We start from the raw sequence: 42,553 nt of genomic DNA, 5'->3' as shown, positions 1-42,553 counted from the left end.
GCGTCGGTGATCGCCTCCAGGCCAAGGATCGCGGAGATCGCGTCGAAGAGCTGGCTCTGCGTGCCGGCGGTGAGCCGGCCCAGCTCGGCGGCGGTGAGGAACGGCCGGTACAGCTCCAGCGGACGCGCCAACCCCAGCTCGGCGAGATCGGTGTGCCGCCCCCGGTCGCTGGCGACGGTGACCTCCGCGGCGCCCAGTTCCGCGCCGGGCACCCACGACCGGGACACCCGGATCGGCGTGGCGACCCCGTCGAGGCGCAGCTCGACCCCGATCCGGCACGGGTCGGGCGCGTGCAGGTTGCGCCACCCGGCCCGCCAGACACTGGTGCGGTCCGCCCAGCGGGCGCTGTCACCGGTCAGGGCCAGCTCCACCGCCTCGGCGAAGCTCGACTTGCCCGAACCGTTGCGGCCGACCACCAGGGTCAGCCCCGGGCCGGGCTCGATGGCGAGGGTGCGTTCCGGGCCGACGCCCCGGAACCCGGCGACGGTCACCGAGGAGAGCCAGATCTGCGCCGGCGGCTCCCCACTGCCCGGGTTGCCGAGGTCCAGGGTGGTCTTCCCGCCGTCGAGCGCGACGGCCAGGTCGTCGGTGCTGCTGAGCGCGGCGAGGACCAGCTCGGCGGTGTCATCGGGTACGTCGTCGGCGGTGAGCCGGTCGAAGATCAGCTCGGCCAGTGGCTCCGTGCGGCGAGTGGGAAGGTCCTGTGTCGTGGGGGAGGGCTGACGGGGGAGCGGCATGTCGTCTCCAGGCGCGTGGTCTCCGCGGGCCGGCACGGCTGTCGGCCCGCCCTGAATGAGCGGGGAAATGCTGTGGAGCTGATGTCGTGGGCGGATCAGGGGTTCTGCCCGTGGCTGTAGAGCTGCCCCGTTCGTGCGACCGGGTTGTCAGCGGGCGGGGCGCCACTCGCCGCAGCCCCGGGAGCTGAAGGCGTAGTCGGAGGAGCGGATGGTGACCTGCACCCGCAGAGCGCTGTTGGTGAAGTAGTTGTCAATGATGTCGCCGGAGCGGTTCTGCCGCTCCCAGTAGCAGCCGTCGACGTCGGTGGTGACGTACGTGCCGGGCTTGATCTCCTTGCCGATACGGAAGGTGCCGGGTCCGAAGAGCCGACCGTCGGCCTCCAGGTCGACGTCGACCTGGCCGCGCTTGACCGCCTCGCGCCACGTCTTCGCATACGGATGCTTCGGGCAGAGCATCAGCGCGGCGTTGATTTCGCGGATCTGATCCGCGCTGGCCGCGAACCCGGCCTCGGCATAGCCGTCGTCCGGGTCGACCGCCGCGCAGATCTCGTACAGCGTCGAGACGTCCTGGTCGTCGTAGCCGGAGGCCTTGTAGGCGGCCTTCTCGGTGGGGGAGACGATGGTGATGGCGCCCTCGATCTCGCACGAGGTCGGCTTCGCCGGCCAGACCTGGCTGAAGTCGGGTCTGCCGTCCCCGCCCGGGGTGACGGGGAGTTCCGAGTCCCACGCCTCCCCGGTGTTGCATGCAACGGTGATGGGCACCTGCTGTGGAGTGTTCTTCGCGTCGTCGGGGTAGGCGTCGACGCCGTCAGCCAGCCCGTCGCCGTCCCGGTCGACCGGAGGGGGGCTCGCCGTGGGGGACGGGCTCGTCGAGGACGTGAGGCTGGCCGATGCCCTCGGCGCGCTGTTGGTGGTCTGCGGGTCGTTCCCGCAGCCGGTCAGTACGCCGGTCGCCAGCACGGCGGTGAGCAGCAGGAGACCCGCTCGGCGACGGCGCAGTCCGGGACCGGCGCAGGAGCGGATCGAGGTGACCGTCGAGGGGATGGCGGTGCCCTGGTCAGTGAGAACCATGATCGTCTCCAGGCGTGGGAGGTCCGCGAATGTCGGTCAGCGGGGAACGGTTGCGTGCCAGTCGCGCAGGAACGCCTCGACCAGGGCGTGGGCCCGCGGGCGTACGTCGAAGGTCTCGCCGAGCCGGCGGCGCGCCATGTGGGACAGGGCGTCGGCCGCCTCGTTGAGGGCGTGGCCGCTGTGGCCCTTGACGTGCGCGAAGGCCAGGTCCGGCCGCCGGCTGACCAGTTCGGCGAGGCGCACCAGGGTCGGCTGCGCGGCCCACCGGCGCGGCCGCAGGCTGTAGCCGGCCGGCATGGCACCGGTCTCGCCGGCCTGCCAGCGGTGCAGGTACCGCAGGGCGGTCAGGCTGTCCAACAGCACGGTCATCCCGGCCGGCGCCTCGTCGTACGCCGAGAGCAGGAAGTCGACCGCCCGCAGCTCGTTGATCAGGACTCGCGAGACGCCCGTGGGATCCATCCGGCCGGTGCCCCGGCTGAGCAGGCCGTAGTGCCCGTCGCTGACGACGTACCCGAGGCCGCCGGCGCGTGCCTTCCAGCTGGCGTCGGTCGCGGCGACCAGGGCGGTGGACGCCCCTGCCCAGCGGCCGATCCGGCCGCGGCCCCGCTGGTGGTCGCTCGGCTGCGGCCGGCAAACCGAGCCGTGCCCGGCGGCCTGCCGCTCCGCCGAGTCGAGGAGTTGGCCGGCCGAGGCGAGCTCGTCGTAGTGGGCGGCGGTGAGTGCGAGCCGTACGCCGTCGCCGATTCGCTGGCAGTCCTCGCAGCGGGTCACCCGGGCGTAGGCGCGCAGCGCGGCGGCGCGGTCGTGCAGGGGATCGGGGAGCAGGTCCAGGGCGCGGAGGAACTCATCGGGACGCACAACGCCTCCTGACGTCTCATGAAGGGGGGAGGGGTCAGAGGACCTTGATCGAGTCGACTTGAAGCAGCGGCACGGTCGTCTCGCCGCCGATCTGGGTGTCGTAGCTGAACGAGCTGAGCACCGTGACGTTGGCGCGGAAGATGTCGTCCTGCACGAGGTTCTCGAGGTCGGACGACAGGCCGGTGAGGAGCGTGTTCGTCTCGTAGTCGTACTCGTCGGCCATCCGCCGGTGCGCCACATCGGCCCGGAAGTTGTCGACGCCCGTCGCGGCGTCGAACTGGGTGACTCGGCCGTAGACCACGTAGGTCTTGCCGATGTGCGCGTCCGGGTTCTTGGCGATGAGCTTCCACTGCCGCTCGCTCAGCGTCTTGTAGGACGGCGGCTTGGGCGGGGGAGCGGCCGTCGTCGGCGAGGGCGCCGCACTGGTCGGCGCGGCCGTGGTCGGAGCGGCGCTCGTGGGGGCGGCCGTCGTCGTGGCGGGGCTGCTCGGCGCGGCCGACGTCGAGCTGTTCGCGCTGGCAGCAGGGCCGGCGTCGTCGCCGGCCACCGTGCCGATGGCCACCGCGGCGCCGAGGGCGATGACGAGGGCGAGGCTGCCGACGGCCCAGGGGCGGACGGTGGAGCGCTTCGCCGGGCCAGGGGTCCCGACCGGGGCGCTGCCGGACGGAACGGTCACGTCCGGAGCCGGCACTTCGGCGTCGGCCGCCGGAGGCGTGGTCTGCGGCGTGTGCGGTTCCTGTGCGGGCTGCGGCTCGTCGGCCGGTTCGTCGGAGGGCTTTGGGTCGGTCGGATCGGTCACGGCGGGCACTCCTATGTGAACTGGCGAGGTGATCTGCGAAGGCTGGGGAAGAGAGGGGCGGGCGGGTTCGCCCGCCCCGACGAGACGGCGGAGGGTCAGCTCAGGGCGACGGTGATGCCGCCGGAGAAGGCCGAGTCGTGCAGCTCGAGCTTGGTGAGCTTGACGTTCTTCGGAATGTCGAAGACGAAGACGCCGGTCACCTGGTTGCCCGGGTTGATCTCCTCGAAGAAGGTGCTCTGGTCCTCGTTGGCGTAGATGCCGGCCTCGGTGTCGGACGAGTACTCGGTGCCGTCCGCGGCGTAGGCCTTCTGGCTGCTTCCGTCGAGGGTCTGCGGCTCCTTGCCGATGTTCTTGACGTTGATCGTGACCAGGCAGAACTGGCCTTGGGCCTTGTCGCCGAGCATCGAGGTGCCGACCTTGGCGAGGCCGCACTTCGACGACTTCACCGTGAACTCGAACTTCCCGTCCCGGGCCGGCTGGCCGATCTTCGCGGTCTTCGGCGCCTTGTCCTCGCCCTTGGCATCGCCGCTGCCCGAGCTGCTGGCGGTGTCGGTGGATCCGGAGCCGCAGCCCAGCGCGACGACGGCGGTGGCGATCAGGGCGAGGGTCGTGGTCTTGCGCATCGTTGTCCTCCTGTTGTGAACGTTGCGGCGTCAATAAGAGCATCGTCCGACAACTCTGTCAACAGACGCGACGAACCTTGACAGGGGTGCGACACTTTTGACGTGAAGACACCGACCGTCACCGCCGCAGAGATCGCTCGGCTCGCCGGGGTCGGTCGCGCCGCGGTCAGTAACTGGCGCAAACGGCACCCCGACTTCCCGGCGCCGGTGGGCGGCACCACGGCCAGCCCAGAGTTCGACCTCATTGAGGTCGAGCAGTGGTTACGCGGCCAGGGCAAGCTTCCGGAGCTGTCTCGCGCCGATCGGCTCTGGCAGCACCTCGCCGCGCCGAAGGAGACCCCGGCCGCCGCGCTCTCCGCCGTGGGCGCCTTGCTGCTCGCCCGACAACGCGGCGAACGTCCCGGTCCCGGCCGGGCCGACGCCCACCTCTCCGCCCTGCGGCCCGACATCGACGCCCTCGCCGACGAACTCGGCCCCCAGGCCGCCTTCGACGAGCTGTGGCGACGCTTCTCCGCCCCCGGCCCAGGCCGACCCTCCGCCACCCCCGACGAGCTGGCCGACCTGATGATCGGGCTCGCCGGCGTCGATGGCGGCTCCGTTCTCGACCCCGCCGCCGGCTCCGGCGCCACCCTTCGGGCCGCCGCCCGCGCCGGCTGCACCTCGGCCCACGGGCAGGAGCTCGATTCCGACCTCGCCAAGCTCGCCGGGCTCTGGCTCGCCCTGCGCGAGGTGCCCGGTGAGGTCATCCCGGGCGACTCGCTGCGCGCCGACGCCTTCGCCGGCCGCACCTTCGACGCGGTGGTCTGCCACCCACCGTTCGGCGCCACCAACTGGGGCGACGAGGCGCTCGGCCACGATCCGCGCTGGATCGTGGGCACGACACCCCGTACCGAACCGGAGCTGGCCTGGGCTCAGCACGCTCTGGCCCACCTACGGGTCGGCGGGCATGCCATCCTGCTGATGCCGCCCACGGTGGCGGGCCGGCGAGCGGGCAAGAGGATCCGCCAGGAGTTGCTGCGTCGGGGGCACCTCCGCGCCGTGATCGCACTGCCGCCCGGGGCGGCGGCGCCGCACGGCGTACCACTGCACCTGTGGGTGCTGCGCCGCGCCGCGACAGACGCCCAGGCCCCGACGCGGGCGCTCTTGGTGGACGCCGCTGGCGGCGACCTGGCTGAGGTATTCCCGCGCATTCTGGCCACCTGGCGGGCCTTCGCCGAGGCTCCGGCCATGGAGGTCGAGGAGGCCGGCTTCGCCCGCACGGTCCCGGTGATCGAGCTCCTCGACGAGGAGGTCGACCTGACCCCCGCGCGCCGACAACTCGCTGTCAAGATAGGGCCGAGCGGGGAGCAACTGGTACGCACGACGAAGCGGCTCGCCGCGATCGTCGGCGACTTGCCGGCATTGATGCCGCAGGTCCGACCGGCGCCGGGCGGGACGGCCACGCCACTCACGCTCTCGATCGCCGAGTTGATCCGCACCGGCGCCCTGGAGCTGATCGGCCCGATCCGCCCGCTGTCGGCCGGGGGGGAAGACGACACGGCTGGTGAGTCGAACGGCGCACCGGTTCTCACCGGGCGTGATGTGATTTCCGGTACCGAGGCGTCCGACCGTGACGACGGCAAACTGCCTGAGCGCGTTCCACTGATGGTCGGGGACGTGGTCGTGCCGGCCGCGGCACGCTACCTGATCGCGAGGGTGATCACCTCGGAAGGATTGCTGCTGGGTGGCCACCTCTTCCTGCTGCGTCCCAACCCGGCCGCGCTGGACCCGTGGTTCCTGGCCGGGCAGCTCCGCAGCTCAGCCAACGACAAGCAGACGACCAGCCTGTCTGGCACCCGCATCGACATCCGGCGAGCCCAGATTCGGCGGCTGCCGCTGGAAGAGCAACGGGCGCAGGGGGAGGCATTCCAGCGGCTCCTCACGTTCGAGTCGGCTGTCGCAGAGGTGGGGTCGCTCAGCGCCGAGCTGGTGCGACTCGCCGCGGACGGCCTGGCTGCCGGCACACTTCGCCCCGAGGGCGGTGCACAGTGACCGCGCACCCGAACGACCCGGCGGGGGAGCAGCCCTGCGACTACCGGAACGTGCTTCCCGACGACGCGTCGGACTACGACAGGGGCGTGGTGGAGGGCGGCCTCACCGCCGAGGAGCAGGACTGGCTCAGGCGGCAGCGCCGCGAGTGGGAGGCCCGGTGTGGGGGTGGGCCACTCAGCGCTGAGGAACTGGTCGACAGGCACACGATCGACGTTGTGCCGGCACGCTGGGCCAGGTTCGCCGAGTACCTGCCCTTCGAGACCGACGGTCAGGCGTGCCTGCCGCTGAGCCGACGTGCGGTGACGGACGTGGCGCGCGAGTGCCGCGGAAGCGGAGCCTGGCTGCCGCTGCTGGTCACCTCCTTCGCCTGGGGCTGGGGCAAGCGTGGTTTCGGCCCGGCCCGGCTCTCCTGGATCCTGAACGGCCGAGGGCCTCTTCCCGGGCTGTCCCCCGGCGAGATCGACAACCGGCTGGCTGCTGCCGTCCAGGTCCTCGACGACCAGGGCGGCCGTGACGCCTACCAGTTGTTGTTGGAACGCAGCCGTATCCCCGGATTCGGGCCCGCCTTCTTTACGAAGTTCCTCTACTTCGCCATCAGGACGGACGACGAGCGGTGCCTGGCACCGATTCTGGACAAGCGGCTTGCGCGGCAGATGTGGTGCTTCTGGGAGCGACGCGCTGGTGAAGCTTATGCGGTGAACGGCCCCGCAGCCCGGTGGCTCTGGCGAGGACCACGCTGGTCGTCCCGCCGCTATCAGGTGTACCGGGCCTTCATGTGTCGGGCCGCCGTGCAGCTGTCGGCGTCCGGAGAGCGATGGACGCCGGAGCTGGTGGAGCTGCTGCTCTTCCGGGGCGAGCCCGACGACGGACCCGACGGCCAACAGTGTCGCGTACCTGACTGATCAGTCGGATTGACGAGACGCCGGCGGGAGGATCCTCTTGCTGTCCGGCTGGCCTGTGAAGTGAACAAACAAGCCTTTCGGTGGACTGTGACCGTGTCAGTACGGGCGTACGGTGCGGGTCGGATTCGTGTGGGGCGAACCAACAATGGGGGAAAGATGCCGAGCGTAATGACGGCAAAGCCGGAGATCGGCAACCTGGTCGCGGTACGCGGCCAGCGCTGGGTGGTCAGCGACGTGCAGGAGGGCGAACACAGCAGCCTGGTCAGCCTGCAGAGCGTCGAGGACGGCCGCTACGGCCACCACCTGGACGTCATCTGGGAGGTCGAACCGGGGCGCCAGGTGCTGCCCAGCGGCTCGCTGCCCGACGTCACCGAGGGGAAGTTCGACTCGCCGCAGCGGCTGGCCGCCTTCCTCGACGCCGTGCGCTGGTCGGCGGTCACCTCCGCCGACGTGAAGACGTTGCAGTCCCCGTTCCGCTCCGGTGTCGCGATCGAGGACTACCAGCTGGAGCCCGTGGCCCGCGCGGTCGACGCGCCCCGGGTCAACCTGCTGCTCGCCGACGACGTCGGCCTCGGTAAGACCATCGAGGCCGGCCTGGTCGCCCAGGAGCTGCTGCTGCGCCAGCGGGCCCGGCGCATCATGATCGTTTGCCCGGCCGGTCTGACCCTCAAGTGGCGCGACGAGATGGCCGAGAAGTTCGGCCTCGACTTCACCATCATCGACGCCGAACGCTGCGCCACGGTCCGCCGTACCCACGGCTCGGCGGCGAACCCGTTCGAGGTCTACCCGCTGAGCATCATTAGCCTGCCCTGGCTGCGCGGGCAGAAGGCGCAGCGCCTGCTCGACGAGGTGCTTCCCGCCGACGGCCCCACCTACCCGCGCACCTTCGACCTCTTGATCCTCGACGAGGCGCACCACGTCGCCCCGGCAGCCCCCAAGCAGGTCTACGCGGTCGACTCGCAGCAGACCAAGCTGATCCGCCGGCTGGCACCGCATTTCACCCACCGGCTCTTCCTCTCCGCCACCCCGCACAACGGCTACCAGGCGTCGTTCACCGCGCTGCTGGAGATCCTCGACAACCAACGGTTCGCGCGGGGCGTCGAGCCGGACCAGTCCGCGGTGCGGGACACGGTCGTCCGGCGGCTCAAGCGCGACGTCACGGACGCCGACGGAAAGCCCCGCTTCGTGGAACGGGTCGCCACCGCGATCCCGGTCACCTACCCGGAGAGCGAGCGGCAGATCCACGCCCTGCTCACCGAGTTCGCCGAGCTGCGACGTAAGCGGCTGCACTCCCAGCGTGGACGCAAGGCGACCGACCTGGTGACGCTGCTGCTCAAGAAGAGGCTCTTCTCCAGCCCCGCCGCGTTCGCGCACACCGTCGGCGTCTACCTGGAGACCCTGCGCAGCCGCAAGGCGCCCGCCGTCCTGCCGGCCGACGACGACGTGCCGGAGTGGATGGAGGACTTCTTCGACGACGTCGCCACCTACGCCGACGACCAGCTCGCCGAGGCCGAGGACGACGCGCTCGGCCGGACCCGGGCCATGCAGCCCGACGCCACCGCCGACGAGATGGCCCTGCTGGAGAAGATGTACCAGTGGGCCGAGGCGAAGGAGGCGCTGCCGGACGCCAAGGCCAAGGAGCTGATCACCTACCTCAGCGCGGTCTGCAAGCCGGATGGCCGGCACTGGACCAACGAGCGCGTCGTGGTCTTCACGGAATACCGCGACACCCAGATCTGGCTGGCCGAGCTGCTCCGCCAGGAGGGTCTGGCCGGGCAGGGGCTCGTGCTGCTGCACGGCGGTACGCCCGCCGAGGAGCGGGAGCAGCTGCGGCTGGCTTTCCAGGCCGACCCGACGAAGCAGCCGGTGCGCATCCTGCTCGCCACCGACGCCGCCAGCGAGGGCATCGACCTGCAGAAGTACTGCCACCGGCTGGTCAACTACGACATCCCATTCAACCCCAACAAGCTGGAACAGCGGATCGGGCGGGTCGACCGGTACGGCCAGACGACCGCCCCCGAAATCAAGCACTTCGTGGGCAGCGGCTTCGGCAAGGCCGTCGACTCCTACGAGGCGGACCTGGAGTTCCTGTCCCGGGTCGCCACCAAGGTGGCCCGGATGGAGGCCGACCTCGGCTCGGTCAACGCCGTGCTCGCCGAGGCCGTGCAGCGCCGGATGCTCGGCGAGCAGGTCACCGTGGACATCGACAAGGCCGGCAAGGCCAAGAGCACCCGCAGCCTGCCCACCGAGGCCAACCTGCGTGAGCAGGTGGTCCGGCTCCGGGCGGAGCTGGACAAGACCGTCGAGGAGCTGGGCATCACGCCGCCGGCCGTCAAGCGGGTCGTCGACACCGCGCTGGAACTGGCCCGTCAGCAGCCGCTGAAGCGGCACATCGACGACCGGCACCTGGTCGACGGCCTCTACACCGTCCCGCCGCTGACCGGTTCCTGGCAGCGGGCTGCCGCCGGGTTGACCGCGAAACTGCAGCGCGACGACGAGCCACCTCGACAACTGCCGGTCACCTTTGAGCCGGCGGTGGCGAAGGGGCAGGACGAGATCGTGCTCGCCCACCTGAACCACCCGCTGGTCGCCATGTCGACCCGGCTGCTGCGCGCCGCCGTCTCCAACCCGGACATCGGGCTGCACCGGGTCACCGCCGTGGTCAGCGACGACCCGGCGCTGGAGGACGTGCTGGTCGGGGCGTACTCCCGGTTCGTGCTGGTCGGCACCGACGGCGTGCGGCTGCACGAGGAGGTCCTCTACGCCGGTGGCTGGGCGCCCGAGCACGGCCGGTTCCGCCGGCTGGAGAACCTCGGCACCCTCGGCGGCATCCTCGACCGGGCGCTCACCACCGGCAGCGCGGCCTCCGGCCTGGTTGAGGCCCGGCTCGCCGAGCGCTGGCCCCGCGTCGCCGACGGACTGCTCTCCGCCATCGACTGGCGTGCCGCCACCCGCCACGAGGCCCTGAAGCGCAAGCTCGACCAGCGGCGCGAGGCCGAGCAGCAGCGCATCATCGACAACCTCGACCAGTTCGCCGCCACCCTGCGCGGTGCGCTCGCCGACGACGACGCCGAGGACGCGCTGTTCAGCGTCGCCGTCGCCGCGAAGAGCAAGGAAGAACTCGCTCAGTACCGCAAGGATCGTCAATCCTGGGAGGAACGCTTGTCGGCCCTGCAAGTCGAGCGCGACCGCGAACTCGACGTCGTCGCCGCCCGCTACCGCGACCCGAAGCCGCACCGGTTCCCGGTGGCCGTGGTCTTCGTCGTGCCGAAGCGGGAGGCCATCCGATGAGCCGTACCTTCCGACGTCCCGCCGCACCGGACGGCGCCGAGCAGCACCGCAACTGGCTGAGCCTGGTCGAGGTCAGCGGCCCGTTCCTGAGCCTGCCGGTGCTCCGCGCCACCTGGCCGACTCTGGACGCGCTCGACAAGAAATCCCGGGAGCGGCTGCGCCAGGAGCACGCCACCTGGCAGGCCGACACCGCCGCGGGCCAGCAGCCCTGGATCGAGTACGTGCTGCGTGAGCTGCTCAGCTGGGGCGACACGCTGCACACCGACGGCCTCGACACGCTCGTGCACACCGTCGCCGAGCACGACACCGAGCTGCGCCCGTCGTTCGCGCTCGTAGAGCCGGGCGAGGAGGTCAAGCCCGACAGCGTACGAATGCTGGGCATGATCTGCCCGGCCGGCAGCCAGCCGACCGCCCGGATTCGTGATTCCGCGTGGGCGGCGACCCCGGTCGACCGGCTCGCCCACCTGTGCCGCCACCACAACATCGAGCTGGGTCTGGTCACCGATGGCCGCTGGTGGACCCTGGTCTGGGCGCCGCGCGGCGGCGTCACCACCACGGCGGTCTTCGACGTCGTGGCGTGGCCCGAGGCGGCCGAGCGCGACGTGGTTCGCGCGTTCGCCTCGCTGCTGTCCCGGCACCGGTTCTTCAGCGTCCCCGATGCCGAGCGGCTGGTGCCGCTGCTGCGAGCCAGCCTCGGCAGCCAGGAGGAGATCACCGAGGCGCTCGGCGTCCAGGTCCGCCAGGCCGTCGAACTGCTGGTGGCCGCGATGGGCCGCACCGACGTGCGGGACCGGGAACTCGGTGGGCGCGGCCTCCAGGACGTCGACGCGCACGAGGTCTACCGCGGCGCGGTCGCGGTGATGATGCGGATCGTCTTCCTGCTCTTCGCCGAGGAGCGCAAGCTGCTCCCCGCCGACAACGAGCTGTATGTGAAGGCGTACTCCGCGGGGCGGCTCTGCGCCGAGCTGGAGCAGCGGGTCATTGAGGGCAGCGAGGAGGACCTGGAGCACAGCTCCGCCGCCTGGCACCGGCTGCTCGCCCTGTTCAACGCCGTCTACCGGGGCGTCGATCACCCCCGGCTCACCATGCACGGCCACGACGGGTCGCTCTTCGACCCGGAGGCCACGCCGTGGCTGCCGCTGACCATCGACGACCGGACTGTGCTGCACATGCTCCGCGCCGTGCAGTACGTCGAAATCGGCACCGGCCGGTCGCGCGAGCGCCGCACGCTCAGCTTCCGCGCCCTCGACGTCGAGCAGATCGGGTACGTCTATGAGGGCCTGCTCGCCTTCGAGGGTTTCCGTGCCGAGGACGTCACCGTCGGGCTGATCGGCAAGGAAGGGCTAGAGGAGGAGGTCGCGCTCGCCGACCTGGAAGCTCTGGGTGAGCGGGCGTCCGAGGTGCCCGCGCTGGCCAAGGCGCTCGCCGAGAAATACAAGGACTCGAAGATTGGGTCGGTCGCGGCGCTGACCAAGCGGCTGGCACCGCTGGACGGGGTGGAGCGCGAGGAGGCCCGCAAGAAGTTGCTCGCCGTCACCGGCGGCGACTATCCGCTCTCCGAGCGGTTGCTGCCCTTCGTAGGGGTCATCCGTGAGGATCTGCGCGGCCTGCCCGTGGTGATCCTGCCGGGCGCGCTCTTCGTCACCGAGTCGGCACTTCGCCGCAACACCGGCACCCACTACACGCCGCGCTTCCTGGCCGAAGAGGTGGTCGAGGGGGCGCTGGAGCCGCTCGTCTACGAGCCCGGGCCGTTGCAGACCGCCGACAAGTCACAGTGGAAGCCGAAGTCCAGCAAGGAGATCCTCGCCCTCAAAGTCGCTGACATCGCCTTGGGGTCGGCGGCGTTCCTGGTGGCCGCCGCTCGCTATCTTGCCGGCCACCTGATCGAGGCGTGGTCGCGGGAAGGGGACGAGCGGGCGCTCGCCTACCAGCAGCGTGGATTCGACCGACCGGTGGACGTTGACGAGGACCCGCTGGTGGTGGAGGCGCGGCGGCAGGTCATCGAGCACTGCCTGTACGGGGTGGACATCAACCCGATGGCCGTGGAGATGGCGAAGCTGTCGCTCTGGCTGGTCTCCATGGATCCGCAGCGTCCCTTCACCTTCCTCGACGACCGCCTTGTCGCCGGCGACTCCCTGCTCGGCATCACCTCGCTCGATCAGCTTGAGTACATGCACACGGACCCGAAGAAGGGCCGAGAGCTTCACGAGAGCGGCATTTTCGACTGGACGTCCGGCGTGCGTTCGCTAGTCACCGAGGTCGCCGCCGAGCGCCGCAAAATTGGCGAGGTTGCTTTTGGCGGCGACCAGATGGCCGCATTGACCAAGAAACGCGAACTTCTCTGCGCCGCGGAGGCGATGTCATCCCAACTCCGCTTCTTCGCCGATCTAGCGGTCGGCGCTGCGCTCGCCTACGCATCCAAGGGTGAAAAGGGCCTGAACGCGGGGTCACTCCAGGCAGCCAAGCTTGCAAATGATGTCGCTTCGGGCCAAGAGGAGTCGGTGGCGAAGCGAGAGCGGGCAACGTGGCTAGCCACCGACCACGTTTACGGCTCGTTCGACCGAAACCCCCTGCACTGGCCGTTGGTTTTCCCTGAGGTTGTTGAGAAGGGCGGCTTCGATGCCATAATCGGCAATCCACCGTTCCTAGGTGGAACCAAAATCACTGGCCCGTTTGGCTTAAGCTACCGAGAATACCTGGTGTGGGCGGTCGCAGGCGGCCATCGTGCTGGAGGCCGATGTGACCTGGTTGCCTATTTCGTGCTTCGCGCACATCGGTTGCTCAATAGGCGGGGGCAAGCCGGCCTCATTGCAACTAACACCTTAACCCAAGGCGACACCCGTGAGGTCGGGTTGGATAGGCTTGCGATCGATGGGGTGACGATTAGGCGAGCTGTCAAAAGTCAGCCATGGCCCTCAAGGTCTGCTGCCCTTGAATATTGTGCGTTGTGGACAACTCAAGCGCCGCTTAACGATGAGGCGAAGTGCGTCCTCGACGGGGTCGCGGTACCGGGTATAACGACTTCCCTTGATGCTCGGTCGCGCGTGAGCGGCAGTCCACAGCGTCTCTTGGCGAACGGTGGATTCTCCTTCCTCGGCCTGTATGTGCTGGGTATGGGATTCACGATGGAGCCACAGGAGGCAGCCGCTCTCATTCGGCGGGATCCTCGTAATAAAGAAGTTCTTCTCCCCTTCCTTAACGGCAAGGACTTAAACTCTCGGCCAGATTGTAGTGCGAGTCGGTGGGTCGTCAACTTTCACGATTGGTCTGAGGAGCGAGCGAGCGAGTACGGAGAAGTCTTTGCTATTGTTCAAAGTAAGGTGAAGCCCGAGCGGCAGCGGCGGAAGGCGGATGGTTCCTACGTGCTAAGGAAGCCGTTGCCGCAACGGTATTGGCAATATGCGGAAAAGCGGCCGGCCCTGGTGAAAGCGACAGCAGGATTGGCCCGAGTAATCGTGATTGTGCAGATTAGCAAGTCGGTCATGCCTGCAATGGTGCCGACTGCGCAAGTTATTAGCAGCAATAACGTCATTTTCGCCTCGGATGACCATGCTGTTCTTGCCCTGCTGTCTAGCTCTGTTCACTACTGGTGGGCAATACATCATGGTTCGAAGCTAGAGACTAGGCCGATCTACACGCCATCTGACGTGTATGAAACTTTCCCATTGCCGAATTTGACCCAGGAAATGCGGGACCTTGGGGAGCGGCTTGACACGTTTCGACGAAACGTGATGTTGAGTCGGCAAGCTGGGCTTACCGCGACTTACAACCTGGTCTTCGATCCAGACTCTCGGGATGAGGACATCCTGGAGTTGCAGCGCATCCACCGGGCAATTGACGAGGCGGTGTGCCGCGCCTACGGGTGGGACGACCTAATGACAAATGGGCTCGATCACGGCTTTCACAAGGCGGGTGTTTATATCCGATACACGGTGGGCTCTACCGTCGAGCGCGAGATTCTCGACCGGCTGTTGGAACTGAACCACCAGCGCTACGCCGAGGAGGTCGCCAAGGGCCTGCACGACAAAAAGGCCGGCCGCAAGGCGAAGACCAGCGAACTGGGGCTGTGGTGATGGTCGACGTACAGGGCGGACTCTTCCCGCACCCCCGTGGCGAGCAACAGGCACTTTCGCTGTCCGGCAGTGACGACGCCGACCAGCAGGCGCTCATCCCGCCGCTCGACGTACCGCAGACGTTCCCCGATGTCAGCTCCTACCAGGTACGCGACGAGCTGGAGGAGCTAATCGGGCGGGACCTGCTCGGCCCGTGGGACGGGGAGCGGGAGGAGTTCCGCCCCGGGGCGATGGGACCGCGCGAGCGCTACCTCGTCGGCATGCTCGGGCCAAAGCAGCGCCCCAGGTCCGACCGTCGCGAAGCGGCCGAGGTGGCGGACGTGGACGCCGCCGTCCAGGGCGACGGCGCGGAGGCCGAGCTGCCCGAGGTCGTCACCCCGCAGAACCTGGGCAAGATGTGGGCCTCGTCTATGGGGTTGTCGTTCGCCGTCCCCGGCGATGTCGACGTCCTGACGGTGACCGCCGACTGGGGTCGCTACGACCTGCGCGAGTCCGAGGACGACAAGGGCAAGAAGCGCCGGGTCTGGTACCGCGAGCCGGTGTCGTACCGCAAGGAGGTCCGCCTCGACAGCGAGTCGTCCTACCGGATGCCGCTGACGGTGCCGGACGAGGACGATCCGGGCGTGCACCTGGCCGTCGAGGTCCGGCCGCGCGACGGCCGCCGGGTGGTGCAGCTCGCCCTGATCAATACCCAGCTGGAGGCGACCAGCAACGGTGACACGGCCTGGTTATTCCAGGCCGCCCTGACGGCGAGCGCGTTGGATGGCGCCGCCGCCGTCTTCCTGCCGATCGACGACCCGCTGGACGGGGTGCAGGGCGTCGGTGACGACCTGGAGGAGACGCACCTGCGGCTGCTCTACCGGTCGCAGCGCCGCTATGCCTCCGGCCGCAACGTCGCCGTCCACCCGTCGGTGCGCGAGGGCGAGCGGTGCGCGTACCAGCTCGCCACCACCTGGCTGCCCACCCACAACGTGCCGGCGACCGTCGCCCAGGTCGGCGCGGACAGCGGCCTGGCGGGCGTGGAACTGTCCATGGACGCCCTCGTCACCGCCGACATCGACCGGCTCCGCACCCGGCTCGCGCCACTGGCCGACGGGTACGAGGCCTGGCTGGACGAAGAAGAGGCGAAGATTCCTGGCCTGCCGGAGCCACTGCGCCCGGCCGCCGTGACCGCCGTCTTCAACGCGCGCCGGGCCGCCGAGCGGATCCGGGCCGGCATCGCACTGCTGACCGATCCGGAGATTGAGAAGCACGCCGACGCCATCGCCGCTTTCCGCTTCGCCAACGAGGCGATGGCGCTGCAACGTCGACACAGCGAGGTTGCCCGGCTCCGCGAGGAGCAGGGCCTGTCGTACGCCAAGGCCAGAGCTGCCATCGATGCGCGCGGCGTCGCAGCCGCCTCCTGGCGCCCGTTCCAGCTCGCCTTCGTACTGCTGAATCTGCCGTCGATCACCGACCCGGCGCATCCGGAGCGGGCCGCCGACCGGGACGCCACCGTCGACCTGCTCTTCTTCCCCACCGGTGGTGGCAAGACGGAGGCCTACCTCGGGCTGACCGCCTTCACCTTCGCGATCCGCCGTCTCCAAGGCGTGGTCGGTGCCGGTGCCGACGCCCGCAGCGGCGCGGGCGGTGTGGCCGTGCTGATGCGGTACACGCTGCGGCTGCTCACCGCGCAGCAGTTCCAGCGGGCCGCCGCCCTGGTCTGCGCCGCCGAGGTGCTGCGTCGGCAGGCGGAGAGCACCTGGGGTGCGGAGCCGTTCCGGATCGGGCTCTGGGTCGGTGGCGGGGTGTCCCCGAACTGGTTCCCCGAAGCCGCCGAGCAGATCGCGGAGGCGCGCGAGGTCGGCAACGGCAAGTTCACCAACGTCCTGCAGACGTTGAGCTGCCCGTGGTGCGGGTCGAAGCTGCGCGCCGAGCGTGACCTGACCGTCCGCGAGGACGAGCGGCGGGTGCTGCTCTACTGCCCGGAGGCCGAAGGCCCGGACGCCTGCCCGTTCTCCCGGACCCGCTCCGCCGAGGGCCTGCCGATCCTCACCATCGACGAGGAGATCTACCGGTACGCCCCCAGCCTGGTCATCGCCACCGTCGACAAACTCGCCCAGTTGCCCTGGCGGGGCTTCGCCGGGATGCTCTTCGGCCGGGTCCGGGAGCGTTGCCCCCGGCACGGCTACCGGCACGACGACCTCGACGCGAAGACCGGCTGCGGGGCCCGGCACAACAAGAAGGGCAAGCTGCCGGCCGTCACCAGTGAGCCGGTCGTTCGGCTGCGCCCGCCGGACCTGATCATCCAGGACGAGCTGCACCTCATCTCCGGTGCGCTCGGCACCATCGTCGGCTTGTTCGAGGCGGCCGTCGACCAGCTCTGTACCTGGTCGCTGCCGGGCGGCCGCGAGGCCGGGCCGAAGATCGTGGCATCCACGGCGACCACCAAGCGGGCCCGGGAGCAGGTGCTCGGCGTCTTCGGCCGACAGCTCGCCGTCTTCCCGCCGCCGGTCATCGACATCACCGACACGTTCTTCAGCCGGCAGGTACCCGTCACCGTGCAGAACCCCGGCCGCCGCTACCTGGGCGTCTGCGCACATGGGGTCCGGATGAAGTCGGCGGAGATCCGCCTCTCCGAGATCCTGCTCATCGCCGGGCAGACCCTCTTCGACACCTACGGGCAGCCGGCCGACCCGTACATGACCACCGTCGGCTACTTCAGCGCCACCCGTGAACTGGCCGGCATGCGCCGTCTCCTCGACGACCAGGTCACCACCCGCGTCCGCAGCCACGGCCGGCGCAAGGGCCTCTCCGACCGGATCGCCGGCACGCAGATGCTCAACGTGCAGGAACTCACCTCCCGGGTCTCCTCCGCCGACATCAGCGAGGTGCTCAAGCGGCTGGAGAACGGTTTCGACCCGGAGCTCGACACCTCTGCCCGACGGCGGGCCGTGCTGGAGGACATGCGGGACGCGTTCAAAGCCAAGACCACGTCGAACCCGAAACTGTCCCTACATGCGGTTACCCAGAGCTTCTACCGGCGGCAGGACGAGAACCGGGTGCCCGTCGACGCGGTGCTCGCCACCTCGATGCTTCAGGTCGGCGTCGACGTGTCCCGCTTCGGCCTGATGGTCGTCACCGGGCAGCCGAAGAACACCGCCGAGTACATCCAGGCCTCCTCCCGGGTCGGCCGCGACGCGAAGCGGCCCGGTTTGGTGGTCACCCTCTACAACTGGACCAGGCCGCGGGACCTGGCCCACTACGAGGACTTTGAGTACTACCACGCGACCTTCTACCGCCAGGTGGAGGCGCTGTCGGTCACCCCGTACACCCGGCGGGCGCTGGACCGGGGCACCACCGCGACCCTCGTCGCGGCCGTGCGCAACGGCGAGGACAGCTTCTCCCGCAACACCGACGCCCACGACGTGCCGCTCGACGGTCCGGAGGTGCAGCGGGTCATCGGCCGGCTGTTGGCCCGCGCCGAGGCGATCAGCGGGACGCGCGGGCGCGACTACCTCCAGGAGCGGATCAACACGCTCCGCGACGAGTGGAACAAGAAGAAGACCGGCTCGTCTCGTCTCGGCTACTCGGAGGGGACGTTCAAACAACAGAAGCTCGATGGTCTGCTGACCGTGGCCGGTGGCGGGCGGTGGACCGGCCTGACGGTCGGGCAGTCCATGCGGGAGACCGAGAACGAGATCAACCTGGTGCTGCCCGCCGGCGGGGAGATCTTCAACCCGCAGTACGGGACGCCGGAGTGGTCCTTCGGCCCGCAGACCGACGGTAAACGGGATGAGGACCTGCCCGACGGGGATGAGCTGGGCGAATCGACGCTGACCGGGAAGGGCAACTGATGGCCGCCAACTACTTCCGGCGGGTCGGTGCCGTCCGCCCCAGCCACCTGATGTTCACCACCGGGGTCGGCGCGATCGTCGACCTGCCCAACTTCTCCGTCCTGGTCCGAGGGCTCGACGACTGGAACTACTCGGTCGTGCCCGGCTGGGAGGAGATCGTGGAGCCTCGGCTGCTCGCCGCCGTGCGGGCGCTGGGATTGCGTTCGGTCAAGGAACTGCGTCCGGCGCCGTGGCTAAACGGTACCGACCGGGAACCGACCGGCCCGGCCGGCCGCGTCGGGGTGCCCATCACGCCGTTTCCCGGCTGGCTGCGCTGCACCGCCTGCGACGACCTGGCGCCGATCGACTCGAACGTCTTCGGCTTCGAGAACTCCAAGCCGCGTAAGCCCCACGAGGCCCGCTTCTTCCACACCGTGTGCAGCCGCAAGAAGTCGGGGCGCAGACCGATGGCGGTCGGCGCCCGGTTCGTGCTCGCCTGCACCGCCGGTCACCTCGACGACTTCCCGTACGCCCACTTCGCCCACCAGGGCGGCGCCTGCCCGAACGCCAGCCATCCCAAACTGAAGATGGACGACCGCGGCGGCAACCTGGGTGCCAACGTCGAGATCAAGTGCGCCCCCTGCGGTGCCCGCCGCAACATGAAGGAGGTCCTCGGTCCTCGAGGCGCGGAGAAGCTTCCCCGCTGCCGTGGCCGCCGGCCGCACCTGGGCGACTTCGACCCGAAGGGCTGCGGCGGTGCCGAGCTGAAGCTCCTGGTCGTCGGCGCGTCCAACCAGTGGTTCGCGCAGACCCTCTCCGCCCTGGCCGTGCCGCGCACCGGCGCGAGCGAACTCCAGGCCAAGGTGGAACAGCACTGGGCCGCCCTGGAGGGTGTTCCCAACGTGGACATGCTGCCGTACCTGCGCACGGTCGTGCCGGCGTTCCGCGAGCTGGAAAGGTGGAGCGACCAGGAGATCTGGACGGCGATCGAGCGACACCGCACCGGCGCCAAGGGCGACGAGGAGGAAAAGGGCTACCCCGACCTGCGTACGCCGGAATGGGAAATCTTCTCCGCCGGGCAGCTACCGCCGGCAACGGACGACTTCACCCTCCGCCGCGACCCTGACGGTGTGCCTGGCGAGCTGAAGAACGTCTACGCCGACGTGATCCAGGCCGAACGGCTGCGCGAAGTCCGCGCGCTGGTCGGCTTCACCCGACTCGACTCGCCCGACCCGGAAGACCCCGACCTCGTCACCCGCGCGTCGCTGACCAAGGCGGCGGCGACCTGGGTGCCGGCCAGCGAGGTACGCGGAGAGGGCATCTTCCTGCGCCTGCCGGAGGACCTGCTCGCCGCGTGGGAGCAGCGGATCGAGTACACCGAGGTCATGCAGGAACACCGGGACGCGTACGCCCGGTTCCGCAAGAACCGCTACTCCGGTCGCATCGCCGGACCGTTCGACCCGATGCACCTCTGGCCGGGGGAGCGCTACATCGCTCTGCACACCCTGTCGCACCTGCTGATCCGCACCATCTCCCTGGAGTGTGGATACAGCTCGGCGAGTCTCTCCGAACGGATCTACTCCGGTACCGAGGCCGACCCACAGCGCGCCGGCATCCTCATCTACACCGCCGTGCCGGACGCCGAAGGCACCCTTGGCGGCCTGGTGTCTCTGGCCGAGCACGACTCGCTGGTCCGGCTCACCCGGCGGGCCCTCGCCGACGCCATGCACTGCTCGTCGGACCCGCTCTGCGCCGAACGGCTGCCCCAGGACCCGGCGGACTTCCTGCACGGGGCCGCCTGCCACGTCTGCCTCTTCGTCTCCGAGACGACCTGCGAGCGCGGTAACCGGTTCCTGGACCGGCGGTTCGTCGTACCGATCGACAAGCCGGACCTGGCGCTCTTCCCTGAGCTGCCGTGACCTGGCGTCCGGCGTTCGAGGCGGCGGCCGAGGCCGCGGTGCACCGGCTCGGCCCGGGACACCTGCGGGTGCTGGCCGACCGCCTCGGCGACGGCTCGCCGGAACAGGCCGTCCGGCACGCCGTCCCGGTGCCCGGCTTCGCGGAGGCGGCCGGGGCGGTGCTGGGCGCGCAGCGCGCCTCCGGGTTGCCGGGCGTGGAGGCGGCGGCCTACCTGCGTGGGCTGGCCGCCGGGCACGCGCAGCGGTCAGCGGCGGTACGGATCGAGTCGGTGTGGAGCGGGCCGAGCACCCACCCGGTGCCGGTCCGCGCCACCGCCCAGGTGCTGGTCGACCTGATCGCGGAGGCCCACGTCGAGCTGCTGCTGATGACGTACTCCGCCAAGCCCCACTCGCCGCTGCTGGCCGCGCTGACGGCGGCGGTCGCCCGCGGGGTGGCCGTGACCATCGTGGTCGAGACACTGGCCGGAGCCGGCGGAGCGTTGAACGGCACCGAACCCGCCGCTGCCTTCGCGAACCTGCCCGGCGTCCAGTTGTGGCACTGGCCGGTCGAGCAGCGGACCGAGGACCACGCCAAGATGCACGCGAAGATCGCCGTCGCCGATCGCCGAGTGTTGTTGGTGTCCAGTGCCAACCTCACTCAGTCCGGGGTCAACCGCAACATCGAGGCGGGGCTGCTGGTGCGCGGCGGCACCGCACCCCAACGGGCGGCCGAGCACATCGCGGAGCTGCAGACCCGCGGGGTGCTGGCCCGGCTGCGGACCTCCGGACAGGGATGGTGATCATGCCGGGCTCGGAGGCTGTCGCCGCCGGTGACATTGCGCGGCTCGCCGGCGTCGGACGGGCGGCTGTCAGTAACTGGCGGCGGCGCTTCCCCGACTTCCCGCAGCCCGTCGGGGGCAGCTCCGCGAGCCCGCTGTTCGCCCTGGCCGAGGTTGAGGACTGGCTGAGTCGCCACGACAAGCCGTTCCGGCTAACCCCCGTCGACCGGGTCTGGCAGTCGCTGCGCGGTGCCGCCGACCTGCAACTGGGCGACCGGATCGGTTACCTCGGTGGCTTCCTGGTTTTCCTCGAGCGGGATCCGGCCGGTTGGAAGAGCCTCGCTGATCAGCCTGACGCCGTCGTTGTGGAACGGCTGGTCGAAACGGCGCGGACGGTCGTTCCGGAGTTCGCGCCGCTCATCACCGACGCGCCGGACCAGGATGCGGTGACCATCGTCCGCCTGGCTGCGGAGGCGGCCGACCAGGAAGGGTCTCTGGCGGTCTTCGACTTCCTGTGCGAGCGCTACTTGGAGGTCCACTCCCGCCGCCATACCGTCACGCCCGCGGCGTTCGCCTCGCTCATGGCCACACTGGTCGCGTCGGAGGCGGAGACGATTCTCGACCCCGCCTGCGGGATCGGCACCCTGCTGCTCGCCGCTGCCGACAGCCCGTCCCGGAAATTCCGAGGACAGGAGGTGAACCGGACGGCCGCCCGCATCGCCGCCGCCCGGCTCCTGCTGCACACCGGCGACGCCCGGGTCGCCGTGTCGGACTCGCTGCGATCCGATGCGTACGCCGGGGAGTTGTTCGACGCGGTGGTGTGCAACCCGCCTTTCGGGGACCGGTCCTGGGGCCACGACGAGTTGACCGGCGATGCGCGTTGGGAGTACGGCCTGCCGCCCCGGGGGGAACCGGAACTGGCCTGGGTGCAGCACTGTCTCCGGCACGTCAGGCCCGGCGGCCGGGTCGCGATTCTCATGCCGGGTGCTGCCGCCAGCCGGCGTTCAGGCCGGCGCATCAGGAGCAACCTGCTCCGAGCCGGGGCGTTGCGCGCGGTGATCTGCCTGCCGGCGACCGGGCCGGCCGGGACGGTGGCACCGGATGTGTGGCTTATGCAGCGCCCAGACGGGGCGCGGCGTCCCGACGAGGTGCTCATGGTCGATGCCTGCTCCGAACCAGCAGGTGCCGTCCAGGCGTGGGCAGCCTTCTCCGCCGGGTCCGAGCTGCCGGCCGGGAGCCGGGCGGTGCCGATCATCGACCTGTTGGATGACGATGTCGACCTCTCGCCGGCACGGCACCTCGCTGCCGCGGGCACGCCATCGTCCGCGTTTCCACCCGTGCTGGCGGCGCTGAGCGCCGCGGTCGACGCCCTCGTGCCGGCGCTGCCGGACCTGACCGATATTCCGTCGTCCGACGTTCCGGTGATGACCACCGTCGGCGAGTTGGTCAGAACAGGTGCGGTCACGATCCGGCAGGCTCCGATGAAGATGGGTACGGCCGAGGACGGACCCGTGCCGGTGCTCACCGCCCGGGACGTACGGCTCGGGCGTTCGGCATCCGGGACGGCCGTGCCCCTCCCCGGTGCGGTCACCCTCAAGGCGGGCGACGTGGTGACACCCCTCGCACCACGAGCGTCCGCTGTCCATGTCGCCACCGAAGGCGGCCCGCTGCTCGGCCCGCGGCTCTACCTGCTCCGGGTCGACCCGGAGCAGGTGGACCCGTACTTCCTGGCCGGCTTCCTGCGGGCCACTCGGCCTGGTTCGGGTTCCGGCGGTTCATCCCTCGCGGGCCGCCTCGACATCCGCCGGACCCGCCTGCCCCGGTTGCCCCTGTCGGAGCAGCGCCGGATCGGAGCCGCGTTCCGTCGGTTGATGGCGTTCGAGACGCGGTTGCGAGAGGCGACGGCTCTGGGGGAGGAGATCGTCGAGCGGGGGTTCGTCGGTCTCGGGGACGGGACCCTGCGCCCGACGACGGCGGACTAGCCTGCGCATGCTGCGGGATCGAGAACGGGGAGGGCTGTCGCGGTGGGGATGCTGATCAATGGCCGGTACGAGCTTGATGACCTGCCCATCGGCCGTGGCGGCATGGGCGAGGTGTGGCTGGGACACGACACCAAACTGGACCGGCACGTGGCCGTGAAGTTCATCCGCTTCCCCAACGGCGAGCAGGACAAGGACTACATCCGCCGCTTCGTCCGCGAGTCGCGGATCACGGCGCGGCTCGAGCACCCCGGTGTCCCGGCCGTGTACGACGTCGGTTCACACGAGGGTCGCCCCTACCTCGTCATGCAGCGCATCCAGGGGATCAGCGTCGCCGACCTGGTCGCCGAGCAGGGCGCGCTGCCCATCGGCTGGGCGGCCGGGATCGCCGCCCAGGTCTGTGCGGTCCTCACCGCCGCGCACCAGGCCTCGCTCGTGCACCGCGACCTCAAGCCGAGCAACCTCATGCTCCAACCCGACGGCGCGGTCAAGGTGCTCGACTTCGGACTCGCCGCGGCGCCCACCCTCTCCGACTTCTCGAAGATCACCGCCACCGGGCTGCCGCCCGGCACGCCGGCCTACATGGCGCCCGAGCAGATCGAGACGAACATCAGCGGCCCCGCCACCGACCTCTACGCGCTGGGCTGCACGCTGCACGAGATGCTGACCGGCGAGCGGCTCTTCACCGGTTCCACCTCGTACGACGTGTGGAGCAAGCAGGTCAGCCACCAGCCGCTGCCGGTGCGCGGCGTACGCGACGACGTACCCGCCGGCCTGGAGGAACTGCTGCTGCATCTGCTGCAGAAGAAGCCCGAGGCCCGGCCGGTGAGCGCCCAGGCCGTCTACGACCGGCTGCTGCCCTTCGCCACTGGGCTCGGGCCGATCCCGGGAATCCTCGACGCAGTGTCGACGGTGAGCCCCACCCGAATGTACGGCTCGATGCTGGGGCGGGTGTTCACGTCGGCCCCCGCGACGCTGTCCGTCGCGCCGATTCTGCCGCCAACGCCCACCAATGAGCCGGCGGACCCGCCGGCACCACCACAGCGGCTGCCGAGGGAAACGTCGGCAGCCGGGCGCTCAGATCTACGGCGTGCACGAGCCGAAGCCAGTCGGCTGGTCGGATCGTCCCGCTACGGCCAGGCGGCCGAAGTCCTTGCCGCCGCGGTCGCGCCAGCGATCACCGTCCTCGGCGGGGCCGACGAAGACGTGGCGCGTGCCCGTCGCGACCTCGCCGACGCGCTCTTCGAAGAAGGCGACTACCGGCGGGCTGGGCCGGCCTACGAGGAACTCGCCCAGGATGCGGCCCGGGAGCAGGGTCCGCGTGTTGATCTCGCGCTGCACTGTCGGCTGAGGGGCGCCACCTGCCGAGCGCTCCTCGGCGAGACCAGCGAGGCGTTGCGGCAGCTCGAAGCGCTCGTGCGGGACGAGACCGAGGCGTTCGGCGCGGACGACCCGCGAACGTTGGAACTGCGCCGCCAGATCGGCCTGCTCCAACTCGGAGCGGGCCAGCGGCACGCCGCCGAACAGACCCTGACCCGCCTGCTGGCGGACCAGACCCGTCTGCACAGCGCCACCCACCCCAGCGCTCAGGAGATTGCCGACCTGCTCTCCGGGCTGCGCCGGCCCAAGTCCCGATGAACCACCCCGCCGATCGGCGGACCGCACCGCAGCACCGACTGTGCACGTGACCGCCGCCGGGGCGGCGTCGACTGAGGAGAGCGTCATGGGTGAGACCGCGGCACAGATCGAACACATTTCCATCCGCGTTCCGTGGCACGACAACGGCTGGAAGGGGACGGTCTGCGCCGACCCGCACGGCAACGGCACCTGCGTGCTGCTCAAGAACATCGGCCAGAACCGCCGTGACGACCATGAGCAGCGCAACGCCGGGCGGGACATCGCCGATCTGCCGCTCGCCGACGCTCCGCCGTGCGTGGCGGAACGGGCCACTTTCATGTCGCCTCGGGTGATCCCGTTCCAGCGTACGCACCCCTTCACGCAGAAGTCGCCGGCCTTCGCGACGTTCCAGCCCACTGCGCAGACGATGCCGCCGTACTCCGCCCAGGCGGTGCCCTTCCGGTGGATGTCCCGAGAGGGAGCCAAGGCGGTGAACGAGGAGCGCCGGCTCGGCCTGCTGCCCGAGCTGGAGGAGCGGGTGGACACCATCACCGGCTGGGGAAACACCACATGGACGATGCACGGCGACAACCAGCGGGCCATCCTGGACGCCTTCTTCAGCTCAGTGCAGCCGGAGCGCAGCATCGTCTTCTTCTACGCCAAGCACAGTCCGCTCACCGACGACTCCCGCCGGCTGCTCGTCGGTGCCGCGATGGTCACCGCTGTCACGCCAACCGGGGCCTACCGCAGCAGCGGAGGGGAGCCTTTCCCGGCGCAGATGTGGGAGACCACCATCGGGCACTCGCTGCGCCCCGACCAGCAGCGGGGTTTCCTGATGCCGTATCAGGCGTTGCTCGATGCCCGCGACCGGAAGGGCGTCGACATCAGCGACGCCCTGGCCTTCGCGCCAGAGGGCGGCTGGGAGGCGTTCTCGTACGTTACCGAGCACGTCAGTCACGACCTCGCCATCGACGGACTGCTCGCGTTGATGGCGGCGGGACGCGCCGCCCGACGGATCCTCGGCGACGATGCGGGTGCGCTCGGCTTCGACTGGCTCGAAGAGCAGCTCAACCGGCTGTGGAAGCTGCGCGGGCCGCGTCCCGGCCTCGCCAGCGTCCTGGCCGCCCTCGGCGTCCCGCAGTACGTGACGTTCGCCCACATGGTCGCTGCGGCTTCCGGCTCCGGTACCGATCCCTGGCAGACCCTCGAGGCGGCGATGGCGGACCCGGACCGGCTCGGCCTGACCGCGAAGACACACCTGACACCCAGCCTGCGCGTGACCTGGAAGGCCCTCAGGCCCGAGCGGAGGCAACTGCTGCAACTGCTGAGCCGCTTCTCACTGACCAAGGATCAGGCCGAGAGGTTCTTCGTCGTCGAGCGACGTGACCCCGCGCTCCACGACGACGACATCATCGCCAACCCGTACCGGCTGTATGAGGCCGACCGCGACCAGCCCGAAGGCGTACCTCTCGCCGTCATCGACCGGGGGTGTTTTCCGGACGCCGCCCTTGCTTCCGCGTTCCCGCTGGCCAAGCCCAGTGCCATGGACGACGGCCTCGACGCGCGCCGGTTACGCGCCTTCATCATCGACGAGCTGCAACGGGCGAAGGCGGTCGGGCACACACTTCAACCTCAGGCCGACGTGGTCAACAGCATCCGGGAGCGAACGCTCAGTGCGCCGTGCCCGGTCACGGCGGACGTCCTCGACGCCCATCACCTGTCCGCGCAGAGCCTGCCCACGGATGCGCCGCTGACCGGGGTGATCCTGCCCAACGGTGCGCCGGCCCTGCAGCTCGCCGAACTGACCCGGGTCGGGAACGTCATCCGCGATCAGACCGAACGCCGTCTCAAGGCGGCTCCCATCGCCGGCGCACCCGACTTCGCGGTACGTCTCGACGCGCTGCTGGGCCCCATGGACGACACCCTCCAAACGGACGAACAGGACGCCGAGGAGCGTGCCCGGGCCGAGAAGGTGGCGGCCCTCAACACGCTCTACTCGTCGCGGATCAGCGTTCTCATCGGCTCGGCGGGAACGGGAAAGACGACCCTGTTGCAGGTGCTGCGGCACACCGAGTCGGTGGCCGCCGGGGGAGTGCTCCTGGTCGCTCCCACGGGCAAGGCCCGGGTACAGCTGGCACAGCGGGTCGACGCGCCGGCGGTCACTCTGGCGCAGTTCCTGATCTCGACCAGGCGGTACGACCCATGGACCGAGCGGTACCTGGTGACCGGCGACGTGCAGACCCGGTCCAAGAACTACAAGACCGTGGTGGTCGACGAGGCGTCCATGCTCACCGAGGAGCAACTCGCGGCACTGCTCGACGCGGTCACCGGCGTGCAACGGCTGGTGCTGGTCGGAGATCCCCGGCAACTCCCGCCGATCGGCGCCGGGCGTCCCTTCGTCGACATCGTGCGTCGACTCGCGCCGGACGACATCGCCACCCGCACGCCACGGTGCGGGCCGGGCTACGCCGAACTCACCATTCCCCGCCGACAGGTCGGCCAGGAACGCGATGACCTGGTCCTGGCCAGTTGGTTCGCCGACGGGGAGCTGTCCCCGGCGGCCGACCTGGTCTGGGAGCGGCTGCGAGCGGGCGAGCAGCTGCCGACGCTGCGCGCCGTTCGGTACGGCCATGGCGACCTGTTCCCGACCCTGCTCGCCGTCCTGCGGGAGGAGGTCGAGGAGATGAGGACGGCCTCCAACGAGGAACTGGCGGCAGCGTTCGGCCGCAGCTACGGCGGCATGGTGTCCGCCAAGGGAAACCTCTACTTTCCGCCCGGCGCGGGAGGCCGCGCCGACGCCTGGCAGATCCTGTCACCGGTCCGTAGCCGGGGCTGGGGCACCATCGAGATCAACCGTGCGCTGAAGGACGCCTTCGGCACTGGTGCCCTCGAGCAGGCGGTGGGGCCGAGGCGGTGGAACGCCAAGCCGATCGGCCCGGAACGCATCGTCGTCGGCGACAAGGTGATCAACATCCGCAACCACCAGTTCAAGCAGTCCCGGATCTACCCCAGGGACGCGGAGCGCTTCGTCGCCAACGGTGAACTGGGTGTGGTGGTGGGTCAGACCCGCTCCAAGTGGGTCACCTGGCCGCCCAACAAGACCGAGATCGAGTTCAGTGGCCGCGAGAGAGTCAGGTACGACTTCTACGACTGGTCCGACGACACCCGCGCGCCGATGCTCGAACTCGCCTGGGCGATCACCATTCACAAGTCGCAGGGAAGCGAATTCGGTATCACGGTTGTTGTGCTGCCGGCGGAGGCTGCCGGGCTGAGTCGGGAACTGCTCTACACCGCCCTGACCCGGCAGAAGGGCAAGGTGATCCTGCTGCACGAGGCCGACCTCGACGAGGTCGCCAAACGGGGCTCCGCCGTCTACTCCGACACCGCAGGTCGGCTGACCAACCTCTTCGTGCCGTCGGACCCCATTCAGGTCGGTGACGCCGTGGTCGACCGCGGCCTGGTGCACCGCACCGACCGGGGTGAACTGGTCCGCAGCAAGAGCGAGCTGCTGATCGCCAACCTGCTGCACGAGCTGGGCATGTCCTACGACTACGAGGCGCCCTTCACCGGCGCCGACGGGCGGACCGTCCGGCCTGACTTCACCGTGACCACCGACTTGGGGGAAACGGTGATCTGGGAGCACCTCGGCATGCTGGCCGACCCTCGGTACGCGGCGAAGTGGGCGCTCAAGAAGGAGTGGTACGCCCGCAACGGGATCCTGCCGGTAGAGGATGGCGGCGGAGACCAGGGCATGTTGGTCGTGACCGACGATCGGGGTGGGGTGGACTTCCCGGCCTGGCGGAACCTCGCCCAGAAGGTCTTCGGTCTGTGACTCCGCGGCTGCGATGACCAGCCGGACTTCCAGGCTGTCACCGCAGCGCTGTCGGGTCTGGGCGTTTCCGGCCGGCGTCGGTTTCGCCGTCCGACATTGATGTGTCTGTTCGACCGGCCCCAGGTGCCGGTCCTACGTGGAGGGATTCGAGGATGGTCGCGGCAGCGGAGACCACGCTTCAAGGTCTGTTGGAGGGGACGAAGCAATATCAGGTGCCGTTGTATCAGCGCACCTACTCGTGGACGAAGGCGCAGTTGACGCGACTGTGGGAGGACGTGCGCAAACTCGCCGAGGACCGGGTGGACAAACCGGGCGCCACGCACTTCATCGGCTCGCTGGTGCTCGCGCCCAGCCCCGCTAACGGTCCGGCGGGTCTCGCCGAGTTTCTGGTGGTCGACGGCCAGCAGCGGCTGACCAGCCTGACCATCCTGCTCTGCGCCATTCGCGACCATCGGGCGCAGCACGAGGACCCGAAGCACCGCGACCGTCTCAACCGGCAGTACCTGACGAACCCCTGGGAGCAGGGGCAGCGCCGGTGGAAGCTGGTTCCGACCCAGGCAGACCGGGACGCCTACGTGGCCTGTCTGGAATCCACCCCCCAGGCCGGGGGCGTCGATTCCGTGGGTGTCGCCTACCAGTTCTTCGCCACCCAGCTCGCCGCAGCCGACGACCCGGACGACCCGCTGGACATCGAGCGGATCGAGAGCGCCGTCATCACGGGCCTGGCACTGGTGTCGGTCACCGCGCAGCCGGGGGACAACGTCTACCGGATATTCGAGTCGCTGAACAACACCGGTTTGAAGCTCACCCAGGGCGACCTGCTGCGCAACTACCTGTTCATGCGGCTGCCGACCCGGGGCGAGACGGTCTACCAGGCCCTGTGGCTGCCGCTGCAGAGTCGGCTGACGTCGGCGGAGCTGGAGCTGCTCTTCTGGCTCGACCTGGTGCACCGCGACCCGCGGATCAAGCAGACCGACATCTACGCGGCGCAGCAAACCCGGCTTGAGCGGCTGCGGTCCGAAGAGGAGATTGAGGCGGAGGTGCAGCGGTTCAGTCGCCTCGGTGCCCTGCTGCGGGTCATCATTCATCCCGATGAGGAGCAGGACCCGGGCGTACGGCGGCGGCTCCAGCGGTTGAGCGCCTGGGGCACGACCACGGTCTACCCGCTGCTGCTGCACCTGATGGACCGCCGCGAGCACGGCACCGCGACGTCCGCGCAGGTCGCTTCGGCAATGCTGTACGTGGAGAGCTTCTTCGTCCGCCGCCTGGTGATCGGTCGAGCCACCGCGAACATCAACCGGATCCTGCTGTCCATCGTCACCGAGATGGACCGGGGCCTGCCGGTGGACCAGGCGGTCCACGCCTACCTGTCGGCCGGCCGCAAGTACTACGCCACTGACGAAAGCGTTCGGGCCGCCGTCCCATCGATTCCGTACTACCTCAACGGGCGCCCGCACCAGCGCAACCTTGTGCTGCGGTGGCTGGAGGAGTCGTACGGCAGCAAGGAGCCGGTGGCGCTGGACTCGCTGACCATCGAGCACGTGCTGCCACAGACTCCCACCAGCGAATGGCGGCAGATGCTGGCCGCTGACCTCGGACCGGAGGAGAACTTCGGTGAGGCGCACGAAGCTCTGGTCCACACGTTGGGGAACCTGACCCTAACCGGCTACAACTCGGAGCTGAGCAACAGCTCCTTCCCGGTGAAGCGCGTCCAGCTCGGCCAGAGCGGGATCGTGCTCAACCAGGAAATCGCCGCCCATGACCGCTGGGGCCGCACTCAGATCCACGCCCGCGCCGACGCCCTCGCCGACCGCATCGTCTCCATCTGGCCGGGCCCCACCACGATGCAGGCGGCGGAAGAGTCGGAGGTGCCCTGGGACGTCATGAACAAGGCGCTCGTCGAGCTGCCAGCGGGTTCCTGGACCACGTACGGCGATTTGGCCGCGCTCATCGGCAGCCACCCGGTGTCTGTCGGTGCCCGGCTCGCCAAGCACCCCGTCCCGAACGCACACCGGGTCCTGCAGGTCGAGGGCACCGTCGCGTCCGGCTTCCAGTGGAACGACCCGAACCGCACCGAAGACCCGCGCGACCTGCTGCGCGCCGAGGGCGTGCAGTTCGACCAGTACGACCGCGCGGACCAGGCCCAGCGCATCGGCACCGAGGAACTGGCGCAGCTCGCCGGGGTGACGCCAGATGACCTGCCCGAGCGCCTGCCCCGGCCGCGACCCGACCAGGAGGTCGACTACGCCGCACGCTTCCTCGAGCAGCTGACCGCCCTGCAGGGACCGGCGGTCGCCACCGCCACCCACGTCGTGCTCGAGGCCTGGACCGCGATCGGCGGCACGCTGCTCTACGGCACCCGCGGCGAAACCTCCTGCTTCCTCATGGCCCGCGATCGCAGGCACGAACTTGGCGACATCTGGCCGGCGGCGATCTACCCGAGCGGAAAGTTCGAGGTCGTGTTCCAGCACCTGAGCGTCCGGCCCCCGTTCGGGGATGTTGCCCTGCGGGAGGAGCTGCGCCAGCGGCTGAACCAGTTGCCGGGTGTGAACATCGCCGCCGCGAAGATCGCCCTTCGACCCGGGTTCCCGCTGACCGTGCTCACCGATTCCGACGCCAGGGATGCTCTGCTCGACCACCTGCGCTGGTTCTACGACCAGGCCCAGTTGCCCGCCTCGGACGAGCTGATCATGGTCTAAGCTCCCGGCACCGACACTCACGGTCCCGCAGCGCCCCGGGCGCGGGGCGCTGCGGGAACCGGCCCGCACGCCGTGGCCGGTTATGCCGCCGCCGTCGATCCACCACCCCTGGAGGTCTGCTCATGCCTCAGCTCGCCTTCGCCAACACCTTCTGGGAGAGCTTCGACGTCCTGGAAAAGCCGGTCAAGGCCGGCGTGCGTAAGGCGATGGCGAAGTTCCAGCAGCTCACCATCGCCGAACTGCACGCTGACAAGGGCCTGCACCTGGAGTCGGTGAACAATGCCCGCGACCCGCGGATGCGGACCATCCGCATCAACGACTTCTGGCGCGGGGTCGTGCTGGCGCCCGACGATGGCAGCGACACCTTTCTCCTGCTGAACGTCGTCCCGCACGACGGCGCGTACACGTGGGCGGCGAAGCGCCTCTACACGGTCAACACGGCGACGCGAGCACTGGAGGTCCGCAACGTCGTCGCCCTCGAGCAGCTCACGCCGGCGCTAGAGAAGGCGGCGGCGCAGGCGCCGACGCTGCTGTTCGCCCGCCATTCCGACACGGTGCTGCGCCACCTCGGCATCGACGATCAGGTGTTGCGGGCCGTCCGGACGATCATCGACAAGCCCCAGCTCGAAGCATTCGGCACGCTGCTACCCGAGGACCAGTTCGAGGTTTTGCAGTACCTCGCCGAGGGCTTCTCCGCGGATGACGTCTATCGCGACCTCGTCGCCGAACGCCGGCCGGCTGCCGCGACGCCGGAGCCCAGCGAGAGCCTGGCTGCGGCGATCGCCAACACCACCAGCCGCATCATGCTGGTGACCCGGCCCGACGAGCTGGCCGAGATCCTCGACAAGCCGTTCGCCGCCTGGCGGGTGTTTCTTCACCCGTCGCAGCGGCGCCTCGCGTACCGGGTCTCGTACAAGGGGCCGGCGCAGGTGACAGGTGGTCCGGGAACGGGCAAGACGGTGGTCGCCCTGCACCGGGTCAAGCACCTGCTGTCCCGCTCGGCCGACGGCCGGGTGCTGCTCACCACGTACACCAATGCCCTGGCCGCCGCCCTGCGGGAGAACCTGGCGCTGCTCCTCGGCGACGACAAGCAGCTGGCGCGGGTGGAGGTGACCACGGTCAACGCCTTGGCCACCCGCGCCGTGCGCACCCTCGCCGGGCGAGCGCCCACCCCGATCGGGGACACGGACGAGCGGCAGGTCTGGCGGCGGGTGTGCCGACGGCTCACGCTGCCCTGGACCGAGCAGTTCCTCGCCCAGGAGTACCGGCACGTCATCCTCGCCCACGACGTGCGCAGCCGCGAGGAGTACCGCGAGGTCAGCCGGCGGGGGAGAGGGTCGGCGCTGGGCCCGCGACAGCGTGACCGGGTATGGGACGCGGTGGAGATGTTCTCGGCCGAGCTGGCGGCGGCCGGCACCATCACCCACCTTCAGGTGTGCGCGCGAGCGGCGCAGCTGCTCGGGGAGGCCGACCTCGGTGACCACGGCTTCGACCACGTGGTGGTGGACGAGGCGCAGGACCTGCACCCGGCACAGTGGCGGGTGCTGCGCGCCGCAGTAGCGCCCGGCCCCGACGACCTGTTCATCACCGGAGACCCGCACCAGCGGATCTACGACTCCCGGGTGTCGCTCGCCGCCCTCGGCATCTCCGTCGCAGGGCGCAGCAGCCGGCTGCGCATCAACTACCGCAGCACCGAGGAGATCCTGTCCTGGTCCACTGGGGTGCTCGTTGGGTCGCGGGTCGAGGACCTCGGCGGTGAGGGCGAGGACAGCCTCACTGGCTACCGGTCGCTGCTGCACGGCAAGCGACCTCACGCGAACGGCCACCCGACGAGTCAGGCCGAGGTCGCGGCGCTCGTTGAGAGGGTGGGGGAGTGGCTGGAGCAGGGCGTCCAGCCGAGCGAGATCGCGGTCTGCGCGCGGTTCAACATGCTGCTTGGTAGCGTGCACGAGGAGCTGACCGGGGCCGGGATTCCGGCCGTCCGGGTGCGAGACCAGCCCGGCCCGGACGTTGACGGGGTGCGGCTCGCCACCATGCACGCGATGAAGGGGCTGGAGTTCCGCTGCGTCGCGGTGGTGGGGGCCACGGCCAAGGCGGTTCCCTTCGCCAAGGAGGTCACGCCGAGCGAGGTCGATCAGCTGCAGCACGAGAGCGACATGCTCAGGGAACGATGCCTGCTTTTCGTCGCCAGTACCCGGGCGCGGGAAGCCCTCCACGTGTCATGGAGCGGACCGCCCAGCCCATTCCTGGCGTTTGCAACCGACGCCCGCTGACCGGATAAGCAATCATATCGACCGTCGCCCGCCGCCAGCTGAGCGGCAGGGCCTCCTGCCTCAGACGGATTTCCCGGATTCACTGCGCCAGGCCGATGCCACAGACGGGCAGCGACTCGTCGGCATGCTGCCCGTCTATCCCGGACGGACGGAGGAGGAGGAACAGATTATGTTTCGGATAAGTTCGTCGGCATGGAGTACCGAAACTACACAGCCGACGGCACCTACTGGACAGTGCGCAAGAGCAGATCGGTGTACTGGGTTGTGCGTCTAAAGCGGGTCGGTGGCTCCTACGTCGTCCAAGAGTGGTGGGGCGGCTACAAGCAGGCGGGGTCGGCTGGCGGCGCGGCTGCCCAGTTGGCCTACCACCAGGCACGGGAGGACGTGGTCAATGAAATGCGGGGAAGCCTGCACAAGGCGTTGGAGCGGGTAGGGCTCGGCGCTCTGCCCAAACCGGCGCCGGTCCGGCCCGATCCGTCGATGTTGCCGCCCGCGGATGAGTTGGACGACGCCGAGGACTGAGCGTCTGGGCCGCCTGATGATCAAATTTCCTGCACGGCGGCATCGCCCGTGCACCGGGTAGCACACCACGGCCTGGAACAAGCGGCGAAACCCACGAGGCCTTTGCCCACGCGAAGGTGACGCCGCGACAATGCTCACCTGTAGCCAAGAGGCACTTGGAGGAGCAGGTGGATCAACTGACGATCGCGGAGCGAGTCGTGCAGGAGCTGTTGCGCACCCGGCTCCCGCTTGACGACGACGAGCTCGCGCGGCAGCTCGACGTGCAGCCTCGGCAGACGATCAACCAGGCGTGCCGCAGGCTCGAACAGAGCCGCCGGCTCCGCCGCTACATCGGCCCGAGCGGAAAGATCGTCAACGAGATCGTGAGTGACACCTTCCCTGAGGATGCTGTCGTCCAACAGAAGGTCCTGGCAGAGCCGGCGGCGGGCGACAGCGCGCCACAGCGGCAGGCCGAAGGGATCATGCTCGGTCTGCTGGGAGAACGGCTCGGTTGTGTGTTGAAGCCGCGCAGATTCTCTCTGGCGGACGGGGCGCGGGTCGAGGTCGACGGTGCCGACGAGCACCTGACGGTGCTGGTCGAAGCGTGGGCCCATCAGGGACCGCCGAAGGCCGCCCAGAAGCATAAGGTCCTGGCGGACGCGATGCGTCTCCTCTTCGTCGCGTCAACCCTGGTGACTGCGCCGCGGCTGGTGCTGTGCCTCTCCGACGAGGAGGCAGCCCACCACTTCACCACCGCACGGTTCTGGGCGGCCGCTGCACTGCGCGCCTTTCAGATCCAGGTCGAAGTGGTCGAGCTTGCAGCTGGGTTGAGAAGCGAGATCCTCGGTGCTCAGCAGCGACAGTACCGGTAAGCAGCGCTGTCCCTGTTCCGCGGCGGCGGACCGCCTTGGTCGCCTGTGGGAGTTTCGTCGCTGTCGTCGGTTTGACGCTTGTGGCAGAACGTCTCCGGCGCCCTGACGTTGAAGCTCAACCTCACCGGAACCCTTCGCGGTTCATCGCGGTCACGAAATCCGTCCACGCCCGCGTAGTAAAGGTGAGCACCGGGCCGCTGGCGCCCTTCGAGTCACGAACGGTGACGATGCCGGGGAGGTTGGTGGCGACCTCGACGCAGTTGCCGCCGTTGCCGCCGCTGCGGGTGCTCTTACGCCAGATGGCGCCGGTCAGGTCAGTCATGCCGCATCTCCCCGATGACCCGCTTGATCATGTCCGTCGATTGTGCCCCATCGAGGGCCAGCCGCTCCAGGCTGTGCCACACGCCCTGGTAGGCCGCCAGCTCGTCGGGCTTGTCAAGGTAGAGCGCCCCGGTCAGCGACTCGCTGTACGCCACGGAGGGCTCCGGCGCGGTTCGACCCCCGTTGGTCGCGGGAAAGTCGAGGATCACGAACGAGCCCGCCACCGCGCCGGAGTGTGGACCGGCGGCGAAGGGGAGCACCCGCACGGACACGTTGGGCATGTCGCCAGCTTTCAGCAGGTGCGTGAGCTGCTCGACCATCACGCCACTGCTGCCGACGGCCCGGCGCAGCACCGCCTCCGAGAGGACGGCGTCCACCCGGGGTGGCTTCGGCAGTCGACGAGTCAGCAGTCCCTGTCGTTGCAGCCGCACCTCGACCGACCGCTCGCGATCCTCCTCGCTGGTGGCGGGCTGATCCAGACGCGCGAGTCCGAGCGCGTACTCGCGCGTCTGCAGCAGGCCGGGAATCAACGTCTCCTCGTACTGGCGCAGGTGCGCGGCGGCGGATTCCAGGCCGACGTACAGCTCGAACCAGCTCGGCACCGCGTCCCCGTACGCGTGCCACCAGCCCTTCGACTTCGTCTCCGCGGCCAGCCCGCGCATCGCCTCGGTCATCTCCGGCGACACCCCGTACAGCTCGCACATCGCCTTCACGTCGAGCACCCGCACCGGCCCCATGCCGCACTCGAGCCGCCAGATCTTCTGCCGGCTGTATTCGAGGGCCTCGGCGGCGGCGTCGAGCGTCACCCCCGCCTCGTTGCGGAACTGCCGCAGCAGCCGGCCGAGCTGCCGGCGGGGCACGGTCGATCCGATGTCCTCGGCCACCTGCACACTCCCTGATTCCGTGGCGCAACACTGCGTGATGCTCTCCCGCAACTCCTACGTGGTTCAGCAAAGAAAGTCAATGCACATCCGGGAAATCGCGGCGTGAAACGTTGCGCCTTCACTCCGAACTGTCACAGGATGACCACAGCACGGCGGCCGGGCGATTCCCCCGACCGGCCGCCGCGCCACCCGATCACATCCCCGTCGAGCAGCCCTGGCGCCGTACCGCTGAGTGGAGCTGCGGTGTCAGGGCGGGGTGGGTCCGCCCGTGCGGGGAGGGCGGGTGGGCCCGCCCCATCCACGACCAGGAAGGCAGCCAGCCATGAGCGTCCGAAACTCCAGACCGACCCCGGCGAGCGGTGGCGTGACCTACCGCTCCACGGCGTACACCAGCCTGCTGCCCTGGCAGGTGCGCGAGCGCCGCTTCCCGCCCGCCCGGCTCGGACGCCGCGGCCTCGCCCCCGTCGAGGTGTACGCCTTCCTCGACCGGGTCGCCGTCGACATGGCCGCCGTCTACGCCGCCCTCGCCGAGAGCCGCCGGGAGGCTGCCCTGGTCAAGGACGCCCTGCGCCGCTGGCAGTCCGCGCAGGCCCGCGCTGGCGGCGCCGAGGGTGGTCACCGATGACCCAGCGGTACGTCATCCACCTGCCCGTCCTTGCCGCCGACCTGCCCGCCGCGCAGCGTCTGGCCCGGGTCGTCGGCCGCTGGATGACGGTGCTGCCGATGATGGACCCGGGGGAGATGACCGTCTCCGAGGAGGACCGGCAGTTTCTCCGCCACCGGGTCTTCTGCGACCTGCTGCTGCCCGGCGGTCGACGCTGCCTGCTCCGCGCCGACCACGACGGCGAGTGCTCCCGCCGGCTGCGCCAGTGACGGGCCGCCGGGTCTACGCGGAGCCACTATGGACGGCGCGACTCGCGAGAAATCATGCTGCGGTGTGCGATTCCTTCAACGGCAGGTGATGGCTGAGAGCCACGCCTGGTCGGCCGCGGAGGACGATGCCGCTCATGCGTCCAGCACGGTGAGCCACTCGGCCTTCCGGGGGCGGTAGCCATGCCGGTCCAAGAGTCCCCGTACGATCGCTGGCACGTGACCGGCACCGTAGACGACCGCGACGTCGATCCGCTCCGACGAACGCGTACGGACCAGCTCGGACAGCGCGGCAAGTAGCCGCTCATCCCGATGGCCGCCGAACGTGCGCTCGAAGTGCTCAGAGAACTCACTGTCCGAGTACATCTCGTCCTTCGCGCTAGGCAGGTCGTTCAACTCGACTTCAGGCGAGAGCAGCCGCCGCGTGCCCCCGAAGAACTGCGCGACGGCCACGATCGGAATGACACACCACATCAGTAGCCGGTATCGCTGCGGCATGGCCCGCCAGCCCTGGGCGAACTCCGCCGTCGTCACGTCCGGGTTGATCAGCTCCACGCCGAGCGACCGGTACGCGATGTTGTCGACCACCAGTCCGGAACGCTTGTTGGCTGGCATGACCCGGTAGGTGAGTGTGATGGCCCATCCAAGTACCGAACGCCCGCTGACGCCTTCGACGACGAGCAGGTCACACTGCCGGAGCCGCTGCGCCACCGCCGCGTAGAACTTTGGGCTCGCTACATGAAGCATGGGGAACAGCACGAACTCCAACTGGCTGCCGGGGCGCCGAAGGCGCAGCACCGCAGAGCGGGTCCCGATGATGCTGTGCTCGATGATCTGCATGCCCGCCCACCTAGCGTCTGCCGGCACCGAGCTTCAAGGTAGGCCCGGGAAGCAAGCCGGGCGCGCACGTCGTCGTGGCAGATCCGGGCGATCACGGTCCCTCGACTGCCGGTGGGCCGCTCTTGAGGTGTACGAGCGCAATCCACGGGGGCTGTCTCGGACGAGGGGTCGAGGCTCGCGCGTGATCGTGCGCAGAACGCAGCCACTGCCAATCGTCGGCTCCCGGACAAGCCAGGGGGTCCAGCGGATGGGCATGTCCTCGAAGGAGGTGGCCGTGAAGCCGAAGACGGGCCGGCCCGGCGGCCTGCTAGCGTGCGCCGCGTGAAAAGCGACGACGAGATCCTGGAGGTGGTTCGCCAAGACCTGCGTCTCGCCGAACTGCTGTGGGAGGTCTGCGAGTTTGACCTCACGCGCGGTGATCACGGGGAGCCTGTCAGGCTGTCGTCCGGGCAGCCCCTGGAAGGCATAGCCGGTGACTTCACCGGCGGAACGTTCTTCCTCTGCGGTGAACGCCGGTCAACGCGACCAGTCTTGTACGCCAGCTCCGAAGGGCAGGCTGGTCTCATCGGCCGGAACCTCGGCGAAGCCCTGGAGGTCATGGTCGGGTTACCGTCCTGGCAAGACTGCGTGAAGTTCTCCGGCGGCGGTGATCTGATGATCATGCAATCCGCCGCAGAGCACCTGCAGCGCGACGAGCTCAGGGACCAGCCCGGCATTGGCGCTCAGCGGATCGAGCTCGCGTCAGCACTGTCGCTGGACCTGGCGACTGTGCCCGTGCTCCTGGCCCGCTTGCGTGATGCGGTGGCCAGTACCACACCTGATTTCATCCTCACTGTCGAACCCGATGAGGAGTACGAGTCGCTGTTTGGGGAGTGGCTGCCGAGCCGGAATCCCTCTTGGGGATGAGGGTTCCGCCGATTCCGGCGGCCTGGCCCCAGTTGAGCATCCGTACCTGCCGCGAAGCGCTCGGCAGGTCGTGGGACCTGTCCGCGCGCAGCCGAGGGCGGAGCCGGAGAGCGGCTTTCGCTGTCAGCGCCCGCTGGGCTCCGGCGGCTCGTCGAACGTCAGCGTCAAGGTGCTGTGGAAGGCGTGGGATTCGGTGCCTGTCCGTCGTCGGTCGGCTGGCTCGGTATCGCCCGTCCATACCTTCACCGCCCGGTACGCGAACCCGTCCTGGGTCGCAGCCTCGGCCAGGAACGAGACCCTCTGCCCGGCGGCTAGCTGCCTGAGTCCATTCATGGCGATCACCGAGAAGTGGACCCAACACCCGCCGGGCACACCCGGCCCGTCGATGATGCCCCAACCCTCGTCGGTGTGATAGGTCCGAACGACTCCCGAGCTTGCCATCCGTTCATTCTGCCTGGCGCCGACATCGCGAAGAGCAACGCCCAGGTCGGCTGCTGCAACGGCCGAATCTCCACCGTCCATGCAGCAGCGCAGCAGCGTACCGCTGCGGCGATCGGGCAGCGTTCATCGCGGCGGCGAGGCGTTTGGCGACGAGGGTGGCACTTCCGAACGGCTCCCACGTGCCAGCGTGGGTGTCTCAGCGGGGAAGGTGATCTTGGCGTTCACTGCTTGCACCGCCACGGCGGCGACGAGCAGCGCCCCGGCCGTGACGCACAGCAGCCGCACGACAGTCGCCCATGGCAACCCTGCGGCTGGCAACACCGGGGTCAGGGCGTACCCGATGGTTGCGACGGCGCCCGCGACGGGCCAGAACACCATCGAGCGGGTGCGGACTGGCGGTGGGTTGCCGTGCCAGGCGCGAAGCAGCCGGCGGCGGCCGATCACGACGGCGACGCCGAGCGTGACCAGCGCGCCGACGAGGCTGCTGGGGATGTCCGACACCGTCCACCAGGCGACCTCGCTGACCGAATCCCAGTCGATGCCGAATACGATGCGCAGCCATGCCGCGGTGTGGGTGAGGTGGTCCCAGCCGATGTGAGTGGCCGCGCCGAGCAGCGCAGATCCGGCGGTGATCTGCCACGGGTGGCGCACTGTGGCAAGCACCCCGTAGTCGCGCAGCGCGAACGGGCCGAGGTGGGGTAGGTGGGCGGCGAGGGTCGCGACGGTGGCGCGGACGAGCCACGCGCCGAGCAGCGCCACTGGCACACACCACCACACCAGCGCGGTGAGAGTGTGGCTCTGCCACTCCGGTCCGACCCCGAGGAGCGCGTACCTGACGTCGGGTGCGACCGCCCCGGTCGTCAGCGCGACACCGTCGAACCAGCGGGGTCGCCAGAGCTTGAGCGGGAGTACCACACCCGGGTGCGACGGGAAGGTCAGCGGCATCGGCGCATCTTCCCACCTGCTACTCCAGCGCGGGTGAGAGTGCCGGGTTTCCGGTGTAACCGGTCCGGCACGGTTAGTGCGGCAGCCGCCGTTTGAGATGTTGCTGATGGAGGCGACTGAACGCGAGGCGGCGACTGCGTGATGGTGCGTTGTGGACAGGGCGGGCAATAGCGACAGGACCAGGCGGGCAGCGTTGCCGCTCGGGACATCGAATCGTTAGGGTGCGTTGTGCGACTGATGATCGCCACAGCGTTCGGTGCAATCTTGCTCGTCGCTGGGTGCTTCGACGTGCTGTGGGCGCAGAACGCGATGTTCGACCTGCAGGCGACAGCGCACAGCGCGGACGCCGACCGACATGTTTTGCCCGCGCTGGCGAATCTCTACACGGCCGGGCACTACGGCGTCCAACTGGCGGCCATCCCGATGGGGTTTGTTGTCGCAGCCAAACACCCGATGGCGGTGGCGTGGCGTCGTGCCGGCGTCGTGGGGCTGTCGGCCGGTCTCGCCGGGACCCTCATCGTCGCGCCGTTGGCTGTGCTGACCCTGCGGGCGAATCCGGAGTACAAGCGGTTTCTTGACCTCGCCACGCTTGCCGACGGTCGCGTCGTGTTGGCCGCCGTCGGCGGCTTGGTAACGTGCGTGAGTTGGGCGCTAATCGGCGTTGTGGTGGGCGTGCACTGGCGATGGTCGCCTCGTGCGGGGTGGCTGGCCTGGGCCAGCTATGCCGGGCTCACTTGGTGTTGGGGTGTGCTGATCTCGGTCGGGCCGCTACGAGACTCTGGGCCGGCCCTGCTCGTGCCGAACCCCACGACGGCCGGCACAGCCGAGGCGCTAGTCGGACCAGACCGTGGCTGGGCGTGGCTCGGCGTCGGGCTGATCACCGCCCTCGCGGTCGCCGGCGCCATCAAGCCCAAGCCCGACGAGCCCACTACCAAACGACGGCTCAGCCTCAAACTTCAACCATGATCCCGATTGGCGGCTGCCGTATTAGTTGGTGGTGCTGGGGATGCTGCGTCCTCCGGCACGATCATCGTCGGTGAGATCCGCAACCGTCGCCACTGACAACCTGCGCGCCACCGGCCTTCGGCTTGCGGACGCGAACGTGCGGTACCGCAAACCGGTAGGCGGGGACCGTCGGGAAGGCCAGCCCCATGCCGGTTCGCGGCGCCGGCAGTCCGCGCCTGCCACGACGGCATCGACGGAGTGCCGGCCGTCGAGTACGTTACCGGCGGATCGATCTGGCGATGGTGGACGGCGGGGAGGCCGCATGGCCGGGAAACACCGTTCGTGGTGGGGCTGGGGGCACGTCGAGGACGCCGTGACCGGCGCGGAGGCCACCGCGTTGGCCGACCGGGTGCGTACCCTGCTGCCCGGCGTCGACCTGACCGAGCATGTCGCGCCGCCGGTGGCCGAACTCGGCCTGCGCCCGCCGCGGGTCGATCCGCCGACGTCGCTCGCCCGGCTGTGCTCGACGGACCCGGCCGACCGGGCGGCGCACACCCACGGCAAGGCGTTCCGGGACGTCGTCCGCAACCTGCACGGGGAGGTTCACGACCCGCCGGACCTGGTGGTCCGGCCGGCGAGCGAGCAGGACGTCGTCGACGTGCTGGACTGGTGCGCGGGCCGGGACATCGCGGTGATCCCCTACGGCGGCGGCTCGTCAGTGGTCGGCGGCGTGGAGCCGCGGCTGGACGACGCGTATCCCGCGGCGGTCAGTCTCGACCTCGGGCGCCTCGACCGGGTGCTGGAGGTGGACCCGACCAGCCGGGCGGCCCGCATCCAGGCCGGTGTGTTCGGCCCGGCGTTGGAGGACCAGCTCCGACGGCACGACCTCACGCTGCGGCACTTCCCGCAGTCGTTCGAGTTCTCCACCCTGGGCGGCTGGTTGGCCACCCGCGCCGGCGGTCACTACGCCACCGTCCTGACCCACATCGACGACCTGGTGGAGTCGTTGCGGGTGGTCACCCCGGCGGGCACCAGCCAGTCCCGCCGGCTGCCCGGCTCCGGCGCCGGGCCGTCCCCGGACCGGCTGTTCCTCGGCTCGGAGGGCACGCTCGGCGTCATCACCGAGGCGTGGATGCGGCTGCAGGACCGGCCGCGCTGGCGGGCGGACGCCTCGGTGCACTTCACCGACTACGACGAGGCGGTCGAAGCCACCCGGGCCATCGCCCAGTCCGCGCTGCACCCGAGCAACTGCCGGCTGCTCGACCCCGCCGAGGCGCTGCTCAACGCCGGCGCCGCCACCACCGGCGGCGTGCTCGTCCTGGGATTCGAGTCCGCCGACCATCCGGTCACACCGTGGCTGGACCGCGCCGTCGAGCTGTGCCGCGACCACGGGGGAACCCTGCCGGAGCCGCCCCGCGGCGACGACTCCTCCGGCCCACGGCAGCGGACCGCCGCCGACGCCTGGCGGTCGGCTTTCCTGCGGATGCCGTACCAGCGCGACGCACTCGCCGCCCGGTCGATGATCGTGGAGACGTTCGAGACCGCCTGCACCTGGGACCGATTCCCCGCCTTACGCGCCGCCGTGCTCGCCGCGGCCGGCGACGCGCTCCGCGCCGTCGCCGCGACCGGTGTGGTCACCTGCCGCTTCACCCACGTCTACCCGGACGGCCCCGCCCCCTACTTCGGCGTGTACGCCACCGGCCGCTGGGGCGCCACCCTCGCCCAGTGGGACCAGATCAAGCATGCCGTCT

General features: G+C 69.6%; 29 protein-coding genes. 19 read left to right on the top strand and 10 right to left on the bottom strand.

Going from position 1 to position 42,553, the window contains the following annotated elements; translation table 11 throughout:
• The 5 genes from NCC78_RS04095 to NCC78_RS04075 all read right to left on the bottom strand — a co-directional run.
• On the bottom strand, positions 1-737 hold a 737-nt coding region (locus tag NCC78_RS04095), incomplete at its 3' end, for an AAA family ATPase (protein WP_250791809.1).
• Between the two features lie 147 nt (positions 738-884).
• Positions 885-1,808 carry an Rv1352/Rv1906c domain-containing protein gene (locus NCC78_RS04090; protein WP_250791808.1) on the bottom strand — a complete coding sequence of 308 codons (924 nt, stop codon included), beginning with the start codon at positions 1,806-1,808 and terminating at the stop codon, positions 885-887.
• Between the two features lie 36 nt (positions 1,809-1,844).
• Entirely contained in the window at positions 1,845-2,666 is an 822-nt protein-coding gene (locus NCC78_RS04085) for a ribonuclease HI (RefSeq protein WP_250791807.1), read from the bottom strand.
• A 34-nt stretch (positions 2,667-2,700) separates the two neighbouring features.
• Complete coding sequence (locus tag NCC78_RS04080) at positions 2,701-3,465, bottom strand: hypothetical protein (protein WP_250791806.1); 765 nt, start codon at positions 3,463-3,465, stop codon at positions 2,701-2,703.
• A gap of 95 nt (positions 3,466-3,560) precedes the next feature.
• The gene (locus tag NCC78_RS04075; protein WP_250791805.1) at positions 3,561-4,088 is read right to left on the bottom strand and encodes a DUF4352 domain-containing protein; all 528 of its coding nucleotides are present in this window, start codon (positions 4,086-4,088) and stop codon (positions 3,561-3,563) included.
• Positions 4,089-4,190: 102 nt separating this feature from the next.
• Between NCC78_RS04075 and NCC78_RS04070 the strand changes: the two genes are divergently transcribed.
• The 14 genes from NCC78_RS04070 (at position 4,191) to NCC78_RS04005 (ending at position 34,650) form a co-directional block, all read left to right on the top strand.
• Positions 4,191-6,119 carry an N-6 DNA methylase gene (locus NCC78_RS04070; RefSeq protein ID WP_250791804.1) on the top strand — a complete coding sequence of 643 codons (1,929 nt, stop codon included), beginning with the start codon at positions 4,191-4,193 and terminating at the stop codon, positions 6,117-6,119.
• Positions 6,116-7,021, top strand: coding sequence for an 8-oxoguanine DNA glycosylase OGG fold protein (locus NCC78_RS04065; RefSeq protein ID WP_250791803.1), 906 nt, complete (start codon positions 6,116-6,118; stop codon positions 7,019-7,021). The genes NCC78_RS04070 and NCC78_RS04065 overlap by 4 nt, the downstream gene beginning before the upstream one ends.
• A gap of 168 nt (positions 7,022-7,189) precedes the next feature.
• Positions 7,190-10,312: a DISARM system SNF2-like helicase DrmD gene (gene drmD, locus NCC78_RS04060; protein ID WP_250791802.1), complete on the top strand. Its 3,123-nt coding sequence runs from the start codon at positions 7,190-7,192 to the stop codon at positions 10,310-10,312.
• Positions 10,309-14,385 (top strand): Eco57I restriction-modification methylase domain-containing protein, encoded by a 4,077-nt coding sequence (locus NCC78_RS04055; RefSeq protein WP_250791801.1) that lies wholly within the window; start codon positions 10,309-10,311, stop codon positions 14,383-14,385. Before drmD ends, NCC78_RS04055 begins: the two co-directional genes overlap by 4 nt.
• Positions 14,385-18,221: a DISARM system helicase DrmA gene (gene drmA, locus NCC78_RS04050; RefSeq protein WP_250791800.1), complete on the top strand. Its 3,837-nt coding sequence runs from the start codon at positions 14,385-14,387 to the stop codon at positions 18,219-18,221. Before NCC78_RS04055 ends, drmA begins: the two co-directional genes overlap by 1 nt.
• Positions 18,221-20,119 (top strand): MrfA Zn-binding domain-containing protein, encoded by a 1,899-nt coding sequence (drmB, locus tag NCC78_RS04045; protein ID WP_250791799.1) that lies wholly within the window; start codon positions 18,221-18,223, stop codon positions 20,117-20,119. The genes drmA and drmB overlap by 1 nt, the downstream gene beginning before the upstream one ends.
• The gene (gene drmC, locus NCC78_RS04040; RefSeq protein WP_250791798.1) at positions 20,116-20,898 is read left to right on the top strand and encodes a DISARM system phospholipase D-like protein DrmC; all 783 of its coding nucleotides are present in this window, start codon (positions 20,116-20,118) and stop codon (positions 20,896-20,898) included. The genes drmB and drmC overlap by 4 nt, the downstream gene beginning before the upstream one ends.
• Positions 20,899-20,900: 2 nt before the next feature.
• Positions 20,901-22,859 (top strand): N-6 DNA methylase, encoded by a 1,959-nt coding sequence (locus NCC78_RS04035; protein ID WP_250791797.1) that lies wholly within the window; start codon positions 20,901-20,903, stop codon positions 22,857-22,859.
• Between the two features lie 48 nt (positions 22,860-22,907).
• Positions 22,908-24,494 (top strand): serine/threonine-protein kinase, encoded by a 1,587-nt coding sequence (locus tag NCC78_RS04030; protein WP_250791810.1) that lies wholly within the window; start codon positions 22,908-22,910, stop codon positions 24,492-24,494.
• Between the two features lie 85 nt (positions 24,495-24,579).
• On the top strand, positions 24,580-28,305 hold the full coding sequence (locus tag NCC78_RS04025; protein WP_250791796.1) for an AAA family ATPase: 3,726 nt from the start codon (positions 24,580-24,582) through the stop codon (positions 28,303-28,305).
• Positions 28,306-28,457: 152 nt separating this feature from the next.
• A complete protein-coding gene (locus NCC78_RS04020) occupies positions 28,458-31,004 on the top strand; it encodes a GmrSD restriction endonuclease domain-containing protein (RefSeq protein ID WP_250791795.1) in 2,547 nt (848 codons plus the stop codon).
• Positions 31,005-31,126: 122 nt separating this feature from the next.
• Entirely contained in the window at positions 31,127-33,277 is a 2,151-nt protein-coding gene (locus tag NCC78_RS04015) for a UvrD-helicase domain-containing protein (protein WP_250791794.1), read from the top strand.
• A 192-nt stretch (positions 33,278-33,469) separates the two neighbouring features.
• The gene (locus NCC78_RS04010; RefSeq protein ID WP_250791793.1) at positions 33,470-33,799 is read left to right on the top strand and encodes a hypothetical protein; all 330 of its coding nucleotides are present in this window, start codon (positions 33,470-33,472) and stop codon (positions 33,797-33,799) included.
• 167 nt (positions 33,800-33,966) lie between these two features.
• Positions 33,967-34,650: a hypothetical protein gene (locus tag NCC78_RS04005; protein WP_250791792.1), complete on the top strand. Its 684-nt coding sequence runs from the start codon at positions 33,967-33,969 to the stop codon at positions 34,648-34,650.
• 121 nt (positions 34,651-34,771) lie between these two features.
• Here the strand turns inward: NCC78_RS04005 and NCC78_RS04000 are convergent, their stop codons facing one another.
• The gene (locus tag NCC78_RS04000; protein WP_250791791.1) at positions 34,772-34,972 is read right to left on the bottom strand and encodes a DUF397 domain-containing protein; all 201 of its coding nucleotides are present in this window, start codon (positions 34,970-34,972) and stop codon (positions 34,772-34,774) included.
• A complete protein-coding gene (locus NCC78_RS03995) occupies positions 34,965-35,855 on the bottom strand; it encodes a helix-turn-helix domain-containing protein (protein WP_250791790.1) in 891 nt (296 codons plus the stop codon). The genes NCC78_RS04000 and NCC78_RS03995 overlap by 8 nt, the downstream gene beginning before the upstream one ends.
• 322 nt (positions 35,856-36,177) lie before the next feature.
• Here NCC78_RS03995 and NCC78_RS03990 point away from each other — a divergent pair, with 322 nt between their 5' ends.
• Positions 36,178-36,480 (top strand): DivIVA domain-containing protein, encoded by a 303-nt coding sequence (locus tag NCC78_RS03990; protein WP_250791789.1) that lies wholly within the window; start codon positions 36,178-36,180, stop codon positions 36,478-36,480.
• Positions 36,477-36,728: a hypothetical protein gene (locus NCC78_RS03985; protein ID WP_250791788.1), complete on the top strand. Its 252-nt coding sequence runs from the start codon at positions 36,477-36,479 to the stop codon at positions 36,726-36,728. The genes NCC78_RS03990 and NCC78_RS03985 overlap by 4 nt, the downstream gene beginning before the upstream one ends.
• Positions 36,729-36,860: 132 nt before the next feature.
• Here NCC78_RS03985 and NCC78_RS03980 read toward each other — a convergent pair whose 3' ends face one another.
• Positions 36,861-37,565, bottom strand: coding sequence for a hypothetical protein (locus tag NCC78_RS03980; protein ID WP_250791787.1), 705 nt, complete (start codon positions 37,563-37,565; stop codon positions 36,861-36,863).
• A 321-nt stretch (positions 37,566-37,886) separates the two neighbouring features.
• On the opposite strand from NCC78_RS03980, the gene NCC78_RS03975 reads away from it, so the two are divergent.
• Positions 37,887-38,471: a hypothetical protein gene (locus tag NCC78_RS03975; RefSeq protein ID WP_250791786.1), complete on the top strand. Its 585-nt coding sequence runs from the start codon at positions 37,887-37,889 to the stop codon at positions 38,469-38,471.
• Positions 38,472-38,594: 123 nt separating this feature from the next.
• On the opposite strand, the gene NCC78_RS03970 is transcribed toward NCC78_RS03975, so the two are convergent.
• Positions 38,595-38,993, bottom strand: coding sequence for a cold-shock protein (locus tag NCC78_RS03970; protein WP_250791785.1), 399 nt, complete (start codon positions 38,991-38,993; stop codon positions 38,595-38,597).
• A 42-nt stretch (positions 38,994-39,035) separates the two neighbouring features.
• On the bottom strand, positions 39,036-39,857 hold the full coding sequence (locus NCC78_RS03965) for a DUF4184 family protein (protein ID WP_250791784.1): 822 nt from the start codon (positions 39,855-39,857) through the stop codon (positions 39,036-39,038).
• 228 nt (positions 39,858-40,085) lie between these two features.
• Between NCC78_RS03965 and NCC78_RS03960 the strand changes: the two genes are divergently transcribed.
• Together NCC78_RS03960 and NCC78_RS03955 are read left to right on the top strand one after the other, a co-directional pair.
• On the top strand, positions 40,086-40,823 hold the full coding sequence (locus tag NCC78_RS03960; protein WP_250791783.1) for a hypothetical protein: 738 nt from the start codon (positions 40,086-40,088) through the stop codon (positions 40,821-40,823).
• A 301-nt stretch (positions 40,824-41,124) separates the two neighbouring features.
• Positions 41,125-42,553 (top strand): FAD-binding oxidoreductase (locus tag NCC78_RS03955; RefSeq protein WP_250791782.1); only part of this gene is annotated, 1,429 nt, incomplete at its 3' end.

Source organism: Micromonospora phytophila (genome assembly GCF_023656545.1).
Lineage (GTDB): Bacteria > Actinomycetota > Actinomycetes > Mycobacteriales > Micromonosporaceae > Micromonospora > Micromonospora phytophila.
This window is presented reverse-complemented; position numbering and strand designations above follow the sequence as displayed.

Coding starts and splice junctions, on each gene's coding strand:
- drmD (WP_250791802.1), top strand. CDS start 7,190: ATGACGGCAAAGCCGGAGATCGGCAACCTGGTCGCGGTACGCGGCCAG.
- NCC78_RS03965 (WP_250791784.1), bottom strand. CDS start 39,857: ATGCCGCTGACCTTCCCGTCGCACCCGGGTGTGGTACTCCCGCTCAAG.
- NCC78_RS04035 (WP_250791797.1), top strand. CDS start 20,901: ATGCCGGGCTCGGAGGCTGTCGCCGCCGGTGACATTGCGCGGCTCGCC.
- NCC78_RS03970 (WP_250791785.1), bottom strand. CDS start 38,993: ATGGACGGTGGAGATTCGGCCGTTGCAGCAGCCGACCTGGGCGTTGCT.
- NCC78_RS04075 (WP_250791805.1), bottom strand. CDS start 4,088: ATGCGCAAGACCACGACCCTCGCCCTGATCGCCACCGCCGTCGTCGCG.
- NCC78_RS03990 (WP_250791789.1), top strand. CDS start 36,178: ATGAGCGTCCGAAACTCCAGACCGACCCCGGCGAGCGGTGGCGTGACC.
- drmB (WP_250791799.1), top strand. CDS start 18,221: ATGGCCGCCAACTACTTCCGGCGGGTCGGTGCCGTCCGCCCCAGCCAC.
- NCC78_RS04030 (WP_250791810.1), top strand. CDS start 22,908: ATGCTGATCAATGGCCGGTACGAGCTTGATGACCTGCCCATCGGCCGT.
- NCC78_RS04010 (WP_250791793.1), top strand. CDS start 33,470: ATGGAGTACCGAAACTACACAGCCGACGGCACCTACTGGACAGTGCGC.
- NCC78_RS03980 (WP_250791787.1), bottom strand. CDS start 37,565: ATGCAGATCATCGAGCACAGCATCATCGGGACCCGCTCTGCGGTGCTG.
- NCC78_RS04000 (WP_250791791.1), bottom strand. CDS start 34,972: ATGACTGACCTGACCGGCGCCATCTGGCGTAAGAGCACCCGCAGCGGC.
- NCC78_RS03985 (WP_250791788.1), top strand. CDS start 36,477: ATGACCCAGCGGTACGTCATCCACCTGCCCGTCCTTGCCGCCGACCTG.
- drmA (WP_250791800.1), top strand. CDS start 14,385: ATGGTCGACGTACAGGGCGGACTCTTCCCGCACCCCCGTGGCGAGCAA.
- NCC78_RS04090 (WP_250791808.1), bottom strand. CDS start 1,808: ATGGTTCTCACTGACCAGGGCACCGCCATCCCCTCGACGGTCACCTCG.
- NCC78_RS04055 (WP_250791801.1), top strand. CDS start 10,309: ATGAGCCGTACCTTCCGACGTCCCGCCGCACCGGACGGCGCCGAGCAG.
- NCC78_RS04015 (WP_250791794.1), top strand. CDS start 31,127: ATGCCTCAGCTCGCCTTCGCCAACACCTTCTGGGAGAGCTTCGACGTC.
- NCC78_RS04020 (WP_250791795.1), top strand. CDS start 28,458: ATGGTCGCGGCAGCGGAGACCACGCTTCAAGGTCTGTTGGAGGGGACG.
- NCC78_RS04025 (WP_250791796.1), top strand. CDS start 24,580: ATGGGTGAGACCGCGGCACAGATCGAACACATTTCCATCCGCGTTCCG.